The organism is Marivita sp. (assembly GCF_017643905.1).
Lineage (GTDB): Bacteria > Pseudomonadota > Alphaproteobacteria > Rhodobacterales > Rhodobacteraceae > Marivita.
The window spans coordinates 1-56,320 of the sequence record NZ_JAEPMO010000004.1; the positions used below are offsets into that span (position 1 = coordinate 1).

55 protein-coding genes and 1 pseudogene (1 of these 56 cut by a window edge) are annotated in these 56,320 nt (G+C 60.9%); 26 read left to right on the plus strand and 30 right to left on the minus strand.

The window, feature by feature from the left end; translation table 11 throughout:
• Positions 1-237: 237 nt before the first annotated feature.
• The 4 genes from JJ869_RS01020 to JJ869_RS01035 form a co-directional block, all read right to left on the minus strand.
• Positions 238-1,050, minus strand: a complete 813-nt coding sequence (locus JJ869_RS01020; protein ID WP_292264112.1) for an arginyltransferase — start codon at positions 1,048-1,050, stop codon at positions 238-240.
• Between the two features lie 74 nt (positions 1,051-1,124).
• Entirely contained in the window at positions 1,125-1,706 is a 582-nt protein-coding gene (locus JJ869_RS01025; protein WP_292264113.1) for a TIGR02281 family clan AA aspartic protease, read from the minus strand.
• 66 nt (positions 1,707-1,772) lie between these two features.
• Positions 1,773-2,396 (minus strand): MarC family protein, encoded by a 624-nt coding sequence (locus JJ869_RS01030; RefSeq protein WP_292264114.1) that lies wholly within the window; start codon positions 2,394-2,396, stop codon positions 1,773-1,775.
• A 55-nt stretch (positions 2,397-2,451) separates the two neighbouring features.
• Positions 2,452-4,305 carry an ABC-F family ATP-binding cassette domain-containing protein gene (locus JJ869_RS01035; protein WP_292264115.1) on the minus strand — a complete coding sequence of 618 codons (1,854 nt, stop codon included), beginning with the start codon at positions 4,303-4,305 and terminating at the stop codon, positions 2,452-2,454.
• 175 nt (positions 4,306-4,480) lie between these two features.
• On the opposite strand from JJ869_RS01035, the gene ndk reads away from it, so the two are divergent.
• On the plus strand, positions 4,481-4,903 hold the full coding sequence (ndk, locus tag JJ869_RS01040; protein WP_292264116.1) for a nucleoside-diphosphate kinase: 423 nt from the start codon (positions 4,481-4,483) through the stop codon (positions 4,901-4,903).
• A 47-nt stretch (positions 4,904-4,950) separates the two neighbouring features.
• On the opposite strand, the gene JJ869_RS01045 is transcribed toward ndk, so the two are convergent.
• Positions 4,951-5,289 (minus strand): TfoX/Sxy family DNA transformation protein, encoded by a 339-nt coding sequence (locus JJ869_RS01045; RefSeq protein ID WP_292264117.1) that lies wholly within the window; start codon positions 5,287-5,289, stop codon positions 4,951-4,953.
• Positions 5,289-6,470 (minus strand): pyridoxal phosphate-dependent aminotransferase, encoded by a 1,182-nt coding sequence (locus JJ869_RS01050; RefSeq protein ID WP_292264118.1) that lies wholly within the window; start codon positions 6,468-6,470, stop codon positions 5,289-5,291. The genes JJ869_RS01045 and JJ869_RS01050 overlap by 1 nt, the downstream gene beginning before the upstream one ends.
• Before the next feature lie 310 nt (positions 6,471-6,780).
• On the opposite strand from JJ869_RS01050, the gene cysS reads away from it, so the two are divergent.
• From cysS to JJ869_RS01065, 3 genes are all read left to right on the plus strand, one after another.
• Positions 6,781-8,163, plus strand: a complete 1,383-nt coding sequence (gene cysS / locus JJ869_RS01055; protein WP_292264119.1) for a cysteine--tRNA ligase — start codon at positions 6,781-6,783, stop codon at positions 8,161-8,163.
• 198 nt (positions 8,164-8,361) lie between these two features.
• Positions 8,362-9,981 (plus strand): citramalate synthase, encoded by a 1,620-nt coding sequence (gene cimA / locus JJ869_RS01060; RefSeq protein ID WP_292264120.1) that lies wholly within the window; start codon positions 8,362-8,364, stop codon positions 9,979-9,981.
• Entirely contained in the window at positions 9,978-10,754 is a 777-nt protein-coding gene (locus tag JJ869_RS01065; protein ID WP_292264121.1) for a squalene/phytoene synthase family protein, read from the plus strand. The genes cimA and JJ869_RS01065 overlap by 4 nt, the downstream gene beginning before the upstream one ends.
• A 1-nt stretch (position 10,755) precedes the next feature.
• Here the strand turns inward: JJ869_RS01065 and JJ869_RS01070 are convergent, their stop codons facing one another.
• Together JJ869_RS01070 and JJ869_RS01075 are read right to left on the minus strand one after the other, a co-directional pair.
• Positions 10,756-10,998 (minus strand): hypothetical protein, encoded by a 243-nt coding sequence (locus JJ869_RS01070; protein WP_292264122.1) that lies wholly within the window; start codon positions 10,996-10,998, stop codon positions 10,756-10,758.
• A 78-nt stretch (positions 10,999-11,076) separates the two neighbouring features.
• Positions 11,077-12,315 carry an MFS transporter gene (locus tag JJ869_RS01075; RefSeq protein WP_292264123.1) on the minus strand — a complete coding sequence of 413 codons (1,239 nt, stop codon included), beginning with the start codon at positions 12,313-12,315 and terminating at the stop codon, positions 11,077-11,079.
• An 89-nt stretch (positions 12,316-12,404) separates the two neighbouring features.
• On the opposite strand from JJ869_RS01075, the gene JJ869_RS01080 reads away from it, so the two are divergent.
• Genes JJ869_RS01080 through JJ869_RS01090 form a run of 3 tightly spaced genes read left to right on the plus strand, consistent with a single transcriptional unit; the run spans position 12,405 to position 14,421 of the window.
• Positions 12,405-13,145, plus strand: coding sequence for a precorrin-6A/cobalt-precorrin-6A reductase (locus JJ869_RS01080; protein ID WP_292264124.1), 741 nt, complete (start codon positions 12,405-12,407; stop codon positions 13,143-13,145).
• On the plus strand, positions 13,130-13,759 hold the full coding sequence (locus JJ869_RS01085) for a DNA-3-methyladenine glycosylase 2 family protein (RefSeq protein WP_292264125.1): 630 nt from the start codon (positions 13,130-13,132) through the stop codon (positions 13,757-13,759). The genes JJ869_RS01080 and JJ869_RS01085 overlap by 16 nt, the downstream gene beginning before the upstream one ends.
• The gene (locus JJ869_RS01090) at positions 13,756-14,421 is read left to right on the plus strand and encodes an alpha/beta fold hydrolase (protein WP_292264126.1); all 666 of its coding nucleotides are present in this window, start codon (positions 13,756-13,758) and stop codon (positions 14,419-14,421) included. The genes JJ869_RS01085 and JJ869_RS01090 overlap by 4 nt, the downstream gene beginning before the upstream one ends.
• 6 nt (positions 14,422-14,427) lie before the next feature.
• Here the strand turns inward: JJ869_RS01090 and JJ869_RS01095 are convergent, their stop codons facing one another.
• A complete protein-coding gene (locus JJ869_RS01095) occupies positions 14,428-16,227 on the minus strand; it encodes a glycosyltransferase (protein WP_292264127.1) in 1,800 nt (599 codons plus the stop codon).
• A gap of 204 nt (positions 16,228-16,431) precedes the next feature.
• Between JJ869_RS01095 and JJ869_RS01100 the strand changes: the two genes are divergently transcribed.
• A complete protein-coding gene (locus JJ869_RS01100; protein ID WP_292264128.1) occupies positions 16,432-16,971 on the plus strand; it encodes a hypothetical protein in 540 nt (179 codons plus the stop codon).
• A 12-nt stretch (positions 16,972-16,983) separates the two neighbouring features.
• Here the strand turns inward: JJ869_RS01100 and mnmA are convergent, their stop codons facing one another.
• On the minus strand, positions 16,984-18,123 hold the full coding sequence (gene mnmA / locus JJ869_RS01105) for a tRNA 2-thiouridine(34) synthase MnmA (protein ID WP_292264129.1): 1,140 nt from the start codon (positions 18,121-18,123) through the stop codon (positions 16,984-16,986).
• Between the two features lie 146 nt (positions 18,124-18,269).
• On the opposite strand from mnmA, the gene JJ869_RS01110 reads away from it, so the two are divergent.
• The 5 genes from JJ869_RS01110 (at position 18,270) to JJ869_RS01130 (ending at position 23,959) form a co-directional block, all read left to right on the plus strand.
• Positions 18,270-18,542, plus strand: a complete 273-nt coding sequence (locus JJ869_RS01110; RefSeq protein ID WP_292264130.1) for a DUF1153 domain-containing protein — start codon at positions 18,270-18,272, stop codon at positions 18,540-18,542.
• 116 nt (positions 18,543-18,658) lie between these two features.
• Positions 18,659-19,369 carry a response regulator transcription factor CtrA gene (ctrA, locus tag JJ869_RS01115; protein ID WP_292264131.1) on the plus strand — a complete coding sequence of 237 codons (711 nt, stop codon included), beginning with the start codon at positions 18,659-18,661 and terminating at the stop codon, positions 19,367-19,369.
• Positions 19,370-19,527: 158 nt separating this feature from the next.
• Positions 19,528-21,651: an NAD-dependent DNA ligase LigA gene (gene ligA / locus JJ869_RS01120; RefSeq protein WP_292264132.1), complete on the plus strand. Its 2,124-nt coding sequence runs from the start codon at positions 19,528-19,530 to the stop codon at positions 21,649-21,651.
• Positions 21,648-23,738: an ATP-dependent DNA helicase RecG gene (gene recG, locus JJ869_RS01125; protein WP_292264133.1), complete on the plus strand. Its 2,091-nt coding sequence runs from the start codon at positions 21,648-21,650 to the stop codon at positions 23,736-23,738. Before ligA ends, recG begins: the two co-directional genes overlap by 4 nt.
• 86 nt (positions 23,739-23,824) lie before the next feature.
• Positions 23,825-23,959 carry a hypothetical protein gene (locus tag JJ869_RS01130; protein ID WP_292264134.1) on the plus strand — a complete coding sequence of 45 codons (135 nt, stop codon included), beginning with the start codon at positions 23,825-23,827 and terminating at the stop codon, positions 23,957-23,959.
• Between the two features lie 184 nt (positions 23,960-24,143).
• Here JJ869_RS01130 and JJ869_RS01135 read toward each other — a convergent pair whose 3' ends face one another.
• Complete coding sequence (locus JJ869_RS01135; RefSeq protein ID WP_292264135.1) at positions 24,144-24,596, minus strand: iron-sulfur cluster assembly scaffold protein; 453 nt, start codon at positions 24,594-24,596, stop codon at positions 24,144-24,146.
• 68 nt (positions 24,597-24,664) lie between these two features.
• Between JJ869_RS01135 and hisI the strand changes: the two genes are divergently transcribed.
• Positions 24,665-25,027, plus strand: coding sequence for a phosphoribosyl-AMP cyclohydrolase (gene hisI / locus JJ869_RS01140; RefSeq protein ID WP_292264136.1), 363 nt, complete (start codon positions 24,665-24,667; stop codon positions 25,025-25,027).
• 51 nt (positions 25,028-25,078) lie between these two features.
• Here hisI and gluQRS read toward each other — a convergent pair whose 3' ends face one another.
• The 11 genes from gluQRS to guaA all read right to left on the minus strand — a co-directional run bounded on the left by gluQRS (position 25,079) and on the right by guaA (position 36,329).
• Positions 25,079-25,933, minus strand: a complete 855-nt coding sequence (gene gluQRS, locus JJ869_RS01145) for a tRNA glutamyl-Q(34) synthetase GluQRS (protein ID WP_292264137.1) — start codon at positions 25,931-25,933, stop codon at positions 25,079-25,081.
• Entirely contained in the window at positions 25,933-27,294 is a 1,362-nt protein-coding gene (trmFO, locus tag JJ869_RS01150; RefSeq protein ID WP_292264138.1) for a methylenetetrahydrofolate--tRNA-(uracil(54)-C(5))-methyltransferase (FADH(2)-oxidizing) TrmFO, read from the minus strand. Before trmFO ends, gluQRS begins: the two co-directional genes overlap by 1 nt.
• A gap of 36 nt (positions 27,295-27,330) precedes the next feature.
• The gene (locus tag JJ869_RS01155; protein ID WP_292264139.1) at positions 27,331-27,948 is read right to left on the minus strand and encodes a TetR/AcrR family transcriptional regulator; all 618 of its coding nucleotides are present in this window, start codon (positions 27,946-27,948) and stop codon (positions 27,331-27,333) included.
• The gene (gene ppk2 / locus JJ869_RS01160; RefSeq protein WP_292264140.1) at positions 27,941-28,810 is read right to left on the minus strand and encodes a polyphosphate kinase 2; all 870 of its coding nucleotides are present in this window, start codon (positions 28,808-28,810) and stop codon (positions 27,941-27,943) included. The genes JJ869_RS01155 and ppk2 overlap by 8 nt, the downstream gene beginning before the upstream one ends.
• A 52-nt stretch (positions 28,811-28,862) precedes the next feature.
• Entirely contained in the window at positions 28,863-29,816 is a 954-nt protein-coding gene (locus tag JJ869_RS01165) for an alpha/beta hydrolase (RefSeq protein ID WP_292264141.1), read from the minus strand.
• A gap of 9 nt (positions 29,817-29,825) precedes the next feature.
• On the minus strand, positions 29,826-30,770 hold the full coding sequence (gene metA / locus JJ869_RS01170; RefSeq protein ID WP_292264142.1) for a homoserine O-succinyltransferase: 945 nt from the start codon (positions 30,768-30,770) through the stop codon (positions 29,826-29,828).
• A 3-nt stretch (positions 30,771-30,773) separates the two neighbouring features.
• The gene (locus tag JJ869_RS01175) at positions 30,774-31,640 is read right to left on the minus strand and encodes an ATPase (RefSeq protein WP_292264143.1); all 867 of its coding nucleotides are present in this window, start codon (positions 31,638-31,640) and stop codon (positions 30,774-30,776) included.
• Between the two features lie 156 nt (positions 31,641-31,796).
• On the minus strand, positions 31,797-33,110 hold the full coding sequence (locus JJ869_RS01180) for an outer membrane protein transport protein (RefSeq protein ID WP_292264144.1): 1,314 nt from the start codon (positions 33,108-33,110) through the stop codon (positions 31,797-31,799).
• A gap of 131 nt (positions 33,111-33,241) precedes the next feature.
• Positions 33,242-34,099 (minus strand): DMT family transporter, encoded by an 858-nt coding sequence (locus JJ869_RS01185; protein WP_292264164.1) that lies wholly within the window; start codon positions 34,097-34,099, stop codon positions 33,242-33,244.
• A gap of 44 nt (positions 34,100-34,143) precedes the next feature.
• Positions 34,144-34,767 (minus strand): SH3 domain-containing protein, encoded by a 624-nt coding sequence (locus tag JJ869_RS01190; RefSeq protein ID WP_292264145.1) that lies wholly within the window; start codon positions 34,765-34,767, stop codon positions 34,144-34,146.
• Positions 34,758-36,329, minus strand: coding sequence for a glutamine-hydrolyzing GMP synthase (gene guaA, locus JJ869_RS01195; protein WP_292264146.1), 1,572 nt, complete (start codon positions 36,327-36,329; stop codon positions 34,758-34,760). Before guaA ends, JJ869_RS01190 begins: the two co-directional genes overlap by 10 nt.
• A 202-nt stretch (positions 36,330-36,531) precedes the next feature.
• Here guaA and JJ869_RS01200 point away from each other — a divergent pair, with 202 nt between their 5' ends.
• The gene (locus tag JJ869_RS01200) at positions 36,532-38,076 is read left to right on the plus strand and encodes a trimethylamine methyltransferase family protein (protein ID WP_292264147.1); all 1,545 of its coding nucleotides are present in this window, start codon (positions 36,532-36,534) and stop codon (positions 38,074-38,076) included.
• Here the strand turns inward: JJ869_RS01200 and JJ869_RS01205 are convergent.
• Positions 38,069-38,380 (minus strand): DUF6477 family protein, encoded by a 312-nt coding sequence (locus JJ869_RS01205; protein WP_292264148.1) that lies wholly within the window; start codon positions 38,378-38,380, stop codon positions 38,069-38,071. The genes JJ869_RS01200 and JJ869_RS01205 overlap by 8 nt on opposite strands.
• A 242-nt stretch (positions 38,381-38,622) precedes the next feature.
• On the opposite strand from JJ869_RS01205, the gene JJ869_RS01210 reads away from it, so the two are divergent.
• Positions 38,623-39,663, plus strand: coding sequence for a DUF6456 domain-containing protein (locus tag JJ869_RS01210; protein WP_292264149.1), 1,041 nt, complete (start codon positions 38,623-38,625; stop codon positions 39,661-39,663).
• Between the two features lie 190 nt (positions 39,664-39,853).
• A complete protein-coding gene (lipA, locus tag JJ869_RS01215) occupies positions 39,854-40,804 on the plus strand; it encodes a lipoyl synthase (RefSeq protein WP_292264150.1) in 951 nt (316 codons plus the stop codon).
• A 23-nt stretch (positions 40,805-40,827) separates the two neighbouring features.
• Here lipA and JJ869_RS01220 read toward each other — a convergent pair whose 3' ends face one another.
• Both JJ869_RS01220 and JJ869_RS01225 read right to left on the minus strand, forming a co-directional pair.
• Entirely contained in the window at positions 40,828-41,709 is an 882-nt protein-coding gene (locus JJ869_RS01220; RefSeq protein ID WP_292264151.1) for a cytochrome c, read from the minus strand.
• Positions 41,710-41,718: 9 nt separating this feature from the next.
• On the minus strand, positions 41,719-42,183 hold the full coding sequence (locus tag JJ869_RS01225) for a cytochrome c (protein ID WP_292264152.1): 465 nt from the start codon (positions 42,181-42,183) through the stop codon (positions 41,719-41,721).
• A gap of 97 nt (positions 42,184-42,280) precedes the next feature.
• Between JJ869_RS01225 and JJ869_RS01230 the strand changes: the two genes are divergently transcribed.
• Positions 42,281-43,177, plus strand: a complete 897-nt coding sequence (locus JJ869_RS01230; protein WP_292264153.1) for a LysR family transcriptional regulator — start codon at positions 42,281-42,283, stop codon at positions 43,175-43,177.
• Between the two features lie 179 nt (positions 43,178-43,356).
• Here the strand turns inward: JJ869_RS01230 and hpt are convergent, their stop codons facing one another.
• On the minus strand, positions 43,357-43,899 hold the full coding sequence (gene hpt / locus JJ869_RS01240; RefSeq protein ID WP_292264154.1) for a hypoxanthine phosphoribosyltransferase: 543 nt from the start codon (positions 43,897-43,899) through the stop codon (positions 43,357-43,359).
• Positions 43,900-43,971: 72 nt separating this feature from the next.
• Here hpt and JJ869_RS01245 point away from each other — a divergent pair, with 72 nt between their 5' ends.
• Entirely contained in the window at positions 43,972-44,415 is a 444-nt protein-coding gene (locus JJ869_RS01245) for a type II toxin-antitoxin system RatA family toxin (RefSeq protein WP_292264155.1), read from the plus strand.
• A gap of 54 nt (positions 44,416-44,469) precedes the next feature.
• Here JJ869_RS01245 and JJ869_RS01250 read toward each other — a convergent pair whose 3' ends face one another.
• The 4 genes and pseudogenes from JJ869_RS01250 to ispF all read right to left on the minus strand — a co-directional run.
• A complete protein-coding gene (locus tag JJ869_RS01250; protein WP_292264156.1) occupies positions 44,470-45,648 on the minus strand; it encodes an ammonium transporter in 1,179 nt (392 codons plus the stop codon).
• A 157-nt stretch (positions 45,649-45,805) separates the two neighbouring features.
• Entirely contained in the window at positions 45,806-46,279 is a 474-nt protein-coding gene (locus JJ869_RS01255) for a nicotinamide-nucleotide amidohydrolase family protein (protein ID WP_292264165.1), read from the minus strand.
• A 2-nt stretch (positions 46,280-46,281) separates the two neighbouring features.
• The gene (locus JJ869_RS01260; RefSeq protein WP_292264157.1) at positions 46,282-46,770 is read right to left on the minus strand and encodes a phosphatidylglycerophosphatase A; all 489 of its coding nucleotides are present in this window, start codon (positions 46,768-46,770) and stop codon (positions 46,282-46,284) included.
• Positions 46,767-47,240, minus strand: a pseudogene (gene ispF, locus JJ869_RS01265) (2-C-methyl-D-erythritol 2,4-cyclodiphosphate synthase); the annotation flags it as partial. The pseudogene ispF and the gene JJ869_RS01260, both read right to left, overlap by 4 nt.
• 228 nt (positions 47,241-47,468) lie before the next feature.
• Here ispF and dusB point away from each other — a divergent pair.
• The 7 genes from dusB to JJ869_RS01300 form a co-directional block, all read left to right on the plus strand.
• Complete coding sequence (dusB, locus tag JJ869_RS01270) at positions 47,469-48,410, plus strand: tRNA dihydrouridine synthase DusB (protein ID WP_292264166.1); 942 nt, start codon at positions 47,469-47,471, stop codon at positions 48,408-48,410.
• Positions 48,407-49,516 (plus strand): ATP-binding protein, encoded by a 1,110-nt coding sequence (locus JJ869_RS01275; protein ID WP_292264159.1) that lies wholly within the window; start codon positions 48,407-48,409, stop codon positions 49,514-49,516. Before dusB ends, JJ869_RS01275 begins: the two co-directional genes overlap by 4 nt.
• On the plus strand, positions 49,516-50,886 hold the full coding sequence (locus tag JJ869_RS01280; protein WP_292264160.1) for a response regulator: 1,371 nt from the start codon (positions 49,516-49,518) through the stop codon (positions 50,884-50,886). Before JJ869_RS01275 ends, JJ869_RS01280 begins: the two co-directional genes overlap by 1 nt.
• Before the next feature lie 144 nt (positions 50,887-51,030).
• Entirely contained in the window at positions 51,031-53,280 is a 2,250-nt protein-coding gene (locus tag JJ869_RS01285) for a PAS domain-containing sensor histidine kinase (protein ID WP_292264167.1), read from the plus strand.
• Between the two features lie 25 nt (positions 53,281-53,305).
• Positions 53,306-54,721: a sigma-54 dependent transcriptional regulator gene (locus tag JJ869_RS01290; protein ID WP_292264161.1), complete on the plus strand. Its 1,416-nt coding sequence runs from the start codon at positions 53,306-53,308 to the stop codon at positions 54,719-54,721.
• A gap of 42 nt (positions 54,722-54,763) precedes the next feature.
• Positions 54,764-55,870, plus strand: a complete 1,107-nt coding sequence (locus JJ869_RS01295) for an SUMF1/EgtB/PvdO family nonheme iron enzyme (RefSeq protein WP_292264162.1) — start codon at positions 54,764-54,766, stop codon at positions 55,868-55,870.
• A 206-nt stretch (positions 55,871-56,076) separates the two neighbouring features.
• Positions 56,077-56,320 carry the start of a patatin-like phospholipase family protein gene (locus JJ869_RS01300; RefSeq protein WP_292264163.1) on the plus strand. It continues 1,214 nt past the right edge of the window, so only the first 244 of its 1,458 coding nucleotides appear in the window; it begins with the start codon at positions 56,077-56,079; the stop codon falls past the right edge of the window.

Genomic DNA, 56,320 nt, shown 5'->3' on the forward strand with positions numbered 1-56,320 from the left:
CGTCGTGGGTTTCGCCCCCGATTTCGCCGCCTTCGGGAATGGCCATCAGCACCAGATGCGAGTTGTCGCCGGTCCAGACCACCTCGCGGAACTTGTCATTGCTGCGGGCCATCTTGGCGATGGGCATTACGAGTGTGTCTTTTTCAGCCATATCGGGTCGCTCATTTGTCGTTACCACAAGGGAACGTGCCGGGGCGTGAACTGTTCCACAGCTTCGCAGTATCTTTTGTCAGGCGGTTAGCTGCGCAAATCGGGAAGCGAGATATGGGCGACCTGTTCGGCAATCGGATCGGTCGACATCGGATGAGTGTCTGCCGAATAGCTGTCGGGTTTGCAGAACGGCTCCCACCCGCCGTGACGATACAGCTCCAGCCCCGAGAATGCCGATTTGTACCCCATCTTTGCGCTGCCGGGCACCCAGTAGCCGAGATAGACATAGGGCAACCCGGCCTCTCGGGCGATCTCGACATGGTCGAGGATCATGTAGGTGCCAAGGCTCTGCGCCGGAACGTCGGGCGAATAGAACGAATAGACCATGCTCAACCCGTCATCGAGCACGTCGGTCAGGCACACGGCCTGCAATTTGCGGGTGGCCTCGTCGGAATATTCGATCACACGCGACCGGATCGGCGTTTCTTCGACCATCGCGGCAAAATCGAACACGTCCATATCTGCCATCCCGCCATCGGCGTGCCGCGCATCCAGATAGATGCGGAACAGCTCGTACTGGTCCTCGGTGGCCCAGGCGCTGGTGGCGTGACGGCGCAGATGCGCGTTGCGCTTGATCGTACGCTTCTGGCTGCGCGAGGGGCGGAATGCCTCGACCGAGATTCGCGCCGACAGGCAGGCCGAACAATCCGAACAAGACGGGCGATACAGCACGTTTTGCGACCGGCGGAATCCTTGCTTGGACAAGCTGTTGTTCAGCTTGTCTGCGGCTTTGCCCTGCAAAGCCGTGAACAGTTTGCGCTCCATGCGACCGGGGAGATACGGGCACGGTTGAGGCGCAGTGACATAAAACTGCGGCGCAAGTGGCAGCGAGTGACGCATCGTGGACTCTTACTTCGGTATGACCGAACCGTATCCGAAGGTTTGTTGCCAGCCAACCCCCCAGAATCGGGGAATCAGCGTTCCAGGATCAGCCGACCATTGTTGATCTCGAGCCGGGCAAACCGGTTGAGATACTCCATGCCAAGAAGGGATTTGGTCATTTCGCCCTCGTTCACAAAGGCGCGTACGTTCTGGTCGTGAAATGGCCCCAACGCCACATCGGCCAGCCGAACGGGGGCGGTGCGCACCAGACCATTCGCGGTCATGGCTTCGGAATAGAAGATCACGTCTTCCTCCTTCAACCCAACCCGCGCCGCATCCTCCTGCGTCAGCACCATGCTGGTCGCGCCGGTATCGACGACAAACCGCACCGGTTCGTTGTTGATGTCGAGCGTCAGGTAGTAATGCCCATCCGGTCCGCGCGGCACTTCGATGCGTCCGGCTTCGGACATGACAAGCTGTTGCGGCTGAACCGTCTGGCGGATGTCGCCCCAAAGCCCGACAGCCGCGATCACACCAAGAAAGATCAGCCCCCAGACCGCGCCCTGCTGCAGGGTCTTGTTCAGGCTCTGGCGGTTCTGGACAAAGAACCAGAACACGATGACGGCGCCAAGCAGCACCAGATAGGCCAGATTGCCGTATTCCATCGCGGACATGCCTGCTCCTCACGTAACTCCAACAAACATGTAGGTCCGCGCAACCGGCTTGTGTAGGGTCGGCGATCAGCCGCCCAAGGCAAGCCCAAAACCCCGAATGCCGTCCAGCACAAACTGAACCGACAGTGCGGCCAGCAGCATGCCAAGCAACCGCGTCACCACAACGATACCCGTCTTGCCCAAAGCGCGTTCGATGAACGGTGCGCTCAGGAAAAGCAGGAAGACAATGATCAGCACCGCCACCATGACCCCAAGGACCGACGCCATGCCGACAGGGCCCTCTGCCTGACCGGCCAACAGGATGATCGACGCGATGGCCCCCGGCCCGGCAATCAGGGGAATTGCTATCGGGAACACCGACGGGTCGGGCACATCCTCCACATCAGCCTGGTCCTCGCGGCGTTTCGTGCGCCGTTCGAACAGCATGTCGAGCGCGGTCAGAAACAGCAGGATACCCCCGGCGATGCGAAACGCCGGCATGGAGATGCCGATGAACCCCAACACCTGCTCGCCCAGAAAGGCGAACAGGAACAACAGGCCAGCGGCAATCACGGTGGCGCGAATGGCAATGGCCCGACGCTGCTGCGCCGTAAGGCCCGGTGTGAGGGCAATGAAAACCGGAGTCAGGCCAATCGGGTCAATGACCACAAATAGCGTGACGAAAGCGGAGATAAGAAAAGCGGTGTCCATGCCGGACCGCTACAGCGCTCGCTTTCGTGTGGCAACCCGTTTGCGTTGGAAAGGCTCAGGCGTTTTCGGCGGCGTCCAGCTTTTCGAGCGCGGCTTCCCAAAGCGCCTCGGCGCGGCGCAGCCCGTCCATGACCTCGGCATATTTCTTGTTCCAGGTCGCCAGCTCACCTTTGCGGTTTGGCTCGTACAGCGCCGGATCGGCGAGTTTCTTCGCCAGCGTTTCGCGCATTTCCTCGATCTTCTCGACCCGCGCCTCGCATTTGCGGACCTCGGCCTTCAAAGCCAGCATCGTGTCGCGGTCCGGCCGGGCAGGGCGCGCGGGTTTCGGCTTTTCCGCCTTCACGGGTTTGTCCGAGGCCAGCAGCATGGCGCGGTAATCGTCGAGATCGTCCTCGTAAGGTGTGACATTGCCGTCTTTGACCAGCCAGAGCCGATCCGCCACCATCGACAGCAGGTGCATGTCGTGGCTGACCAGAATGACCGCGCCTGAATAGGCGGTCAACGCTTCCACGAGCGCCTCGCGGCTTTCGATATCAAGGTGGTTGGTCGGCTCGTCGAGGATCAACAGATGCGGCGCATCGATTGTGGCCAGCAGCAGCGACAATCGCGCTTTCTGACCGCCAGACAGCTTGCCCACTACCGTATCTGCCTGCGCGGCCATCAACCCAAAGCCCGCCAGTCGCGCCCGGTGACGCGTTGGCATCTCGGCAGGTCGCACCCGCCGCAGGTGGTCGAGCGGCGTCTCGTCCACATGCAACTCGTCCACCTGGTGCTGGGCAAAGAACCCGATGCGCAGCTTTGATGACCGCGTGATCCGACCGGCCATCAGTGGCAGCCGGTCGGACAACAGCTTCGCAAGTGTCGACTTGCCCTGACCGTTCTTGCCCAAAAGCGCGATCCGGTCGTCCTGGTCGATCCGCAGGTCGAGCTTTCGCAGCACTTCGGTCTCGCCATAGCCGGTGACACCGTTTTCGACCCTAATGATCGGCGGCGACAGCTCGTCCGGCTGCGGGAAGGTGAACACCCGCTTGGCAATCTCTTCCGGAGCGGCGACCATATCCATCCGCTCGATCATCTTGAGCCGCGATTGCGCCTGCTTGGCCTTGCTCGCCTTGGCGCGGAACCGGTCGACAAAGCTCTGCAAATGCGCGACCCGCGCCTGCTGCTTTTTCGCCACCGCCGCTGCCTGCGCCCGCCGTTCGGCGCGCTGCCGCGCGAACTGGTCATAGGGGCCTTGGTAAAACGTCAGCCGCCTCTCTTCGAGATGCAGGATTGCCCCAACCGCGCGGTTCAACAAACCCCGGTCGTGGCTGATCACGATCACGGTATAGGGGTACTTTGCCAGATAGCTTTCCAGCCACAACGCCCCTTCAAGATCGAGATAGTTGGTCGGTTCATCAAGCAGCAGCAGATCAGGCTGGGCAAAAAGCACGCCTGCCAAAGCCACACGCATCCGCCAGCCGCCCGAAAAGGCAGAGCACGGCATGCGCTGTTCGTCGTCGTCAAAGCCCAATCCCTTGAGAATCGCCGCCGCCCGCGCCTCGGCAGACCACGCGTCGATATCGGCAAGCCGCGTCTGCACCTCGGCAATCCGCGCACCATCGGTCGCCGTTTCGGCCTCGGCCATCAGCGCGGCGCGCTCAGTATCGGCGGCCAGAACCGTGTCAATCAACGACACTGAAGACCCGGGCACTTCCTGGCTCACCCCGCCGACCCGCGCCCCGCGCGGTACGGAAATGGTCCCGCCCTCGAGCGCCAACTCGCCCCGGATCAACCGGAACAGCGTGGTCTTGCCAGCGCCATTGGGGCCGACGAGGCCCACCTTGTGGCCATCGGGAATGACGGCGCTGGCCCCTTCGAACAAGGGGCGCCCGTCAACTGCGTAGGTGATATCTTCAATCTTCAACATGGCACGCCTTTATCAACGCCCAGTCGGACAGGCCAGCGCCCATATCTTCTCTGGTTCAAAATACTTCGGGGTTTGGGGCAGAGCCCCAAGCAAAGCCCGTCCAAGGGCTTTCCAACGCCAAACCCCCATGCTAACGGGCGCACCAATCGCAAACCAAAACCACGGAGTGACCAACATGGCCCTCGAACGCACCTTCTCGATCATCAAACCCGACGCAACCCGCCGCAACCTGACTGGCAAGATCAACGCCAAGTTCGAAGAAGCCGGCCTGCGCATCATCGCACAGAAGCGCATTCATTTGACCAAGGCACAGGCTGGCCAGTTCTATGCCGTACACGCCGCGCGCCCCTTCTATGACGAGCTGTGCGAATTCATGGCGTCGGCTCCGGTGGTCGTTCAGGTGCTCGAAGGCGAAGGCGCCATCGCCAAGAACCGCGAAGTCATGGGTGCGACCAACCCTGCCGACGCAGCGCCCGGCACCATCCGCGCCGAATTCGCCGAATCCGTTGGTGAAAACTCGGTCCACGGCTCCGACGCGCCGGAAACCGCAGCAGAAGAAATCGCCTTCTTCTTCTCGGGTCTCGAACTGGTCGGCTAAGCCACCGTTTCAGACGGACCTACAGGTACGCCGGGCTTTTGCCCGGCTTACTTTTTGGCAACGACGCCAATTTCGTCCAGAAACCGTTCTATCCCCGAAGGCACTGCATCCGCGCGTTCCGCGACCTCGGCCTTGATCGCATCGAACCTGACCCGCAGGGCTTTCTTTTCGTCCCCCTTGCAGTCATTCCACGGTCGACCCTGCAGCCCCATCACCAGCACGTAGTAGCCAATAAAGTGCGGCCGCATGCCCGACAGCAGCAACCGCCGGTAGCCCTCATCCGCCCCAATCTCCCGCAACTGTTCTGCCGATGTGATCCCTGCCTGCGCGCAAGCGGCATCCATCGCCGGGCCAAGGTTGCGGATCGACGAGACCGGCTCTGCCATCACGCAGCCTTCGCCAGACCAGCCGCAAACTCACAAAGAGTGCGTAGCGCCGCCTCGAACCGGCTGTCCTCGAGCGTCATCGCCACGCGGATATGACCCGCTGCCGATTGGCCAAAGCTTTCCCCAGGCATGACCGCGATGTGATGCGTCTCAAGCAGCGCAAAGGCGAACTCCTCGCCACTCATCCCCGTCGCGCGCACGTCCAGCATCACGTACATCGCGCCCTGCGCGGGGATCATGCGCACCGTCTGTTGCCCGGCCAGAACCCGCTCTGCAATGGCTCGCCGCCTGCGGAACGGCGCGGCAACCTGCGCTTCCAGCGACGCGCCCGCCCGCAAACCGAACAGCGCCGCGTCCTGAATGTAGCCGGGCACGCCATAGGTCGTGTTGGTCGCCAGATCGACCAGACAGGTGATCGCGTCTTCCGGCCCGACGATCCAGCCGATCCGGCTGCCCGTCATGGCGTGGCTCTTCGACATGGAGCCGATCACCAGCGTGCGCTCGTCCATGCCGGGCAGGGCGCGGGGGCTCAGATGCACACGGTCCCAGACCTGCGTGTCATAAACCTCGTCCGAGATCAGCCACATGTCCCGTTTGGTCACCACCTCGGCAATGCCCTCCAGCGTGTTGCGCGGATAGACCGCGCCGGTCGGGTTGTTCGGCGTGTTAATCAGCAGCGAAACAGCCCCTTCGCTTGCCGCCTCAAGCACATCGCGCTGCGGAAGGAACCCTTGCGAGGACCGCGTCGGCACGGTCCGTGGCACCGCCCCGACCGAGCGCAGCACGCCGGGATAGGTCGCGTAATAGGGATCGACGAACAACGCCACATCGCCCGGCATGCAGACCGCCATATGCGCCGCGAAGAGGCCCGCCTGTCCGCCGGGTGTGATCAGAACGTTTTCGCGTCGGGTCCGTACGCCGGACTGCGCTTGAACACGTGCAGCAACTTCATCTCGTAACGCACTGATTCCCGGAACAATTGCATAACCGGTGTGGCCGCCCACTGCGCTTTCATACATGGCCTTCAGAATCGATGGATCGGTGCGGATGTCATGCTCGCCGATGGTCAGTTCGGTCACCGGGATACCTTCGGCAATCATCGCCCGGGCGCGGTAGAACACGTCCCAGCCGTCTGATCCGTCGCCATTCAGGGTGGTGATACGGTGTGACAAAGGGGGCATGGTGGTCTCCGACTGATGCTCCCCAACTCCTGCCAGAGCCTAAGGCCCAAAGTCCAGATCGAAGCGCCAACATCCTTCGAAGGATGCTGGCCACGCGGTTTGAAAACCGCGTCACAAAGCCGTTTCGAAACGGCTTCCCCGCAAATCCCTTGACCGGACAGCCCGGACGGGTCTAACTGCGCGGCATGACCAATATCGCAACTCTCATTTGCTGCATTATCCGCTAATCCATCTGGCGGGCCGGTCTTCTATTCCCATATCGAAGTGAAGTTGCTACTCCCGCCGCGAACCCGGCCCGCGAGGAGCATCCATGACCATCTGGCTGACCAACACCGCCACCCGCAAGAAAGAGGAATTCACCCCTCTCGATCCGCAAAACGTGCGGATGTATGTCTGCGGGCCCACCGTTTATGACCGCGCGCATCTTGGCAACGCGCGCCCGGTGATCGTGTTCGACGTGCTCTACAGGCTGCTGCGCCATGTCTACGGCGCGGATCACGTGACCTATGTGCGGAATTTCACCGACGTGGATGACCGGATCAACGAAACGGCGCAGAAGCGCCGTGAGGCCGGGGCTGAAGGAACGCTAGAGGCGCTGATCCGTGAACGCTCGGACGAGACGATCAGTTGGTATCACGCCGACATGGACGCGCTTGGTGCCTTGCGCCCGGATCATGAACCCCGCGCGACGCAATATATCGACCAGATGATTGCATTCATCGAAGACCTGATCGCCAAGGGGCATGCCTATGCCGCCGAAGGTCATGCGCTCTTTGCGGTCGATAGCTGGCCCGAAGGCTATGGCAAACTGTCGGGCCGCTCTGTCGATGACATGATCGCCGGAGCACGGGTCGAAGTGGCGCCCTACAAGCGCAACCCGATGGATTTCGTGCTCTGGAAACCATCGACCGATGATCTGCCCGGATGGGACAGCCCATGGGGCCGGGGCCGCCCCGGCTGGCACATCGAATGCTCGGCCATGGCGAACGAGTTGCTGGGCGACACGTTCGACATCCACGGCGGCGGCAACGACCTGATGTTTCCTCACCACGAGAACGAGATCGCGCAGAGGAAATGCGCGGGCCACGGCTTTGCGCGCTACTGGCTGCACAACGAGATGTTGCAGGTTGAGGGCAAGAAGATGTCCAAGTCTCTGGGCAATTTCTTCACCGTGCGGGATTTGCTGGATCAGGGCGTACCGGGCGAGGTGATCCGGTTCGTCTTCCTCTCGACGCATTATCGCAAGCCGATGGATTGGACCGAGAAGAAGCGGGAAGAGGCAGAGGCAACGCTGCGCAAGTGGCGGGCGCTGACGGACGGCGTTGAACCGGCTGAGGTGCCTTTCGAGGTTGTTGAGGCACTGTCCGATGATCTCAACACGGCTGGTGTGATTTCGGTGTTGCACAAGCTTGCCGGGGAAGGCGATGCAGCCGGCCTGTTGGCAGGTGCGCAGATGGTCGGGCTTCTGACAGGTGACCTTGGCGGCTGGGACACTGTAAGTGTTGATCTGTCCACTTACGCGGATCGCCTTGCGTCTCTGCGAGAAACCGCGATGCAAACCAAAGACTTCTCCGCTGTTGATGCGATGAAAACCGCGCTGACCGAGGCCGGTGTCGAAGTGCGCATGTCCAAGGCTGGTGTCGAATTGGTCCCGGGAACGGGTTTCGACGCGGCAAAGCTGGAGCGCTTGTAATGTCCCTCCGCTCGACCCCCTGCGCCCAGCGGCACGCCGGGCAGCCCCCGACCGCCCCGTTTTGCCGAAGGCAAACCTGCGGTTTGACTGGCGGGGGCTTCTCCCCCGCCCGCGGCCGGGGGCTGCCCGTTGCGCTTAGTACCTCCGTAGGCCGGGCTTCAGCCCGGCATTCCCGCCGAAATTCCGCCGGATAATCCCATGACCAAAACCCGCCTGACCCTCTACGACACGACCCTCCGCGACGGCCAGCAGACGCAGGGTGTGCAGTTCTCGACCCCCGAGAAACACCGCATCGTCGAGGCGCTCGACGCGCTTGGCATCGACTATATCGAAGGCGGCTGGCCGGGGGCGAACCCCACGGATTCCGCGTTCTTCGAAGAGGTCGGCCACACGAAAGCCACCGTCACCGCTTTTGGGATGACCAAACGCGCGGGCCGCTCGGCCGAGAATGACGATGTTCTGGCGGCGGTCATGAACGCGGGTACCAAATCCGTCTGCCTTGTGGGTAAAACCCATGACTTCCACGTCACCGCAGCCCTTGGCATCACGCTTGAGGAAAACGTCGAAAACATCCGCGCCTCGGTTGCGCATATCGTGTCGCAGAAACGCGAGGCGCTGTTCGACGCAGAACATTTCTTCGACGGCTACAAGGCCAATCCCGATTACGCTCTGACCTGCCTGCACGCCGCATATGACGCGGGCGCGCGCTGGATCGTGCTCTGTGACACAAATGGCGGCGCGCTGCCCAGCGAAGTGGGCCGGATCACCGAAGCGGTCATCGCCTCCGGCATCCCCGGCTCTCATGTGGGCATCCACACCCACAACGACACAGAAATGGCCGTGGCCACAACGCTTGCCGCAGTAGACGCAGGTGCGCGGCAGATTCAGGGCACGCTGAACGGTCTTGGCGAACGCTGCGGCAATGCCAACCTCACGTCGCTGATCCCGACGCTGCTGCTCAAGGAACCCTACGCCAGCACCTTCCAGACAGGTGTTACGTTGGAGGCGCTCGAAGGCATGACGCGGATCAGCCGGATGCTGGACGAAATCCTCAACCGCGTGCCGCTCAAGCAATCCGCCTATGTCGGATCGTCCGCTTTTGCCCACAAGGCGGGGCTGCATGCCAGCGCGATCCTCAAGGACCCGACGACCTACGAACATATTGACCCAGGCTTGGTGGGCAATCGACGGGTGATCCCGATGTCCAATCAGGCGGGTCAGTCGAACCTGCGCCGCCGCCTCGCGGAAGCCGGGATCGAGGTGCCGGACAAGGACCCGGCCATGGCCCGCATCCTCGACCGGATCAAGATGCGCGAGGCGGAAGGCTACTCCTACGACACCGCACAGGCGAGTTTCGAGCTGCTCGCGCGGGATGAATTGGGCATGCTGCCCGAGTTCTTCGAGGTCAAACGCTACCGCGTGACTGTGGAGCGGCGGAAGAACAAGTACAACAAGATGATCTCGCATTCCGAAGCGGTGGTTGTCGTGAAAGTGGACGGCGAAAAGAAACTGTCGGTCAGCGAGTCGATGGACGAGCTGGGCAATGACCGTGGTCCGGTGAACGCGCTGTCCAAGGCGCTGGCCAAGGATCTGGGCCCGTATCAGGCGATGATCGACGATATGCGTCTGGTGGATTTCAAAGTGCGCATCACCCAAGGCGGGACCGAGGCCGTAACCCGCGTCATCATCGACAGCGAAGACGGGCAGGGGCGGCGCTGGTCCACCGTGGGCGTCAGCGCCAACATTATCGACGCGTCGTTCGAGGCGCTCTTGGATGCCGTGCGCTGGAAACTGGTGCGGGATGTGCGCCCGGCATGAGCTTTGACGCCGATCTGATCGCCTGCGCGCAACTGGTTGAAAAAGGCGATCCGGATCGGTTCGCCGCGACGATGGCTGCACCAGTTGCGGTCCGTAAGGTGTTGTTTCCTATATACGCTTTCAATGTCGAGGTGTCCCGCGCGCCTTGGGTGACGAAAGAGGCGATCATCGCCGAGATGCGCCTGCAATGGTGGACCGATGCGCTGGAAGAGATCGCCAGCGGCGGGCTGGTGCGGCGGCATGAGGTGGTGACTTCCCTTGCCCATGTTTTGGATGAACCTGCCTCGCGGGAATTACAGAAGGCGGTTCAGGCGCGGCTCTGGGACGTTTATCGCGATCCGTTTGAAGATGAGGCGGCATTTTCAAAATATATCGAAGACACCGCAGCCTCCCTCCTGCGCGCCGCGTCGCAAAGCCTGAGTGGCACCATGCCCGACATGCTGACCGACCTTGGCTATGCCAGCGGTCTTGCGCAATTCCTGCGCGCGGTGCCGGAACTGGAACGGCAGGGGCGCAGGCCCTTGGTGGATGGGCGACCGGAGGCGGTGCGCGACCTTGCCCAGCAAGGATTTGACCGTTTGGTAAAATCCCGGAAAGCCCGCGTTGGCATAAAAGCAGAGGCTCGGCCGATCACCTTGGCCGCATGGCAGGCAGGGCCACTCCTCAAACAAGCCAAATCCGATCCCCGCCGGGTGGCGAACGGTACGCTTGGCATGGCCGAAGCGTACAAGAAACTGCGCTTGGTGTGGTGCGCTGCAACCGGGCGCTGGTAGGTCAGAACGCCAAGGTCACGCTGCATCCCAGTCCGGTGGCCAGAATATCGGCAGGCTCCGCCACATCGTCGACCAGTTCCTTGAGAACGCCGATTCCGATTGCGGCCATGCAGCCTGCGGTCGGGTTTCCGGTTTCCTGTGTCACGATATGGGACACCGCCGCACCGGCGGCGAAATGCGCGGCTTTGTCGTAGTGCTGACAGGCAGCGAGTAGCGGCAGGGCGAGGATCAAAGATCGAAGCATGGCAGGCACCGTTCTGGTGGAAGGTGCCGGGCATTCTGACCCTAAATTCTGAAGAACATCTTAAGCCCGACGGGATGCTTAGACCGTCCGCTCTTTGGATTGGAACATCAGCCAGATCAGCGACCCACCCGCGAGCATCAGGAACGGCGCCATCGCCATGTTCACGGCGCTCCAACCTTCGACCGGGGTGCCTCCCGAACAGTTCAGCAATCCGCCCGACGCGAGCGAGGCCATGGTCACACCGCCGAAGACCAGAACGTCGTTCATACCCTGCACACGACCGCGCTCATGCGGCGCGTGGGCCGCGGTCAGCATCGCGGTCGCGCCGATGAAGCCGAAGTTCCAGCCAAAGCCCAACAGGATCAATGCGATGTAGAAATTCTCGATTTCGACGCCGTGCAGCGCGACTGCCCCCGCAGCAGCCAGGATGACCAGCCCCGTGGCGACGATCTTTTCCACGCCGAAGCGCACGATCAGGTGTCCGGTGAAAAACGACGGTATGAACATCGCCAGAACGTGCGCCGATACGATGTCAGCGGCATTGTTTGCGGTGTAGCCGCACCCGACCACGGCCAGAGGGGTCGAGGTCATGACAAGGTTCATCAGCGCATATGTGACCATCGCGCAGATGATGGCGACGGCGATGCGCGGGGTCTTGAGCAGCTCAAGCCGTGTGCGCCCCTTGGGATCGTCGGCATGGGGGGCTTTCGGCTTGGGAATGTCTAGGAACAGGAACAGGGTCGACCCGATCACGTTCAGCACGATCACCGCGAAATATGTGCCGAGGAAAGGCACGACGTACCAATCCGCTGTCGCCTTGACCAATTGTGGCCCAATAATCGCTGCGGCCAAACCACCGGCCATCACGTATGAAATCGCCTTGGGGCGGAACTCATCGGTGGCGGTGTCGGCAGCAGCAAAGCGATAGAACCCCTGCGCGGACATATAAATACCGGTCAGGAAACTGCCCAAGAGGAACACCGGGAAAGACGCGATATAAAGCCCGTATGCCCCGATGGCACCGCCCAAGGCACCGCCCAGCGCGCCCACGGCAAACCCGGCGCGGCGGCCATATTTCTGCATGAAAGCGGAAATCGGCGTGGCAGTCGTCATCGAGCCCAGAACGATGAGCGAAATCGGCAAAGTGGCGAAACAGATGTTCGACGCCAGAGATTGCCCCGCGAGACCGCCCACAGTGAACAGAATAGGCATCTGCGCGCCGAGTATGGCTTGCGCCAGGACCAGAACAAACACGTTGCGCTTCGCGCGGCGGTTTTCTGTGGTGGTGTCGGGGGAGGCGTGGTCAACTGTGCTCATGACAGCAGCCGTAGGTCCAAATTCAATTTCCTGCAAGTGTGTGCGTGCAACCGTGGCGCTTTGCCCAGCGGTTTTGTAATCGTTGGCGGATGAGGGAATTTGACGGCTCCAATTCCGCCCGTCACGGGCAGGTGGTGATCCTTGGCGGATCGGCCGAAGCGCGCGATCTAGCGATGCGCGTGGGCGAAAGGGCGCGCTTGTGGCTGCCTGCGCGGGATCGTGTGACCGGGCAGGGTGCGTCGGATCATGCGCTGCTGACAGAATTTTCCCGAACAGCCGATGCCTTGGTTCTTGCCCCGCATCCTTGCGACGTTGCGTCTTTGAAACTTGGCGCACGGGTTGCGGCACAGACAGGTGTGCATAGCCTGACATTGGCCCGGCCCGAATGGCGACCGACATCGCGCGACCAGTGGATCATTCTGAGGTCGGCACGCGACGCCGCAAGTCGTATTCCAGCGGGATCGCGGGTTCTTGTGACCCTTGGCCGACAAGCGCTGCCTGACCTGCGCGCGCTACGTCATGCGTACCTCTATGTCCGCCAATTGACCGATCACGACGACGCGTTTCCCTTGCCTTATGGCCGCTACCTGCACGGAACCGCGCCGTTTACAGTGGCTCAGGAAATAGCGCTGATGCGCAGGTTTCGGATCGACGCCGTGCTGACCCGCAATGCAGGAGGGCCGGGGGGCTGGCCCAAGATCGCGGCGGCGCGGGCACTTGGTGTGCCGGTCTACATGGTGGGGCGGCCTCGGGGGGCTGCGGGGCCGGTGGTTCAGTCGGTCGCTGAGGCCATGGACTGGTTGGAGACACGGCTGTGTTTGGACGCCTGATCGAAACGGAGGCCTGCGTGGCAGAAGGTGCAGACTGGCTGGCCAAGGCTGAGCCGCGCTTTGCGGCTGCGCTGGAGTTGACTGGGCCGTTGCCCCTGCGCCGCAGGCCGGACGGGTTTGGCCAACTCCTGAGCGCCATTGTCAGCCAACAGGTCAGCGTCGCGTCTGCCCGAGCGATATGGGCCAAGCTGGAGGAGGCGGGGGCGGTCACGCCCGAGGCGGTGTTGCAGTATGATCAGGACGGTTTGCGTGAGCTGGGCCTGAGCCGACAGAAGGCGCGCTATGCCTGTGCGCTGGCCGAAGCGGGGATCGACTATGACGCCTTGCGACAGGCCCGGAATGACGAGGTCATCAAGGCATTGACCGCCGTCACCGGGATCGGTGTCTGGACGGCTGAGATCTATGCGATGTTCTCACTCGGACGGGCTGACGTGTTTGCGCCAGGTGACCTCGCGCTGCAGGAAAGTGCCCGCGTTTTGTTCGATCTGCCCGAGCGACCCAAGGAAAAACCGCTGCGCCAGATGGCCGAGGCGTGGAGCCAATGGAGATCGGTTGCGGCGCGGGCGCTCTGGGCCTACTACCATGTGGCAAAAGACCGAGAGGGGATCGCATGACACGGGTGTTGAACGCCGAACGCAAGGAACCGCTATCCGGTGAAACCCGCTCTGCGGTGGTGTTTCTGCATGGTTACGGGGCCAATGGGGCCGATCTGTTGGGGCTGGCCGATCCGTTGGGCGAACACCTGCCGGACACGCTGTTTGTGGCGCCCGACGCGCCCGAAGCCTGCGCCGGGGCACCGTTCGGATTTCAGTGGTTCCCGATCCCCTGGATCGATGGCTCTTCTGAGGAAGAATCGATGGCGGGCATGGCGCGCGCGGTCGATGACCTGAACGCGTTTCTCGATGCGCTGATGGTGGACGAGGATCTGATGCCGGAACAGGTGGTGCTGTTCGGCTTCAGCCAGGGCACCATGATGTCCCTGCATGTCGCGCCCCGCCGCGAAGACGCGGTGGCAGGTGTGGTCGCGTTTTCGGGACGGTTGCTGGCGCCCGATCTCTTGGCCGACGAGGTGATCAGCCGCCCGCCGGTGTTGCTGATCCATGGCGATCAGGACGACGTGGTGCCGCCGCAATCCTTGCCGGAAGCGGCCGAAGCCTTGCAGAACGCCGGTTGGGAAGAGGTCTATGCCCATATCATGAAGGGCACCGCCCATGGCATCGCGCCCGATGGGCTGTCGGTCGCGCTCGCCTTCATGCGGGACAAGTGCAACCTCTGAGGCCGCTCAGGCCAGACCGTCCACCGCATCCGCCAGTTCCAGGAAATCGGGGTAGCGCGCCACGAAATCCGCGTGCGAGCCGGGAAAGCGCTGTGCAAACAGCGCCAGATGAGCGCGGCATTCCGTCAAACGGCCCAGCCGGCGGCTGAGCCAGATGCAGCGCACAATGGGGCGTTGGTCCTTGGGATGAAGGGCGATCTTTTGCTGGAATCCGTCATACATACCACCCAGATCCCGGCTCAGATGGCATTGGTTGATGTAGAGGTCCAGCAACCTGTCGCGATGTTGCGCGGGCGCTTTTTCAAGCGCGCGCAGCGCCTCTGCCTTGAGATCGCGTGCGGACAGGTCGAAATAGAACCGGTTCGCCACGAGGTCGTCGATCAGCCGGTGGTAGCGATCCTTGTAGCGGTCAAAGGAATATTGCTCGACCGAGGCGGCGCAGCCTGCTGCGTAGCGCTCGCGGTCGCCGTGGACCTTCAGAATGGCCGCTGCGATGGCGTCGATGTCTCCCGGTTGCAGCAGTTCGCCGTTTTCACCCGGATTGATCAACTCCCGTGGCCCGTAATCCACGTCGTAAGTGATGACGGGACAGTTGCAGGTGAGGGCTTCAAGCAGCGCGAGTCCGAAACCTTCGGTTATTGTCGGTGCAAGGGAAAAGAGGCTTCGGCTGAACACGTCGGCGGCATTGGCCGTGTGTCCCATCAGGATCACCCGGTCGCCGCACTCGTGGTGATCGATCAACTGCTGCAGCCGCGCCGCGCCCTGACCTGAACCATAAATCAGATAATTTGTGCCGGGGATCAGGTGCATCACCCGCACAAAGGCCTCGATACACTGATGGATCGGTTTGCCGGTCAGTTCGAGGCGCGAGACGGTGCAGATGTCCTTGCGTGTCGTGTTCGGTATTTCGACAACATCCGTGTAGTGCGGGATCACGCGAATGGGCGCTTTGTGGGCAACCTCGGCCTCCAGCCGTTCCTTGTGTACCCGTGTCGCCGTGATGATCGCATCGCCGTCGAACGCCTCGATCAGCCCGCGTGACCGGGGCACCACCTTGCCCGAACTGCTGCGGTGGTCGGCGTGAAGGAACAGTACCTTGCGGGCCGGGATCGGGCGCGACAGGTAGGCCGAGGTGATGCCGTCGATAAACACGATGGCGTCTTCCGGGAAATGCCGCAACGCAAGCATCCGCTGGTGCGCGACATCATCCTTGAAAACCCGTCCCAACGCATAATCCTCGATCTCGACCAAGGCCCCGCTCTCGCGCCGGGTGCGGCACCGTGGATGCCCATCGACAAAAACCACCTTGTCGACCAACCCGTCGCCAAACGCTTCACGGCTTTCGATCAAGCGGTTATCAATGTATTTCAGGCGCAGGTTGCGACCGGGAGTGTCCAGTAGATGCCGGGTGATCATCACTCCGGCAGGTGTGTGCTCTACGCTGTCCCGCATGACAGGGACTCCATCGCGCAGATAGACGGTGCGGTCTTTCGTTCCGTTCGATGTCTTGGCATCGTCCCAGTTGGGAAGGGTCGGGCGTGCTGGTGGTTCGACACCTTTCGGCGCGCAGAGTTCGTAGATCGACCGGTGTGCGATCCTTGCGTCCACGATCCCTGCGCGGACCAGCTCGGCGAACGCGATGGCCTGATTGCACCCATGTTGCAGGTTCAAGAGCGTGACCTGCGTCGCTTCCCGATCCGCAAGCAGATTCATTCGCGTGAAAACGGCGTTGATCTTTCCACCGCCCACGCTGGCTCCGAGCTTGGGCAGGATACAGATGATATGTGTGTCGCCAGAGGTGTTCACATTTGGTCGCCAGACATCTTACGTGCAGCAACTGTTGTTCAATCAACCAAAAGAGGCAACGCCTGCGTTCGACTTTTCGGACTCGACCGGCAGTTATTGGATGGTTAACGTAAGGTAAACTTCAACTTGCCAAGACGTTGCCGAATGCTTCTTTTCTTACTGCTTTGGCAAGTCATCACCGGCTCTATGTATCGGAGGTCATTTATGCCCAGCACGCTTGCCACATCGACACAATACAAGGTGTGGCGTGGTTTTCAGCCGGCCGTCGCGCGTCCGCCCGCTGTCCCATCAACCAAAATCACGGATCAGGTCGGTCTTGGTCTGGTGCGTTGCGCAAAAAGCCGATTAGATCAGGCTTTGGGCCGAGGACAGGGCAGTGATTACGCACGGATGAATTTCGACAATTCCGACCTGCGTGGCCTTTGCTTCGTAGCAGCCGACGAGGTCACGCAGTACCTCGCGGCTCAAGGAGAAAACGCGAAGACGATAATGGTCAAACCGGCCGGAGGCAGTGACCACTATTTCACGATTGTGAACAACGGCAACAGTGGCAATTCGGCCATCGTGGACGCCACCTGGAAACAGTTTATGGAAGGCGCGGCAGATAAGCCGTTTTGCCTCGCAGGCACGCTTGGCGCTATTCGCTTTGTCTTCGGCCAAAACTCCGAGATCGTGGACATCTATACCGCTGGCATGACCGCGCTCGGGCAGTGGGGCAGCTACAAGTGCTTCATGGATGACTAGGAAAGGCGCCGCTTAGCCGCGCCAGATCCAGCCACCGCCTAGGATGCGGCTGCCTTCGGTTTGGTAGAACACGCAGGCCTGACCCGGAGACACGCCTTCTTCCGGGGTGATCAATTCGACCTCGGCGGTGGTGTCCGACAACGGGCGGATGATCGCCTCACGCGGGGGGCGGGTGGAGCGGACCTTGACCGAGACATGCCATTCGGTCTGGCTGGTGAGCGGCGCATCGCCCAGCCAGTTGATCTCGCGCACCGGAATGGTGCGAGTGGACAGCAGTTCTTTTGGGCCGACGATCACCTGCTTGGTGTCCACGTCCAGCTTGACCACATAAAGCGGCTCTTCCAGCCCCCCGATGCCGAGACCCCGTCGCTGCCCGATCGTGTAATGGATCACGCCGTTATGCGTGCCCAGAACCCGGCCATCCGCATGCACGATCTCACCCGGCTCCGCAGCTCCCGGACGCAGTTTTTCGATCACGCTCGCGTAGTTGCCGTTCGGCACGAAGCAGATGTCCTGGCTGTCGGGCTTGTCCGCCACCTGCAAGCCGTACCGCGCCGCCAGTTCACGGGTCGCGTCCTTGGAGGGCAGGTGGCCCAAAGGAAAGCGCAGGTAATCCAGCTGTTCGGTCGTGGTCGAGAACAGGAAATAGCTCTGATCCCGGTTCGCATCCGTCGCGCGATGGAGTTCCGGGCCATGCGCGCCGGTCTTGCGTTGGATGTAATGGCCGGTCGCCATGCAATCCGCGTCAAGGTCCTTGGCGGTTTCAAGCAGGTCCTTGAACTTCACCCGTTCGTTGCAGCGGATGCAGGGCACGGGTGTGGCGCCCGCCAGGTAGCTGTCGGCGAATTCGTCGATCACCGCATCCTTGAAGATGTTTTCATAGTCCAACACGTAATGTGGAAAGCCCATATCTTCGGCCACGCGACGGGCATCATGAATATCGAGCCCGGCACAGCACGCGCCCTTCTTGGCCAAAGCCGCGCCGTGATCATAAAGTTGCAGGGTGACGCCAATGACGTCGTAACCTTCCTCGGCCAGCTGGGCTGCGACGACTGAACTGTCGACACCGCCCGACATCGCGACGACGACACGCGTTTCCGATGGTGGCTTGGCGAATCCAAGCGAATTGAGCTTTGGCGCATCAAGGGCCATTGGAAGGTCTCCAGTACGGTCAGGCTGATCCGGCGAAATATAGGTAAATCCAAGATACTCTCAACCCATGGCTTCACGTCACATTAAGGCTGCGCGGGCAAAAGTGCCGCCAAAGCAGGAAGAATTGGCTTGGAAAGGGCCGGAACATGTATCTTAGAAAAGCGAATGGTCCGCGTACCGTAACGCGCGCCGACGGCACCATTCTGTCGCGTGCCGATCTGCCACCGCCGAATACTTACCGTTGGGTGGCGTCGCGAAAGGCGATTGTCGTCGATGCGGTGGTACATCAGCTGATCTCGCGCAACGAATCGCTGTCGCGGTACGACCTCAGCGAAGAAGAACTGGATGCATGGATTGCGGCCGCCCTTCTGCATGGCCGCGATGCGCTCAAGGCAACGGCCGTTCAACGTTTCAGGTGAGTGCGCGAGGTTAATTCAATCTTAAGTTGTTTTGAATCATGTCTTCATGCTAACCTAAGGTTAACTTTTTCCGGTCAGAGTATGCGTGCCGGACGCTGACATTGCGGAGAAACTCGATGCGCGTACTCTTGGTCGAAGACGACCCAACAACGTCGAAGAGCATTGAATTGATGCTGGGCAACGCCAATCTGAACGTCTATTCCACCGATCTCGGGGAAGAAGGCATCGATCTGGCCAAGCTCTATGACTATGACTTGATCCTGCTCGACCTGAACCTGCCGGACATGAATGGCTTTGATGTGCTGCGCCAGTTGCGGCTCGCGCGGATCGAAACGCCGATCCTGATCCTGTCGGGCAACGATGCCGGCGAAGACAAGATCAAGGGTTTTGGCTTTGGCGCCGATGATTACCTGACCAAACCCTTCCACCGCGAGGAACTGGTGGCACGGATTCACGCGATCATCCGGCGTTCCAAGGGCCATTCCCAGTCCGTCATCCGCACCGGCAAGGTCGAGGTCAATCTCGACGCAAAAACCGTACAGGTTGAGGGAAATACCGTGCATCTGACGGGCAAGGAGTATCAGATGCTCGAACTGCTCAGCCTGCGCAAGGGGACGACGCTGACCAAGGAAATGTTCCTGAACCATCTCTATGGCGGCATGGACGAACCGGAACTCAAGATCATTGATGTGTTCATCTGCAAGCTGCGCAAGAAACTGTCCGAGGCGACGGGCGATGGCAGCCACATCGAAACCGTCTGGGGCAGGGGCTATGTGCTTCGCGATCCCGAGGTTGAAGCGGATGGGCGTATCGCGATCGGTGCCTGATGCACATGTGACCGGAAAGGCTGATGTTTTGCGCAGCGACTTTCCGGCAAGTCATAGCGTTTAGGCGATACCCGCGCCGATCAATCGTCGTTTCAAATCTGGACGCTGTGCACCCCCGGGCCTATCACTCTGTTCAAGATCAGGGCCGAGGGGGGCATATGGCAGAGCAGGACATCGCGGTCAAAGACCTGACAGAGTTGGACGCGAAAGCCGAGCTTGAGCGTTTGGCGACCCTTCTTGCCGAGGCGAACACCGCCTATCACACCGACGACGCGCCCGAGATGTCGGACGCAGACTACGACCGCCTGAAGCGCCGCAATGCCGAGATCGAAGCGCGCTTTCCGGCCCTGAAACGCGCCGACAGCCCCAGCGAACAGGTGGGGGCACCGGTGGCAGACGGCTTTGCCAAAGTCCGCCACGAAGTGCGGATGATGTCGCTTTCCAACGCGTTCGAGGACGCGGACATCGTGAGCTTTGATCAAAGCATCCGGCGCTATCTGGGGCTCTCGGACACGGATCCGCTGACCTACACCGCGGAACCCAAGATCGATGGGCTTTCGCTGTCGATAAGATACGAAAACGGTAAGCTGGTGCAGGCGGCCACGCGGGGCGACGGTGCCACGGGCGAAAACGTCACCGCCAATGCCCGTACCATCGACGACATTCCCGAAACGCTGATCGGCGCGCCGGAGGTGCTCGAAGTGCGTGGCGAGGTTTATATGAGCCACGCCGATTTCGCGGACCTGAATGAACGGCAGACCGCGAAAGGCGCCAAGACCTTTGCCAACCCGCGCAACGCCGCCGCCGGATCGCTGCGGCAACTGGACGCCAGCATCACCAAGGATCGCCCGCTGCGGTTCTTCGCCTATTCCTGGGGTGCTCTGAGCGCACCCTTGGCCGATACGCAGACCAGCGCGATCCGACGCTTGCAAGAGTTGGGCTTCCAGACCAACCCGCTGACCCGACGGTGTGACGGCCCGGAGGACATGATCGCCCATTACAAAAGCATTGAGGAACAGCGCGCCACTCTGGGCTATGACATCGATGGCGTGGTCTACAAGGTGGATGACCTCGGTTACCAGTCTCGCCTCGGTTTCCGCTCCACCACGCCCCGCTGGGCGATTGCGCATAAATTCCCCGCAGAACTCGCCTGGACCCGGTTGGAGGCCATCGACATACAGGTCGGTCGCACCGGTGCGCTGAGCCCGGTGGCGCGGTTGACGCCCGTCACAGTGGGCGGGGTCGTGGTGTCGAACGCCACCCTACACAACGAAGATTACATCGCGGGCCGCGACGCCAACGGCGCGCCGATCCGCGGCGGCAAGGACATCCGCGTTGGCGACTGGGTTCAGGTCTACCGCGCCGGTGACGTGATCCCGAAAGTGGCGGATGTGGACCTTGAAAAACGGCCAGAGGGAGCGCAACCCTATGAATTTCCGAAACTTTGCCCCGAATGCGGATCCGAGGCGATCCGCGAAGAAGGCGATGCGGTCAGACGGTGCAGCGGTGGTCTGATCTGCCCCGCGCAGGCGGTGGAAAAGCTCAAGCATTTCGTGTCACGCGCGGCCTTTGACATCGAAGGTCTCGGCGCGAAACAGGTAGAACAGTTCTATGGCGACGGTTGGATCAAGGAACCCGCCGACATTTTCACCCTGAAAGACCGCTACGGCAGTGGGCTGCAACAGCTCAAGAACCGCGAGGGCTGGGGCGAGAAATCGGCGCAAAACCTCTTTGATGCCATTGACGAAAAGCGCAGCATTCCCTTGGGACGGCTCATCTTTTCCCTCGGCATCCGGCATGTGGGCGAAGTGGTCGCGAACCTGCTTGCCCGCTCCTATGGCACCTGGGATGCATTCCAGTCAGCCATCGACGCCGCGCACGACCCGGAGGGTGAGGCTTGGGCCGGGCTGATCGGCATCGACGGCATTGGCACGGTCGTCGCCAACTCATTGGTCAACAGCTTTGCACAAGAGGCTGAACGCGCGTCCATCGACCGGCTGGTGGCGCACCTGACCGTGCAAGAGGCGGAACGCCCCCGCACCGAAGGCAGCCCTGTTGCAGGCAAAACCGTCGTCTTCACCGGCACGCTGGAACGCATGACCCGGGCCGAGGCCAAGGCGCGGGCGGAATCGCTGGGGGCCAAGGTGTCTGGGTCGGTGTCAGCCAAGACCGACCTGCTGGTCGCAGGGCCGGGGGCCGGATCAAAAGAGACCAAGGCGCGGGAGTTGGGTGTCGAGATCATCGACGAAGACGGCTGGTTCGGCCTGATCGAGCGCGCATGAGTGGCCGGCCGGAAATCCTGTTTCCGCTGTTCGGCGATCTGAGCGGGCTCAAGGGCGTTGGCCCGAAGACCGCTGATACGTTGGGCCATATCGGCATCGAGGTGCCGCGCGACCTTCTTTACTCACTGCCGCATTCGGTGGTGGATCGGCGACTGCGGGATACGGTGCAGGGTGCTGACCTGCCCGCCACTCTGACCGTCGAGGTGCAGATCGGTGCGCACCGCCCCCCGCGCAACAAGGGCGGGGCCTATCGCGTGACGGTCGAGGATTCGCAGATCGCCTTTCAGATCGTGTTCTTCCACGCGCGCGGTGATTACGTAGCGAAGATCCTGCCCTTTGGCGCGCGGCGGATCGTGTCGGGCAAGGTCGAGTTCTTCGATGGCATGGCGCAGATGGTGCATCCCGATCACGTGCTGCTGCCGGATGAGGCCGACAGCCTACTGCCGTTTGAACCGGTCTATCCGCTGACCGCCGGTCTGACACAAAAGACGATGGTCAAAGCGGCAACCGACGCGCTGTCGCGTGCGCCCGACCTTGCCGAATGGATCGATCCACGCCTGATGGAGCGTGAGGACTGGCCAAGCTGGCGTGCGGCGATGGAGATGGCGCATGCGCCTCAGGGCATGGGGGCGCTTTCGCTCGACAGCCCGGCGCGGCGGCGACTGGCCTATGACGAGCTGATGGCGCACCAATTGACGCTGGCCTTGGCGCGGGCAAACCGGCGGGTAAAACCCGGGATCGAGTCCGCAGGCAATGGCAAATTGCGCCACAAGGTGCTGACCGCGCTGCCGTATCGGCCCACGGGCGCCCAGATGCGCGCGATTGACGAAATCACCGACGACATGGCCAGTCCACACCGGATGAACCGGCTGCTGCAGGGCGATGTGGGGTCTGGCAAGACGCTTGTCGCGTTCATGGCGCTGCTCACGGCGGTCGAGGCGGGCGGGCAGGGCGTGATGATGGCGCCCACGGAAATCCTTGCGCGGCAACACCTTGAGGGGTTGCAACCGCTGGCCGAGGATGCGGGCGTGGTGCTCGAACTGCTCACGGGGCGCGACAAGGGATCGGAGCGCAAGGCAAAGCTGGCGGCGCTGGCGCGGGGCGACATCCAAATCCTCGTGGGCACCCATGCGGTGTTTCAGAAGGATGTGGAATTTGCCGATCTCCGGTTGGCCATCATCGACGAACAGCATCGCTTTGGTGTGCGGCAACGGCTGGAGCTGGGGCGCAAGGGCATGGCGGTGGATGTGCTGGTGATGACGGCCACGCCGATTCCGCGGTCACTGGCGCTGGCGCAATATGGCGATATGGATGTGTCGATCCTTGATGAAAAGCCGCCTGGTCGCACGCCGGTCAAAACCGCGCTTTTGTCCAATGAACAGATGGACGGCGTGGTCGAGCGGTTGCGGCAGGCGGTGGCCGAAGGACGGCAGGCCTATTGGGTCTGCCCTCTGGTGGATGAAAGCGAAGTGTCTGACCTCACGGCCGCCGAGGAACGGTTCAAGCGCCTGCGTGCCGCTTTGGGCGAAGGTGTGGTCGGGTTGGTGCACGGCCAGATGCCGCCTGCTGAGAAAGACGCAGCGATGGCGCGGTTCGTGTCAGGGCAGACAGGTGTTCTGGTCGCGACCACGGTGATCGAAGTGGGGGTGAACGTGCCAAACGCGTCGATCATGGTGATTGAGCGGGCCGAAACCTTTGGATTGGCACAGTTGCATCAGTTGCGCGGTAGGGTCGGGCGTGGGGCGGCGGCCTCGACCTGTCTGCTGCTCTATCAGCCGCCGCTGTCCGAGACCGGTCTGAAACGACTGACCACTCTGCGCGAAACCGAAGATGGGTTTCGCATTTCCGAAGTTGATCTTGAGATGCGCGGGGCAGGCGACGTTCTGGGCACGGCGCAATCAGGATTGCCCCGGTTTCAGATTGCCGATCTTGAACGGCAGGCGAGCCTCATGGCGATGGCACAGGATGATGCGCGCAAGCTGCTGCTGGATGATCCGGGGCTCGCATCAGAGCGGGGAAAAGCGGCGCGGGCGCTGCTTTACCTGATGAAGCAGGATCAGGCGATTCAGCTGATTTCGGTGGGTTAACCACTTTTGTTCTCAAATGTTCTCATAAAGTTCTTTACATGTCGTGAAAGATATGAGAACAAAGAGGCAACAAGGAGGACTTAACCATGATGCACCGGATCAAAACCTCGCTTCACGTTGTCAAAGGCCACAGCACTGCACCGCTTCTTCAGGATGCGCTTGGGGCGATGTCTTTGGTTGTGATGCTGGTTGCGGCGTTGCATCTGCCGGTTCTTGTCTGACCTGTTACCTTTTTCTGCCTGCGTGTTTTGCCTGATCGCTCATCCGCATCCTGTCCCAAAAGATGCACCTGTCCCAGAAGGTTGCCTGCCTTCAGAGCGATGATGGCCCCCAACGAACACGTCACTGACCGCCGCCTTCTTTTGAAGTGCGGCGGTTTTTTTATCGGTTGGTAAAATTATGGGTTCAGGCGGACTGGGTTTCCGCCAGCTGCGTCACCGCATCGGCGGCGGCTTCCAGCGTCAGAAGGATCGACGCGTGACGGTTCTTGAACGCCACCGCCGGGCGCAGCACCTCGAGCCCGTCGAAAGGGGCAGAGGGCGTGGGGCCATCTTCCTTGAGCATGACGCGCAACTCGTCGCGGGCGCGGGTGATCTGCTCGGGCGTTGTGCCGATGATCGCAGCACCCACGACCGAAGCGGCCGCTTGCCCCAGGGCACAGGCCTTGACGTCTTGACCGTAGGCCGCGACCTTGCCGTTTTCCAGCGTCACGTCCACGGTCACCGTCGACCCGCAAAGCGGGGAGCGCTTCTTGACCGATGCATCTGGCCCGTCGAGCCGGGCGTGATGCGGAATATCCGCCGCCAGTTCGAGGATTTTGCCAGAATAAAGCTTGATCAGATCCGTATCGCCGGACATGGCTTTCCCTTTCGCCGTTCCCTCCATAAATAGGGGACCATGCGGCGGATGCAAAAAGGTTTTTACCGATGCGCTTTGATCCTGCGACTTTGGTCTATAACGATGCGGGCCTGATCCCGGCGATTGCACAGGATGCGGCGTCGGGCGAGGTGCTGATGATGGCGTGGATGAATGCCGATGCGGTGGCCAAGACGCTGGCAACCGGGCGCGTCACCTATTGGTCGCGCTCGCGGCAGGCGTTCTGGGTCAAGGGCGAAAGCTCGGGCCATCTGCAGGAGCTGGTGGCGCTGCGCGTGGATTGCGACCGGGATTGCCTGTTGGTGACGGTGAACCAGACCGGGCCCGCCTGTCACACCAACCGGCGGTCGTGTTTCTACACCGAAGTCCAGGATGGTGCGGAAGCGGAGATCATGGCGCCGATCGAGGCGTAGGAGCGGGGGCGCTGCCCCCACACCCCCGAAGTTTATCTGGTAAGATGAAGATCAGGCCGGGGGAAGGCCCACCATCTCGCGGATGTCATCCGGCGTTGCCCCTTCAGAGCGGTAGAGCGCGATGGCGCGGGCGTCGTCGCGTTTGGCGAGGCGTTTGCCATGCTCATCTCGGATCAGGCGGTGGTGATGGTAGATCGGCGTCGGCAGGCCAAGCAGCGCTTGCAGCAGCACGTGGATCGGTGTGGCGGTTGCGAGGTCTTCGCCGCGGATCACGTGGGTGATGCCTTGGGCCGCGTCATCGACCACGACACTCAGGTGATAGGCAGCGGTTTTGGTGTCGCGGCGGGCGAGGACGATGTCGCCGACGACGTCGGTCAGGTGCGCGCGCGTTAACCGTAGTGCGGGGTGAGTGCCGGTTTCGGAGTATTGGGGTAAGTCGGACAGGCGGTCCGTTGCGCGCGCCATGTTCAGGCGCATCGCGTCGGTGTCGGTGCGGTCTTCCCATCGACGGTTGCGGCAGGTGCCAGGATAGATCACCCCGCCCGGCCCGTGCATCGGTGCGCCTTCTTGTGGCGCAGAGGCAGCGCGACGGATGTCAGCCCGTGTACAGCGACAGGGATAGAGCAGGCCCATCTCGTCCAACCTGTCCAGCGCTGCGTCATAAGCGGCCGTGTTTTCGGATTGGCGCAGGACCGGTGTTTCCCATGTCAGGCCAAGCCAAGCCAGATCATCATAGATTTGCGCCTCGAACGCGGGGGTACACCGCGCAGTATCGGTGTCTTCGATCCGCAGCAGGAACCGGCCCTGCGCCGCCCGTGCCATGTCATGGGCCAACAGCGCCGAATAGGCGTGGCCCAGATGGAGCTGGCCTGTTGGACTTGGGGCGAAGCGCGTCGTGAAGGCCACTATTCTGCTGCTTTGGCAGGGTCCTGTGCCGCGAGCCAGTCGCTCCAAGCGGCCTTTGCGCGGTCGGTATAGGCCTTGTACCGGTCAGAGCGTCCGCGCCGCCCACCTTTGAGGCCTTCGACCGGCCGGAAGAGACCAAAATTGACGTTCATCGGTTGGAACGTCTTGGCCTCGGCCCCGCCGGTGATGTGGTGGATCAGGGCGCCATGGGCGCTGTCCTGTGGGACGGTCGGCATCGATTGCCCAGTGATTTCGGCGGCGGCCATGCGCCCGGCCAGAAGCCCCATTGCAGCGGATTCGACGTAGCCTTCCACGCCGGTGACCTGACCCGCGAAGCGGATGTTGGGTTTTGACCGCAGACGCATCTGGTCGTCAAGCAACGTCGGAGAGTTGAGGAAAGTGTTTCGGTGGATGCCGCCCAGACGTGCGAAGCTTGCATTCTCAAGTCCGGGAATCATCCTGAAAACATCAGTTTGCGCGCCATACTTCATCTTGGTCTGGAAGCCGACGATGTTGTAGAGTGTGCCCAGAGCGTTGTCCCGGCGCAGCTGGACCACAGCCCAGGGTTTAATATTGGGCTGGTGCGGATTGGTCAGGCCCACTGGCTTCATTGGCCCATGGCGCAGGGTTTCGCGACCGCGTTCGGCCATCACTTCGATGGGCAGGCAGCCGTCGAAATACCCTGCTGTTTCGCCCTCGTGGAATTCGGTCTTGTCGGCGGCCAACAGCGCGTCGATGAAGGCTTCGTACCGGGCCTTGTCCATCGGGCAGTTGATATAGGCGCGCTGTTCTTCCTCGGTCTCGCCCTTGTCGTAGCGCGACTGGAGCCACGCTTTGCTCATATCGATGCTGTCGAAATAGACGATGGGCGCGATGGCGTCGAAAAAGGCCAGTCGGTCGGTGCCTGTCTCGGTCTGAATGGCCTGACCTAGCGTGGCACTGGTGAGCGGGCCGGTGGCGAAAATCCAATGCCCCTCGCCGGGAAGTTCCGTGATTTCCTCGTGGCTCACGCGCACATTTGGATGGGCCTGCAGGCGGCGGGTAATGGCGGCGCTGAAGGCGTCCCGGTCAACCGCCAGCGCCCCGCCCGCAGGCAGACGGTGCTCATGCGCGGTGCTGATGATCAGGCCACCCGCTTCGCGCATTTCCCAATGCAGAAGACCCACGGCGTTCTGTTCATGATCGTCCGAGCGGAAGGAGTTGGAGCACACCATCTCACCAAGATCGCCGGTCTTGTGGGCGAAGGTTTCGACCTTGGGGCGCATTTCGTGGATCACGATGGGCACGCCACGATTTGCGGCCTGCCATGCGGCCTCGGACCCGGCCATGCCGCCGCCGACGATGTGAAGTTCTTGTGTCATGGGGCGGATGTAGTCTGTCAGCGCGGGTTTGTCACGTCACTGATCGGGCGCGATAAGGCCCAATCCGCGCAGATAGACGCCGATCCCGGTTTCAAGCAATTCTTCGGGTGGGAAAGGTGACTTTGTCCCGGGTGAGTTGCGGGCAAAGAGTTCGACAACGCCATGGCTGAGCGCCCAGATATGGGCCGAGAACATCGTGGCGGGGGGGCGTTTCTCGGGCGGAATGTGTTGCGACAGGTCTTCCGCTGCGCGTTCCAGCACAGCCCGCGCGCGGCCCGAGGCTGCGGCAAGGTCGGGTGTGCGGTTGACCGAGATGCCGCTTTCGAACATCGCAATATAGTGGCCGGGATATTTGCGCGCAAAGGCGAGATAGGCGCGGCCCGTCGCCTCGAACGCGGCAAGCGCCGAGGGCTGGCCGTTGTCATAGGCATATTGCATCACGTCCGAGAAGATCTCGTATCCCTGAAGCGCTGCCTCCGCGATCAGATCGTCGCGTCCTTCAAAATGGCGGTACACGGCAGCCGGGGTCACCCCCGCCTGTTTTGCGGCTTCCGACAGGGTAAACCCGGTCGGACCCTTTTCGGTGATCAGCTCGAGCGCTGTATCAACGAGGGCTTGCCGCAAATTGCCGTGATGGTAGCCGCGTTTAGCCATCCCAGATGTCCGGTCCGCCGCAGACTTTCGGATCGACCTGACCCAACGCTTTGATGTCCTTGCGGGAATAATCAAGCTGCGTCAGGACGTTGCGGATGGCTTCGAGCCGGGCGCGACGTTTGTCATCGGACCGAACAACGGTCCAAGGCGCGTGATCGGTATGAGTCTTGGTCAGGGTTTCCTTGATGGCGTCGCTGTAGGCCTCCCATTTCTTGAGACCTTCGACGTCAATCCAGCTCAGTTTCCATTGCTTGAGCGGGTCGCTTTCCCGTTCGAGAAAGCGGCGCAGTTGCTCGGCTCGTCCGACATTCAGCCAGATCTTGAAAAGCTTGATGCCATCATCGACCAACATCTTTTCGAAATCAGGCACTTGCCGGAAGAAATGCATCCGTTGTTCGGGCGAGCAAAAGCCAAAGACATGTTCGACCACGGCCCGGTTGTACCAGCTACGGTCAAAGAACGAGACCTCGCCTGCGGCGGGAAGATGATCGACATAGCGCTGGAAGTACCATTGAGTCGCTTCGGTCTCGGAGGGTTTCGACAGCGCGACGACGTGCGCGCCGCGAGGATTAAGATTTTCGCGGAAGCGTTTGATTGTGCCTCCTTTTCCTGCCGCGTCCCGTCCTTCGAACACGATGGCGATTCGGGTGCCGGATTCCTTGGCCCAAGTCGTCATCTTCACGAGTTCGATCTGCAGCGCGGCCAGATCCTTTTCGTAGGCCTTGCCCGGCATGCGTTCGGAATAGGGGTAATCCGGATTGATGATGTCATCCTTGTCAGCCCGTTTGATGGCATTGCGGATGTCGTCCGGCGCGGTTTCGTTGAAAAAGGTGCTGATCGCACCATCAAAGGGAAGGTCCATGCGGGCCCCTTTCTATCGTCTGCTCTTCTTTGAATATGGGATGTCAATGCGATTAACGCAAACCCGCACGTTGCGCTGCACGATCAATCGCGTCGATGACCTCTGGTTCGGCGGCATGGTGCGGCATGTGACCGATGCCCTCCAGCACAGTCAGCGTCGCGCCTTTGATTTGCTGCGACAGAGGGATCGAGTGGATCGACAGGCCAACTGTGGTGTCTGCATCCCCATGCAGAATCTCGGTCGGAACAGTGATCGTGCCGTAACGGGTGTGCAGGGCGGTGATCTCGTCCAGCAGGTTGGCGCGTTGCATGGCGTTGGCGCGCATGGTGTCGCGGCGTAGGGTCAGCGGCGCGCCGATATAGTCTGCGTATCCTTCGGGCTCTTTCTGCGGCGCGAAGACGGATTCGATGGCGCTGTCCACGAGCGCGTTGGGCACAAAGGCCGTCAGGGCCGGCACCACCGTTACGCTGCCAAGATCGCTGGAGGTGACCTTATAGAAAAGGCTCAGATCGCTGGTCCACGGGTTGGACGCGGCAGCGAGCAGGATCAAGGCAGACAGGCTGTCCGGCCGCTCCACCGCCCAGGCCAGGGCCACGGCACCACCATAGCTTTGGCCCAGAACCATCGGTTTTTGCAGACCAAGTTGATCCGACGCGTCGGCTAGAAGGGTCGCTTGTTCGATAAGCGTTGTGCCCTCGGGATTGACCCGTTCGGTATAGCCCAGTCCCGGTCTGTCAAACGCGGTTACGCGGTAGCGGTCGGCCAGCTTGTCCACCAGCGAAAAGGTGAAATCGCGCAGGTTGCCGCTGGCACCGTGGATCAGCACGATATCGGGGCCGCTGCCCTTGGTCACGTAATGCACCTGCGTGCCATTGACGTCGAGGAACCGGCCGAGCGGAGGAAATTGCTCTTCTGCCTTGGTTTCGCGATAGGTGGCCGTGCAGGCCGTCGTCAGCACCAAAGCGGCGGCACATCCAAGCAGCACGCCCATTCCTTTTAACGCCAAACCGGCCTCCTACCTGTTGCGCAGATCCGTGCTGGATGCGCCGATCTGCTCGATGTCGAACGGAGTCGTCAGGTAGATCTCCGACACCCAATTGCCATAGAGAAGATGCGCATGGCTGCGCCAACGGTTCTGCGGCGGTTTGGCAGGGTCGTTGTCGGGGTAGTAATTGGCAGGCACATTGATCGGAGTGCCAGCGGCCACATCGCGGTCGTATTCATCCTTGAGCGTGTTGCTGTCATACTCGAAATGATTGAACACATAGAGCGCCCGGTGCGACGGGTCCTCGACAAGGCAGGGACCGGTCTCCATGCTGTCGATCAGGATCGGCAGACCCGCGTCGATTACATCGTCGCGCAGAATCTCGGTCCAGCGGCTGACGGGGATCACCATGTCATCCGAAAATCCCCGCAGATAGGGCGATGCCGGGACGAGGTTGCGGTGCCGGATGCAGCCGAATGCTTTTTGTGGCAGGTCGATCTTTGGCACGCCATGGAAGTGATTGATCATCGCCATGCCACCCCAGCAGACGCCGAACGTGGAATGCACATTGGTCTGGGTCCAGTCCATTACCTGGATCAACTCATCCCAGTAAGTCACTTCTTCAAAGGGCAAATGTTCAATCGGTGCGCCGGTGATGATCAACCCGTCGAACTTTTCGCCGCTGTCCGCCACCTCGGCAAAGGGGCGGTAGAAACTTTCCATATGCTCGGCGGCTGTGTTCTTTGTCTGATGTTCGGCCCTGCGGATCAGGTTGAATTCGATCTGCAAAGGCGTGGCACCAATCAGACGTGCAAACTGGTTTTCCGTTTGAATTTTCTTCGGCATCAGGTTCAAGAGTGCGATCCGCAGCGGGCGGATGTCCTGTTGGCTGGCCAGTTCGTCGGGAATCACCATCACGCCTTCGCGCTTGAGCACGTCGTAGGCGGGCAGGTTGTTGGGCAGTTTTATCGGCATGTCTTACGGTCTTTTCTGGTCAAGTGCGCGGGCGATCAACGCGTCGAAATTCGCGGGCGATGCGTCGGCCATCAGGTCATGGGCATCAATCGTGAGCCCCCAGCGGTCTGCCATCATCTGGTAGCGCGGTTGCCTGTGTGCAAGAGCCTGGGCATAGGTCCAGCGGATGAATGCATTCGGATCAACATCGTCTGGTTCAATTTTGTTTTCATTCAGATATTGATCCCAAACGCGGCTCAGAAATTCGGGCTGATAGGCCATCGGCTTTGGCGCCTTGTCGAAGCGGCGGATCAATTCCTGAGTATGCGCCGCGTCGCCCTTGATCCAGACAAGAAGCGCGTGTTTGGACAGCTCGGCCATGATCGGATCATTGGGGTCCTCGGGATCGACCCATTCACAGATCGAGCCGCCGGTGTCGCAGACGAAATGCGGGTAGCCATAAAGGTCGATGGCGCGGTCGATGAAATAACCAGTGTCCAGAAGCGCTGCCATCTCGGCGCGGCGGAACTGATCCTGCCGTTTGCGGTATTCGTCGATGGGCATCCCGCCGCGCGCCGGATCGCCGGGCTTTCCCAGGTAGGCGGACACAGGAGCTAGGTTATGAAAGCTGATATTCGATCCGATATAGATCGAGTCCGACATCAGCAGATCGCGGAGAAACGGCACTTTCATCGCCTCGCGCTTGGCGTTGTCGGCGATGTATTCGCCCATGTACCGGGTGCCGATGCGGTAATCGATCGAGTAATGGAACCAGTCGCCACCATCGCGCAGCAGGTTCGAGATGTGGGTCTTGCCCAAGCCGGACATGGCAAACAGCACGACGCGCTTGTTCGGCGCGTTCAGCCAATCCTGTGCGGAGGTATAAATCATCTGCGCTCGTCCATGTCACACATCCCGTCGCTTGGGATTAACGGTGCGACGGGAGGGCGTCAAACGGTTGTGGGTCGGGACAAGAAAAACCCCGCCGGACGCCGGTCCGGCAGGGCTACTGTTTACGGCGTTACCGTTTAAATCCGGTGCTGCTCTTTAGAAGTCGACTGTCAGAGACAGACCAACACCCAAGGCGGTGTTGTCTTCGAATTTGACGCCCGACGCATCTTCCGCGTCGCCGAGCCACACGTATTCGATTCCTCCGCGCAGGGTCATGTTGTCCATCTTGTATTGACCGCCGACACCAAAGCTCGTGAATCCGTCGCGCGGGGACAGGCGGGACGCGGTGTCGCCATTCTGTGCTTCATAGGTGACCTGTACAAAGCCAGACAGGTCTTCGGTGAAGGCGCGCCCGACGCCGAGTTTCCATGTGACACTGTCACTTTCAAAGCCGGTTACGTTGCCGCCGGTCACGTTTTCGTATTCCGGCGTGCGGACTTCCCATTTCGACCATTCGACCCATTTGACCTGACCGAACAGCAGGGTGCCAGGCGCGATACCGGACTGAAAGTCCAGCGCAACGGACTGCGGCATTGTCACCTTGGTTTCACCACTTGTCGTATTGATGCCAAGACCATCAATGGTTTCCGACGTGCGGAAATTGTGAGTGATCTCGCTCTGCCATGACAGGGCGACTCGCAGCGCGATATCCGGGATTTCATAGGCCACACCAAGGATCGCGCCCCAGTCACCGACGCGGCTGCCGGAGGCATTGTATTCCATCGACGTGCCGAAGTCCTGCGCGGCAGCGCCCAGACCCTGAGCCTGTGCGCCCAATGCCTGAGCCTGTGCACCCAAGGACTGCGCCTGTGCGCCGAGTGCCTGAGCGGTTGCCAGATCACCAGCAGCGCCTGCGGCTTGAGCCTGCGCACCAAGCGCCTGTGCCTCTGCACCTAGGGCCTGCGCCTGTGCGCCGAGGCCTTGAGCATTTCTTCCAACTGCGCTGCGGACAAGCAGGTCAGGAATGGTGATCTCGGCATTGCTGTCGACGTAGCGCGCACCGGCAAAGACCGACACGCGATCAGTGACACGGTATTTCCCCACCAGTGCGACCTGGTCGCTGTCCCAATCCGCGGTCAGACCGGCATAGACACCCTGAGTGTACTCAGACCCGGCGCCGTAAGGATTGTTGACATACATGCCCAAGGTGAACTTCTCGTTCAGGTCGTTCTTATAGGCAAAGCTGTAGTTGCTGTAGTCGTTCTGCATGTTGCCGGTGCTGCTTTCACCACCGCCAAGCGCGGTCAGATCAGCAGTGTACGTACCGGAAAGTTCCGGCATCACATGCGAAAAGCTCAACTGAACCTGATCGTTGCGTGTGAACAGAAACCCGTAATCGTTGTTTGAGCGCTCGATGCCGCCTGCGTGTGCCGCACCGGCGGCTACGGCAAGAGCGATGACACTTGTCATGACTGTTTTCATTGGACCCTCATCCCTTGAGAATTTTTTCTCCTCTGCAAATTCCGTACCCATTCGCTGAAAGTTTGGTCAATTTTGACCATACGTCAGCGAATGGGTTGTGCCGCAGCGTCACATTCCAGTTACGCGCGGGTTGAGGACCAGATGTTGTAGTAGTTCGCACCGAAAATGAGCATGGCTCCGATCAGGACAAATGGGTCTAGAGGTTCGGCATAAAGCAGCACTCCGACCACGGCGATCACGGGCAGGCGGGTGAAGTCAATGGGCATCACGATGGTGGCCGGGGCCAGCGACAGCGCCGTGGTCAGACAGAAATGCGCGACCAGTCCAGCCAAAGCGATCACAACAACCCAAGGCAGGTTGGCGGCGGTCGGCAGGGCGATGTCGCCGTCGAACCCGGCAAAGCCGAGGCCAAGCACCGCCTGCATCATGGTCAGGTAGAACAGAATGCAGGTTATGGTCTCGGTCCGGGTCAGTTTGCGGGTGAACACCGCTGATCCCGCAAAGCCGATGGCCGCCAGTGCAGCGGTCACCAGACCGATGTGGAACGTGTCAGGGCTGGGACGTGTGACAACCAGGATGCCGATGAACCCGATCACGGCCGCGATGGCCTGCGATTTTGTGAGGCGTTCACCCAAGACAAATGGGGCCAGCAGCATCACCCAGAGTGGCGAGGTGAATTCCAGTGCAAAGACCTGCGCCAGAGGAATCACGGTGATTGAATAGAACCACAGGTTCTGACCGGCGAAGTGGCTGACATTGCGGATGAAATGCAGGCCCAGCTTTTGTGCGCGCACCTCGCGAAGGGTGCCTGCGGCGCTGGCGATCGCGATGACGATCACCATGCCGATCAGGCTTCGGTACATCATGATCTCGAACGTATCGAGATCGAGACTGACCGCCCGACCCGCAACGGCCATGGATGTAAACGACACAATAGCGCCGATCATCCAGAGACAGGCGCGGATGGTGGGAGACAGCGTCATTCTTGCCGCTCTGTTGCGATAGGTGCCGATAAGATCATCTAGTCACGCGGCAGGTGGCAGCAGCCCGACAGAAAGCGCCGTTTTCCCGGTGCGATCAGCTGCATGGTGATGGTCCACCCGTAAGAGCGGTCGCTCATCCCGTCAAAACAGGTTCCGCCCGAGATCGTGGCTTCGATCACTTGGCTGTCCTCCGTGGCCAGCGTCACAAGCGCCGGGCTGCCAAGGCGGCCTTCGGCGGTGACGATGTTATCAAACGCGAAATCGGTGTCGCCGTCCACCGGGTGGGAATACCGCGAGTCCGTGCCGTAAAGACCAAGCGCCCAGAAGGGTTCGGTGCCACCACAGATCAAACCTTGGGGCAGGGTTGTTTCGCCCAAAGTAGGAAACTCGTCGCGGGTCAGGAACCGGGTAGAGACCCAGCCGTCGCGTTCATTGAGCGCGATGCGGGCCCAATTGCCGGTCGGGTCGAATTCAAACGCTTCGATGCGGCGCGCATTATAGGCCAGATCGCCGATATCCGCGCTACTGGCAGACGGCTCAGACCGTACGTTGAGCACATCATCAATCGCAACGCCGATCACGCGGTGATAGGATGGCTCTGCCATCCCCATCGCAGGCAGACACAGCGCCAGAGCGATCAGACTGGCGCGGATCACTCCCACTCGATTGTTCCCGGTGGTTTCGAGGTGATGTCATAGGTCACGCGATTGATGCCCTTGACCTCGTTGATGATCCGCGTGGCGGTCTCGCCAAGGAAATCGTGGCTGAACGGATAGTAATCCGCCGTCATGCCATCGACCGAGGTCACGGCGCGCAGGGCGCAGGCGTAATCATAGGTCCGCCCGTCACCCATCACACCTACGGTGCGCACAGGCAGAATGGCGACGAAGGCCTGCCAGATCTCGTCATACAGGCCATGCTTGCGAATCTGGTCGATATAGACCGCATCTGCTTTACGCAGGATCTCCAGCTTTTCGCGGGTGATCTCGCCGGGGCAGCGGATAGCGAGGCCGGGGCCGGGGAAGGGATGACGACCGATAAAGCTGTCGGGCAGGCCCAGTTCACGGCCCAATTCGCGCACCTCGTCCTTGAACAGCTCGCGAAGCGGCTCAACCAGCTTGAGTCCCATCTTTTCCGGCAGGCCACCCACATTGTGGTGGCTCTTGATCGTCACGGAAGGGCCGCCGCTGAAGGACACGGATTCGATCACGTCCGGGTAGAGCGTCCCTTGGGCGAGGAATTCTGCGCCTTCGATCTCGTTCGCATATTTCTGGAACACGTCGATAAAGAGGCGGCCAATGATCTTTCTCTTGGTTTCCGGGTCACTTACGCCATCAAGCTCACCCAAAAACAGCTCCTGTTCCTGTGCGTGGATCACTTGCAGGTTCATGTGATCGCGGAACATCGCAACAACCTCTTCGCCCTCGTTCAGACGCAACAGGCCGTGGTCGACGAACACACAAGTGAGCTGGTCGCCAATCGCGTCATGCAGCAGCGCCGCCGCGACTGAACTGTCGACGCCGCCGGACAGGCCGCAGATCACGCGTTTGTCGCCCACCTGTTCCTTGATTTTGCGGATCGCCTCTTCGCGGTAGGCTCCCATCGTCCAGTCGCCGGTAAAGCCCGCCATTTGCACGAAATTCTGATAGAGCGTCTTGCCGTTCGGAGTGTGATGCACCTCGGGATGGAACTGCACCGCGTAGAACCGGCGCTCGGTGTCGGCGGTGATCGCAAACGGTGCGCCGGGCGAGGTGCCCAGAACGTCGAAACCCGGAGCGATTTCAGACACATGGTCGCCGTGGCTCATCCATACCTGTTCCCGGCCCGTGCCATCCATGAACCATCCACTCAGCAGGTCGCTGCGGGTCTCGGACGGAGTGACATAGGCGCGGCCAAACTCTGCGGTCGCGTGTTCGCCCGCTTCGACCTTGCCGCCCAGATCCTGCATCATCACCTGCTGACCATAACAGATGCCAAGGATCGGCACGCCCATCTCGTAGGCTTTGCGGGGTGGACGGGGCGAGCCTTCGCGCATCACACTGTCCGGACCACCGGAAAAGATGATCGCTTTTGGGGCAAATTCAGTCAGGAAATCATCCGTCACGTTCTGGTACGGATGAATTTCGCAATAGACATTCAGCTCGCGCAGGCGACGCGCAATCAGCTGCGTGACCTGGCTGCCGAAGTCGATGATGAGAAGGCGGTCGTGTTCTGGTGTGTTCATGGCTCCTGATAGGCAGACCCATGGAAAATGGCAATATTGCCGATGCACGGCTTTGCGCATGGCTTTGCCCCGGCGGCACCCCTGCGAATGTCGCTTTCGCAACGGACAGGACGTAATCGGTCCCTGACGCCATTCGGTCTCATATTATGGAGTGTCCACCGGCGGAATGCCGGACCCAACGGAACCCGCACGGAGTTGAATCATGGCAGAGGCAGAAACACGCAGACGGTCACGCGGTGGCGGCGGTGCGGCACGGCGCGCCGAGCGCACGGCGGTTTCTGTCGAAACGGCCAAGTACATCCAGCGCAACATCCCGAATTTCGAGATCCTGACAGAAGAAGCGCTTGAGATCATCGAAACCAACGCGGAAACCGTGCTGGCCGAGATCGGTGTGAACTTCGTCAATAACCCCGGTGCTCTGGAGTTGTGGCGCAACGCGGGTGCGGAAATCACCGGTGAACGTGTGCGCATCCCGCGTGGCCTTGCGCGCAAGCTGTGCAGCACAGCGCCCTCGACCATCACGCAACATGCGCGCAATCCGAACCGCAACGTCGAAATCGGCGGGCGTAATCTGGTTCTGGCCCCGGTCTATGGGCCACCCTTCGTGCATGACGCCCAAGGCGGCCGCCGCTATGCGACGATGGCCGATTTCGAGAAATTCGTGAAGCTGGGCTACATGTCCAAATGGCTGCACCATTCGGGCGGCACGGTCTGCGAGCCTACAGACATTCCGGTGAACAAGCGTCACCTCGATATGCTGTTGGCACATATGACCCTATCGGACAAACCGTTCATGGGGTCGGTAACCGAACCCAGCCGCGCACAGGACAGCGTCGAAATGTGCGAGATTTTGTTCGGTAAGGACTTCGTGCAGGAAAATACGGTGATGACCTCGCTCATCAACATCAACTCACCGATGACCTTCGACGACGTGATGATGGGCGCGCTTGAGGTTTACGCCAAGAACAATCAGGCCTGTATCATCAGCCCCTTCATCGTCGGCGGTGCCATGGCACCGGTGTCGGTGATGGGAACACTGACGCAGGTTCTGGCCGAAGTTCTCGCGGGTATCGCCTACAGTCAGCTCGTGCGCCCCGGTGCGCCGGTGATCTTCGGCGCGTTTGTAACCTCGATCGACATGAACTCGGGCGCGCCGACCTTCGGCACACCGGAGGCCAGCCAGATCACCTATGGCGCCGGGCAATTGGCCCGCCGTCTGGGTCTGCCGTACCGCTCGGCTGGCAGCTTTACCGGGTCGAAACTGCCCGACGCGCAGGCCGCATACGAGACCGCGAACAGCCTCAACATGGGCCTGCTGTCAGGCGTCAACTTCATGCTGCACGCCTGCGGATGGCTGGAAGGCGGGCTGGTGTCGTCCTTCGAGAAATTCGTGATGGATGCCGACCAGCTTGGTGCTCTGCACAAGATGGCGCAGGGTGTCGCCATCGACGAAGACTCGCAGGCCATGGGTGCGATTGCCGAAGTGGGGCCGGGCGGGCACTATCTGGGCTGCGCCCACACGCAGGCAAATTTCAAGTCCGCGTTCTGGCGGTCCGAGATTTTCGACTTCAAACCCTATGAGACATGGTCCGAGGAAGGCGCGCGCGACACGATGGCCTTGGCCACCGAACGGGTGAAGCGTCAACTCGACACCTATCAGCAGCCGCCGCTTGATGCGGGCATCCACGACGCGCTGGTTGAATACGTGGCCAAGAAGAAAGCGTCGATGCCGGACGCCTTTATGTGATCTGCATGGGATCGGCAGTCTGCGTCTGAGCACGCAGAAGCTGGGATTCCCCCATGATCGCGGTCAGGAGATCGACATGAGTGGCGATGCTGTACCCGGCATCGCCGCTTTCGCGTTTCTCGTTCATTTCGGCTTCCAACGCCATCAGCTTAAGAAGCGTCGGACCTAGGCGCATCGTCACCCCATATCCCAATAGCCGGGGCAGCCGCGCGTCACGGCGGTAGGTCTGTGCACCGATCCGCGCGGCGCGGATCAACAAGCGAGGGCGGCGTAGCGCCGAAATTTGGGACAACAGGTCTAGCATGGTCGGTTCCTTTAACTGGCAGTTAGAGAGCGGTTTCGCTGGAACCATTTCACAACTTTAGGATGTGTTGCGCGATCAAAAGAACGGCGTACGCCACTCCTTCGATTTGTTTACCATTTGGAAACAAAAGCTTTAGCAGGCGCAAAAGTTAACAAATCAAAAACAAATGCACGCTTAGATTGATTTTGTTTGTGGATAAATCTGTGGATTATTCCAAACGCATGTCTGAATGGGGGAATTCGATGACTGACTTGCAAACCGTCAAACAAGCAATGGGGCTCACCGCACTGTTTCCCGAGGAAGCGCGCCGTTATCTGGCGCATACCGTCGATGGGCGGCCTCTGCGAGACATCGCCCGCGAAGCAGGGTGCCACCCGTCCACCATCCTGAGGCAGGTGCGAAAACTCGAATTGCTGCGGGACGATCCCTTGGTCGACCGTGCGCTGGCTCGGGAAGGGGCGGAGACCCTTGCGGGCCAGACGACGCCTGCGGGATTGGATGCTGTTACCGAGGCGATGCGCCTTCTGTGCCATGCCCGTGCGATGATGCTCTACCGCCACGGCGTCCAGCACGCCGCTATCGTGAAGACCGTGGGCGAAGGCGATACGGTCGTTCTTGGGACCGTCGATCTGGATGTGGCGGCCGCACTTGTGCTGCGCAGTTGGGTCGCGCAGGACGGGGGATCGGCGCTCAAGCGATACCGGATCACGGATGAGGGGCGCAGTTATCTGCCACGTCTTGTTGCAGCCCGCGATGCCCGTGCCGCGCGGGCAACAGGCGACCAAGTGGACTTGCTGCCGGTTGCCGAACCGGACCGCCGGTCTCGGGATCGGTCCCAACCCGGCGGCCCCGGGTCTGAAAGCCCTCTCTCCGTGCTTGCCCGGCGCAGGGGGGCAGACGGAAAACCGTTTCTCACCTCGGAATTCGTTGCGGCTGGTGACCAACTGCATGAGGACTTTGCCATCGCGGGCTTTGCGAAATCAGACCTGCTGGGATGGGATCGGCCAGAAGCGCTGCAACCGCTATACGACAAGGCGCACCAGATGACAGACCGGCGTCGTTCGGAAGCGGTTTGCCGCACGCTCGATGCTGTCAAGGATCTGGGCCCTGGATTAAGCGAGGTGGTCCTGCGCTGTTGCTGTCTGCGCGAGGGGCTGGAAGCCACGGAAAAACGGCTGGGATGGTCAGCCCGATCTGGCAAAGTGGTGCTGCGCATCGCGTTGCAACGATTGAGCCTGTTCTATTCCGGCACCCGTGCCAGTCAGCGGATCCTGATTGGCTAAGCCTTGTCTGCATCCCGAAAGCGACATGGAAGGCTAAAAGCAGCTTCGGGTTGGGCCGTAGTAAAAGGTGCAGGAGGTACTCGTTACTTTTGGGAATTTGAAGCTGCAACGCAGCTATGCAACACTGGTACTACCTCCTGCTTCTTTTTATGTTAGAGGATGCGAAACCTGATTTAGCGGGGAAAAACCGTTGCGCGACCTCAAGATACCAGAACAGCGCCACCCGGAAAAAGCCCATCGTCCGGACAATGCGCAGCCAAAGAAACCCAGCTGGATTCGTGTAAAAGCGCCCGGTGGCGAAGGGTATAACGAAACCCGTCGCATCATGCGCGAGCACAAACTGGTCACGGTCTGCGAAGAGGCGGGCTGTCCCAATGCGGGCGAATGCTGGTCGCAGGGGCACGCCACCATGATGATCATGGGCGAGATTTGCACCCGCGGCTGCACATTCTGCAACATCGCAACAGGGCGCCCCGATACGCTGGATGCGTTCGAGCCGGGCCGTGTGGCGGATGCGGTGCAAAAGCTCGGCCTGAACCACGTCGTCATCACCTCGGTGGATCGCGACGATCTTGACGATGGCGGGGCCGAGCATTTTGCCCAGACCATCCGCGCCATCCGTCACCGGTCGCCCAATACGACGATTGAGATTCTGACGCCGGATTTCCTGAAATGTGGACCTGAGGCGCTGGAAACCGTCGTGGCGGCGCGTCCTGACGTGTTCAACCACAACCTTGAAACCGTGCCGGGCCTTTATCCCGAAGTGCGCCCCGGTGCGCGGTACTTCCACAGCCTGCGTCTCTTGCAGCGGGTGAAAGAGATCGACCCGTCGATCTTTACCAAGTCGGGCATCATGGTGGGTCTTGGCGAAAACCGTCAGTCCGTGATGCAGGTGATGGATGACATGCGCGCGGCGGACATCGATTTCCTGACCATTGGCCAATACCTGCAACCGACACCGAAGCACCATGCGGTAGACCGGTTTGTCACCCCTGAGGAATTCGCAGGCTATGAAAAAGCCGCTTACGGCAAAGGCTTCTTGATGGTGTCGGCAACCCCGCTCACAAGGTCGTCGTATCACGCCGGGGATGATTTCGCGCGCCTGCGCGCCAATCGCGAAGCAAAGCTGGCCAAGGTCTGATCGATCTTGGTCGCTGACTTAGGTCAGGGCAGGGCTTTCAGATAAGCCGCAACTGCCTGGCGGTCGCTGGCGGGCAGTTTGGCGAAATTCTCGATCACCGCCACCATGTGACCACCTGCGCTGTCGAAATCGGGCGTAAACCCGGTTTCCAGATAATAGGCGATTTCGGTCGGCTCCCACGTCAGATCAGCGGGCCGCAGCGATGGGATCGTCCCACGCCCGGTCGGGTTCGGCGCACCACCCAGCCAATTTGCCCGGTTCATGCCGCCCAGAGCATCGCGCGGGGTGTGGCATTCGCCGCAATGGGCCAACGCCTCGACCAGGTAGCGCCCACGCTCCAGTTCCGGCGTGTCCGCTGTCTGCACCACCCACGTGTCATCCAGATAAAGCAGTTTCCACACGCCAACCGACCGGCGGATGTTGAACGGAAAGCCCACTTCATGCGGTTGGCTTGGCGTTGCATCAGCCGGAAGCGTTTGCCAATAGGCCCAAAGATCGACCACATCCTGATCGTCCATGTGCAGATACGATCCGTACGGGAAAGCCGGGTAATAATGCTGCCCCTCGGGTGAAACGCCCTTTTTCACGGCACTGGCAAATTCACCCAGCGTCCAGCTTCCGATCCCGGCGTCTGGATGGGGTGAAATGTTGGGTGCGATGAACGTGCCGAAATCGGACTCGAATCTCTGTCCGCCAGCTAGGATCAGCTTGGCGTCGTCTTTCGCATCGGGCGCCGCGTGGCAGGACGCGCAGCCGGAGGCGATGAAAATGGTTTCACCTTTGGCCGGATCGCTGGCGCGTCCGGCCAAAGGGCTGTCGTCGATGGGCGTGGCACCCGTTACAAAAAACGCTGCTGCCGCAAGGGCAGCGAGCCCCAAAGCTCCTAGACCCAAACCACGCCGCATCGCCACAGATCAGTTCGCCGGAGCGCGGTACGTGTCGTGACAGGCTTTGCAAGCGCCCCCGACTTGCCCCATCACAGGACCAAGCCCTTCAACACCACCCGCTGCGGCGGCCTGAATGGCTTTCGCGGCGGTTCCGAAATCGCCCCATTTGGCGAGGAAGTCATCGTTCTGCTCCCAGATGTTCGGCTGCGCGCGGGTGCCTTCGATGGCCATGTTGTCCGACCCGGCCGGCCACATTGGCGCTTGCTGGATCATCGACACGGCGACAAGCGTGTCGGCAGCGGCCTGTGCGGCTTCTGCGTTGTACTCGCTCTTGCCCTGCGCCATGTCGCCAATGATGCCAAGGTTGATCGCCATGATCCGGAACTGTCCTTGGCGTGCTTTCAGCTGAGCTGAAAAGTCGCTTTGTGCATAAGCGGCGGTTCCGCATGCCAATGCAGCGAATGCAACAGCAAAAGTGAGGTGTTTCTTCATCAATTCATACTCCCTGAAATTTGAATGATCTTAGACGTAGTATGCCTCGCCCAAGTCACAAATTAATTGTTAGAAATTGCAAAAGGGGTCGGCATACATGCACAAGCTGAACTGGGATGATCTGAGGTACGTTCTGGCTGTCGCTGACACAGGGTCAGTGAACGCAGCGGCCAAAGTCCTTGGCGTAAATCACGCCACCGTTCTGCGCCGCATCGCTTCTTTCGAAGAGACCTGTGGAGGGCCGGTGTTCGAACGGGACCGCAGTGGTTATCGGTTGCGCCCGAACCGCGCCCCGGTGATCGAGGCGGCGCGTCTTGCGGCCCAGCATGTCAGCAAGGCCGAAGCCCTGATGCACGGCAATACCAGTCAGGTCGGCAAGATGCTGCGCATCACCTCGACGGACACGTTCTGTCAGACCGTACTGGCGTGGATCTATCCGGCGCTGGCCCGCCGGATGCTGCCGGATCGCCTTGGCTACCTGTGCTCGAATGCGCATCTCGACATGGCGCGGCTGCATGCGGATGTAGCCTTGCGGCCGGCGATGGTGTTGCCTGACGATCTGATCGGCCGCAAACTGACCGAGATGCGCTTCAGCGTCTATGCCAAGGCCAACCGGCGCGAGGCGCAGGGATGGCTGGGCATGTCCGGAGCCTTGGAGCGATCCGGCCCGGCGCAATGGCTGACCCGCGAAATAAATCCGTCCGAGATTGTCGGAAATGCCGACAGTTTTTGCCTGCTGGCGCAGATGACCGCTAAAAGCAATGCGCAGACAATCCTGCCTTGTCTGCTTGGTGACGCCGCGCCTGACCTTGTCCGTGTAGAGAACGTGGCTCCGGATTTCCATGTTCCGGTCTGGGTCGCATGCCACCGCGATCTGGCGGGCAGCGAACGCCTTCAAAGGTTGATGGACGCGATGGAGAAACTGCTCCAGCCTCACATCCCGGCGATTGCGGGCGAAGCTCTCTGTGTCCCAAAGGCCTCGGGTGGGCGCTAGCGCAGAACCCGGTTCGGCACGCGTTCGGCCTCTAGCGACATCCAGTCTGGCCAGCCGACCCATGTTTTTTATGGCAAACAGCACAAGACAAACGGCAATCACCGCGCACACAAGCTTCACGCGCGCCGGGTTGGGCGGGTTGCGCGCCCAGTGTGCCATCCGCAAAAGATGTTGCCAGTTCACGCCTCGGGAAACCGAACCTTCCCGATATATGGCAGGTTACGATTGCGCTGTGCGTAATCGATGCCATAGCCGACCACGAATTCATCCGGGATCGAAAACCCGATCCAATCGGCCGCCACATCAGCTTCGCGTCGAGACGGCTTGTCGAGCAGAGCAATCGTCCGCAACCGCCCCGGATTGCGCGATTCGAGCAGCCCCACCACGTGTTTTAGCGTATGTCCGGTGTCGACGATGTCTTCGACCACCAGCACATCCCGCCCTTCGATCTGGCCGCGCAGGTCTTTGAGAATCCGCACCTCGCGGCTTGATTCCATCGCATCGCCATACGACGACGCCTCAAGAAAATCGACCTCGACCGGCAGGTCCAGTTCGCGCACCAGATCAGCGATGAACACGAAGCTGCCGCGCAGCAGACCGACGACCACCAGCTTGTTGGTGTCGCGGAATTCTTCCTTGATGGCGTGTGACAATTCCTCGATCCGGGCGGCAATGGCCTTGGCCGAGATCATTTCGTCGATGACATATGGACGCTTTGACATAGGTTTCCCTTGATTTTTCGCGCGCACAATACGACATCCCCCGCCACTGTCACGGTCAAAACAAAAAAGCAGATGCCCACACATTCCGAAACCCGCACCCTGCCGTACACGGCGCAACAGATGTACGATCTGGTCGCGGACGTGGCGAATTACCCGAGGTTTCTGCCTTGGACCGCCGCCGCGCGAATCCGCTCGCGCGAGGATCGGGGCGATCACGAGGAAATGCTGGCGGATCTGGTGATCAGCTTCAAAGTGTTCCGCGAACGGTTCGGCAGCCGGGTGGTGCTGTGGCCGGAGCAACAGAAGATCGACACCGAATATCTGGATGGCCCGTTCCGTCACATGCATTCGAACTGGGCGTTCAAGGATGTGGATGGGGGTGTCGAGGTGACGTTCTTCGTCGATTTCGAATTCAAGAACCGCATCCTGCAGGGCGCGGCAGGCATGTTCTTTTACGAAGCCATGCAACGCATCGTCCGTGCTTTTGAGCGTCGCGCAGCAGAGCTTTACAGCTGAAACGCAAAAAGCGGGCTGTGACGCCCGCTTTCCGTTTTGATGTTCATGCTGAAATCAGGAGGCGTGGTCGTAGGCCCGTTCGCCGTGCACCATGATGTCGAGCCCCGAATTCTCGGTCTCCGCATCGACCCGCAGCGGCGTGATGGCTTTGACCACCAGCACGAGAACCACCGTCACCACCACGGAGAACACCCCGACAATCGCCAATGATCCCAACTGCGCGGCAAAGCTGCCTGCTCCGAAGGCGGCGATCATGATCGTGCCGAAGATGCCGCCCACGCCGTGGACTGCGAACACGTCCAGCGTGTCGTCGATCTTGAGCATGTTGCGGATCAGGTTCACGGCTTCCTGACACAGCACACCCGCGATGGCCCCGATGATCAGCGCCTCAATCGGGCCGACAAAGCCCGAAGCCGGGGTGATCGACGCCAGACCCGCAATCGTACCGGTGACCATGCCCACAAGCGACGCCTTGCCGAACTTCACCTTTTCCCAAAGCGCCCATGTCAGCGACGCAGTCGCGGCCGAGATATGCGTGACCGTCAGCGCCATCGCGGCACCGCCATCTGCAGCCAATTGCGACCCGCCATTGAAGCCAAACCAGCCAACCCAGAGCATTGCTGCACCCAGCATCACATAGCCGGGATTGTGGGGCGGGGTGACGCGATTCTTGCGCGGCCCAAGGAACACCGCGATGATCAGCGCGGCGATGCCCGCAGTTTCGTGAACCACGATGCCGCCCGCAAAGTCGCGCACACCGGTTTCGCCGAAGCTTCCGCCGTCAGCAAGAAACCCGCCGCCCCAGACCCAATGCACCACCGGCGCGTAGCACAGCAGCATCCACAGCGCCGAGAAAAGCAGGACAAAGCCAAAACCCACCCGTTCGACATAGGCACCAACGATCAGCGCCGGGGTGATGATGGCGAAGGTCATCTGGAAGGCGAAGAACAGAACCTCGGGCAACGTGCCTGACAGATCGTCAGTTCCGACGCCCATCAGGAACATCTTGCCCAAGCCGCCCCAGTAGGCGTTGCCATCACCAAACGCGATGGAATAGCCGAGGCCGAGCCACAGAACGCTCATCAAACAGGCAATTGCATAACAGTGCATGAACACGCTCAGCACATTTCGTGCCCGCACCAGTCCCCCGTAAAACAGGGCAAGCCCCGGTAGCGTCATGAAGAGAACAAGCGCTGTTGCCACGATTATCCAGGCCGTATCGGCTCCGTTCATCTGTCCCATCCTTTGATTTGGCGTTGTTGCGCGAGGTCAAAGCGGATCAGGTTCGCGGAAAAAAGAGGCAAAACTGCAAACAGACTGCCCGAAATTCATGCAGACATGATTTTGTTTAAATATTGTGCAAAAAGCAGCGCGTTTGCGCAATAAAGCGTCACAACTTGCGCAGCGCTGCGGCCAACAAAGACAGTGCCTCGTCCCTTGCAGCCGCCCGGACATTGGCCCGGCCAAGCGCGCCGAAGTCGATGGTTTTCGTCTGGACGCCCTGCGTCGTCGCCAGCCCGAAACAGACGCGCCCCTCGGGTTTGAACTCCGACCCGCCGGGTCCTGCGATTCCGCTGATCGACACCGCCACATCGGCCTGCGCCGCAGCCAACGCCCCCAGCGCCATTTCCCGGGCAACCTCTTCCGACACCGCGCCATGGGCCTCCAGCGTGGCAGTCGACACGCCCAGTATCTCGACTTTCGCTTGGTTCGAGTAGGTCACGAATCCCCGCTCGAACACCGCCGACGATCCGGCCACATCGGTGATCGCGGCTGCGACCATGCCGCCTGTGCAGCTTTCGGCGGTCGTCACCGTCGCGCCCGCCGCATCGGCCAGCTGCAACAGCTCTTCCGCCAAAGCCAAGGTCACATCAGCACCAGATGGAACAGCGCCGCCAAGGCCGCCACACCGATGGCTGCGAACACACCCGCGATCACGTCGTCCAGCATCACACCCAACGCGTCGCCGCGGGCATCGGCCCGTCCCACCAGCCAAGGCTTCCAGATGTCGAACAGCCGGAACAGCACAAAGGCCGCGATCCAGCCGGGATACAGCGCGAGCAGGTCCGCCGACATGCGCGACGCCCCGTAAGCCACTGGAAACAGAGCGATCCACTGGCCCACCACTTCGTCCACGACGATGTAGGACGGGTCGTGATCCTCTTGCTCTTTGGTGATCTCGCGCGTCGCGATCCAGCCGGACATGAAGACAAAGAAGGTCAGGTTCACCAAAAGCCAGAACCCGCCGATCGACAGAACCGCGTAAGCGACGGGCAGGGCCGCCAAGGACCCCCACGTGCCGGGGGCGGGCTTGAGATACCCAACACCAAAAAAGGTTGCGATCAGCTTGTTCATGCCGACACCAGTGCGGCCGTTGCCAGCGCCGCGATCCCTTCGCCGCGCCCGGTGAAGCCCAGTTTCTCGGATGTGGTCGCCTTGACCGAAATATCCGCGACCGGCAGATCCATGATGTCGGCCAACGCCGCTCGCATCGCGTCGGCATGGGGGCCGATCTTGGGGAATTCGCAGACCAGCGTGCAATCCACGTTGCTGATCACGAATCCTGCATCCCGCGCCATTTGAACCGCGTGTCTGAGGAAAATCTCGCTCGCGGCCCCCTTCCACTGCGGGTCCGAGGGCGGGAAGTGGCGGCCAATATCGCCCGCCGCCAGCGCGCCATAGATCGCATCGGTGATCGCGTGCATCCCGACATCGGCATCGGAATGCCCGACAAGCCCTTGATCATGGGGAACTTTTGCACCGCACAGAACGACATGATCGCCCGGCCCGAACTTGTGAACATCATAGCCATTGCCAAGCCGAACTTTCATCTGCACATCCCTTGAAATCGTAGCGCCTGTCTAAGGTCTGTCCGGTGGCTGTGCAATCTCCCCCGGCTGCTTGCCTAATAATTAGGCATGTGCGTTTTGTTGGTCTGTTTTTCAGGCTATTATCATTGAATGGCATGCGACCACAGCGTAGCTCAAATTCATCAATCAAGGATTGCAGCGGTGACACCGTCGGTTCCACTAAACCTGATTTCGCCTCCCGTGATGCTGGCACCGCTTGCCGGCATCACCGATCTGCCGTTCCGCACGCTGGTGTCGGGCTTCGGGGCTGGCCGCGTCGTGTCCGAAATGATCGCGAGCGGGGAATTCCTGACCGCGCGCCCGGGTACACGCGAAAAGGCGGAATTGGGGGCAGGGATCGCCAACACCTCTGTTCAACTGGCAGGCCGCACCCCCGAGGCGATGGCCGAAGCGGCGCGGATGGTCGAGGGCATGGGCGCGCAGGTGATCGACATCAACATGGGCTGCCCCGCAAAAAAGGTCGTGGGTGGCTATTCCGGCTCGGCGCTCCTGCGCGATCTCGACCACGCCTGTCGACTGATCGAGGCAGTGGTGGGCGCTGTGAATGTTCCTGTCACTCTCAAAACGCGGCTGGGATGGGACGACGCAACGCACAACGCCGCCGAACTGGCGCAGCGCGCCGAAGCGCTGGGAATCGCGATGATCGTCATTCACGGCCGCACCCGTTGTCAGTTCTACAAGGGTCACGCAGACTGGGCCGCCATTCTGCAGATCAAGGACGCGGTGTCGATCCCGGTCATCGCCAATGGCGATATCGTGGACACCGCCACGGCGCGCAAAGCGCTTGCGCAAAGCGGTGCGGACGGCGTGATGGTGGGTCGCGGGTCGCAGGGCAAACCTTGGGTTTTGGCGCAGATCGCGGCGGACATCTTTGGCACGCCCAAGCCGGACATCCCCAAAGGCCGCGCGCTCGTGGACATGGTGGCCGGTCACTACGAAGCGATGCTTGATTTCTACGGCGCTGATCTTGGCAACCGCGTCGCGCGCAAACATCTGGGCTGGTACATGGACGACGCGGGAACCGCGCCGACCCTGCGCAAGTCGATCCTGACCGCCGAAGCCGCGAAAGACGTCCTCTCTGCCTTGCCGGACGCGCTTTTGACAGATGTGAGGCAAGCTGCATGAGCGAGCACGGGTCCGATGAAGTTGAAATGGTGGATGAACGGCTGATCTGGTCGTCTCTGCCTGTTCCCGCGATCATCATCGACAGCGATGAAAACATCTTTGACATGAACCCCGCGGCTGAAGGGTTCATGAACAACTCGGCCAAATGGTTGAAGGGCCAGCCCATCTGGGACCGCCTGACCGTCGATGCGCCGATGGAAAACAGTCTGGTCCGTGCCCGCGCCAACGGAACGCCGCTGTTCGTCAATGACGTGGATGTTGGCACGGGCAACCGTCCGCCATTGGTCTGCAATCTGCAATTCGCGCCGGTGCAAGGCATGGAAGGCTGCATGATCCTGCTCATCAGCCCGCGCGAATTGGCGGGTCGCGTGAACCAGAGCCAGTCCGTCAAATCCGCTGCCAAATCCGCCATCGGCATGGCCGAGATGCTGGCACATGAAATCAAGAACCCGCTGGCTGGCATCACCGGGGCGGCGCAGCTTCTGAGCATGAACCTCAGTAATGGGGATTTGGAGCTGACCGATCTCATCGTGGCCGAAACCCGCCGGATCGTGAAGCTGCTGGAACAGGTCGAGCAATTCGGCAACCTGTCGGCACCCGAAAGTAAGCCGGTGAACCTGCACGATGTTTTGGACCGCGCCCGTCGCTCTGCTTTGCTGGGCTTTGGCGCTCATATGAAGATCATAGAGGATTACGACCCCTCGCTGCCGCTGGCCTTGGGGGATGCGGACCAATTGCTTCAGGTGGTCCTGAACCTCATCAAGAACGCGTCCGAGGCAGCAGACCCAAAAACAGGCGGCACCATTCGCCTGCACACCTATTACGAACACAGCTACAGCCTGCGTCGTGCCGATGGCACCGGCCAGTCCCTGCCGCTTCAGGTCGAGGTGATCGACGATGGCCCCGGCCTGCCGCCTGATATCAGGGGTGACGTGTTCGATCCCTTCGTCTCGGGGCGTGAGAACGGCACCGGCCTTGGCCTCGCTCTGGTGAGCAAGATCATCTCGGATCACGACGGATGGGTCGCTGTTGACAGCGTTCCCGGAAAAACCCGCTTTCGCATTTCGCTGCCGCAGGCACCGCGAAAACAAAAGGAGTCTAACTGATGGATGGTACGGTACTTGTCGCGGATGATGATCGCACGATCCGCACGGTTCTGACACAGGCCCTGACGCGGGCCGGGTGCAAGGTGCATGCGACCTCGTCGCTGACCACGCTGATGCGCTGGGTGGCCGAAGGCAAAGGCGATGTGGTGATTTCGGACGTGATCATGCCCGACGGCAATGGGCTCGAGATGCTGCCCAAGATCAGCCAGGACCGCCCCGATCTGCCGGTCATCGTGATTTCGGCGCAGAACACGATCATGACCGCTATTCAGGCCGCCGAGGCCGAGGCCTATGACTATCTTCCCAAACCGTTCGACCTGCCGGATCTGATGAAGCGCACGGCCAAGGCGCTCGATTCCCGCAGTCGCGTATCGCGCCCGTCGCCCGACCGGGTGATCGACGACGCGCCCGACGATCTGCCACTGATCGGCAAGACACCCGCGATGCAGGCGCTCTACCGTCTGGTCGCCAAGGTGATGAACACCGATCTGCCTGTGCTGATCTGCGGCGAATCCGGCACCGGCAAATCGCTGATCGCCCGTGCGCTGCACGACTTTTCCGACCGCCGATCCTTGCCGTTCATCACGGTCACGGCCAGTGACCTTTCCGATATCGAAGGCCCGGCGCGCATCCTTGCCCGGGTGCGCGGCGGTACGCTTCTGATCGACGAACTGGCCGATGTCCCGGACGAGGTGCAGGCCCGCATCGTACGCATGATGGACGGACCCGGCGAACATGTGCCCCGCTTCATCGCCACCAGCCAGTCCGATCCGGGACAGGGCATCGCGGACAGCGGTGTGCGCGAAGACCTGTATTACCGCATCAGCGGGGCCACAATCTCGGTGCCGTCCTTGCGCGAACGGGTCGATGACATCGCGCTTTTGTGCGAACATTTCCTTGCTCGTGCCGAACGCGATGGCGGAGCCAAGCGGTTTCTGTCCGAAGACGCCGCCGACCTGTTCCGCGCCTACAGTTGGCCCGGTAACGTGCGACAGTTGGAAAACGTGGTCCGCCGCCTGAGCCTGACCTCGCGCGCTGACGAAATCACGCGCGCAGAAGTCGAGAACGTTCTGGGCAACCAGCCGGAAACCGGCCCCGTCCTGCGCGGTGGCGACAGCGAAAAACTCAGCACGTCGGTCGCCCGACACCTGCGCCGGTATTTCGATTTGCACGGCACGATGCTGCCGCCACCGGGCCTCTATCCGCGAATCTTGCGCGAGATCGAGGCTCCGATGATCGAAATCGCGTTGGAAGCGACCGGTGGAAATCAGGCCAAGTGCGCGGATTTGCTGGGCATTAACCGAAATACGCTCAGAAAGAAGATCACCGACCTCGATATTCAGGTGACACGCCGCCGCAAGTTGATGTAAAACTGCCACATAATAGTGTTCTGGCGGTGACGCAGTAGGCCTGAAACACAACATATGGCGGTAGCCGGGCTGCGCGGCACATCTAGGCGGGGGTTGGCTGTGGCCACCTGGGCGCGCTCGTGGAATTGGACCCGGTTGAACCGGATGCGTCGGCAACGGCGCTATCAGAACGCCATGACCCTTGGTCTGGTGCTTCTGGGACCTGTTCTTGCCATTGCGACGATTCTCGTTCTTGGGCCGCTCGACACCAGGACCGGGGCGCAATTCAACCTGCGTTTGGTGCTTCTGGCCGACCTCATCTACGTGCTGTTGCTGGCCGCTCTGGTCCTCAGTCGTGTGGTCAACCTAATCGCCGCCCGGCGCGCCAAATCCGCCGGGTCACGGCTGCATCTTCGGCTGACGGGGGCCTTTGCGCTGATGGCGCTGTTGCCAACGATCACCGTCGCCGTCTTTGCCGTTCTTACCATCAATATCGGTCTTGAGACATGGTTTTCCGAGCGAGTGCGCAACGTTGTCGGTGCCTCGCTGTCTGCTGCCGAAGCCTATGAGCAGGAACATCGCGATGGCCTGACACAGGATGCGCAGGCTTTGGCCGCATTCCTCGATGCCAACCGCCGCGCCACCTTCATCATGGATGACGGCGAATTGCGCCAGGCGCTCAGCCAGGGTCAGGCGCAGATCCAGCGCGGGTTGCGCGAGGCTTATGTCATCGACGGTGCGGGCGAAATCCGAGCGCGGGGCGAAGGATCCTATCTCTTCGACTTTGAACGCCCGTCTGCAGATGTTTTTGCCGAAGCAATGGCAATCGGGTTTGCTCTTGTTCAGGATTGGGACAACAACGAGTTGCGTGCGCTGATCCCGTTGCGGGCTTTTACCGACCGGTATCTTTACATCACGCGCGAAGTGGATGGCCAAATCCTCAATCTGCTCGACGACACGCAGGAAACGGCCCGCTTCTACCAGCAGCAGGAAAACGACCGCGGCCGCGTTCTGTTTGATTTTGCGCTGCTCTACCTTGGCTTTGCCTTCCTGTTGATCCTCGCCGCCGTCTGGCTGGGCCTGTGGTTTGCAGAGCGTCTCAGCCGCCCTGTGGGCCGGTTGACTGGGGCGGCGCAGCGGGTCGGGGCGGGTGATCTGGATGTGAAGGTGCAGGAAGAGGACGGCGACGATGAAATCGCCATGCTGGGCCGCTACTTCAACCAGATGACACGCCAGCTCAAAGGGCAGCGTGAGACGTTGCTCGACAACACGCGCCAGATCGAACGACGGCAGCGCCTGTTCGATTCCGTTCTGACCTCTGTGACCTCGGGCGTTGTCGGGCTTGACGCGGGTGGTCGCGTGACCTTCGTCAACCGCTCTGCCGAGCGGCTGCTGGCGTGGCAGGAAAACCAGCGCAGCGTTGAAATCACCGTCGCCGTCCCCGAGTTCGGACCTTTGTTCGAACGGCTGCGGGAACAGGGCATCGAAACCGCGCAGGAGGAAATCAAGGTCAGCCGGGCGGGTCGGCTGGAAAATCTGCTGGTGCGGCTGTCTACGCGGCGGCGCGAGGATGGTGGGCTTGAAGGCTACGTGATCGCCTTTGATGATGTGACCGATCTGGTCAGCGCGCAGCGGATGGCCGCATGGGGCGATGTGGCCCGGCGCATCGCGCATGAAATCAAGAACCCACTGACGCCCATCCAGCTTTCCGCCGAACGCATCCGCCGCAAGTTTCGCCGTGTGCTTGGGACCGAGGATGCCGAAAGTCTCGAGCAGCTGACAGAAGTTATTGTTCGCCAAACCAATGACTTGCGGCGCATCGTTGATGAGTTCTCCAAGTTCGCGCGCATGCCGGAACCGGAACGCAAACCCGAAGACATCGTTGATATCCTGCGCAGCGTTGTTCTTTTGCAGGAAGCCGGGCAGCCCAGTGTGTCTTTCGTGACAGACATGCCGGAAGACGGTATCCCGGCCGAAATCGACGCGACGATGATCGGTCAGGCCTTTACGAATCTTATCAAGAACGCAGGGGAAGCGATTGAAAGTTATATCGAAACAGGTCCCGAGGGAGCGGTGTCCCCACAGATCCGCGTGTCCTGTGTGACGATGGAAGACGCGGCCGAGATCCGCATTTCCGACAACGGCATTGGTCTGCCCGAAGATCCGTCACGGCTGTTCGAGCCTTATGTGACCACACGTGAAAAAGGCACGGGTTTGGGTTTGCCGATCGTCAAGAAGATTATCGAAGAACACGGCGGGACACTCACGCTCGAACCGGCAGAGCCATTTGACGACAGCGGCCGACGTGGGGCGATGGCAGTGATCCGCCTGCCTATTCTGGTGTCTCCAAAAATAGAGAACGAAATCAACGTTCTGGAACTGGATGCGGGCTCCGAAGACGCCCGCAAGACGTGATGTAGAGAAAAACAAGGGTGAGGTTATGAGCGATATACTGATTGTAGACGACGAACGCGACATCCGCGAACTGATCGGTGACATCCTTGAAGACGAAGGATACACAACCCGGCTTGCCGGAAACTCGTCCGAGGCCATGGCCGAGATCAATGCAGAGGAACCTTCTCTGCTGATCCTCGATATCTGGCTCAAAGACAGCAAGATGGACGGGATCGACATCCTCAAGACCGTCAAACGTGATAACCCGGATGTGCCGGTGGTGATCATTTCGGGTCACGGCAACATTGAAATCGCGGTCGCCGCGATCAAGCAGGGCGCGTATGATTTCATCGAAAAACCGTTCAATATCGACCAGCTGCTGGTGGTCATTCGCCGCGCGATGGAAACCAGCCGCTTGCGCCGCGAAAACCACAAGCTCAAGCGCCGCGAAACCGATGTGGCGCAGATGGTCGGTGAATGTGCAGCCTATCGTGGGCTGTTGTCCAACCTCGACAAGGTGACGAAATCCAACGGGCGCGTCTTGCTGTCGGGTCCTGCAGGCAGCGGCAAGGAAGTCGCGGCGCGCTACATCCACGCGCATTCGAACCGGGCGAGCGCGCCGTTCATTACGGTAAACTGCGCCGGCGTGGCGCCCGAGACCATGGAAGCGGTGCTCTTTGGCCGCGAAACCCCCGAACGTGGGGTCGAGCCGGGGTTGCTGGAACAGGCGCATGGCGGGGTGATCTATTTCGATGAAGTGGCCGACATGCCCATTGGCACACAGTCCAAGATTCTGCGCGTGCTGGTGGATCAGCAATTCCAGCGCGTCGGCGGGGCGGACAAGGTGCGGGTGGATCTGCGGGTGATCTCGTCCACCAACCGCGATCTGCAGGCGGAAATCGCGGCGGGCACGTTCCGTGAGGAACTGTATCACCGTCTGAACGTCGTGCCGATCTCCGTGCCCAGCCTTGAGGACCGGCGCGAGGACATTCCGATGCTCGCGGCGCATTTCATCGACCTGTTCAACCAAACGCAGGGCCTTCCGAAGCGCGGCCTCAGCCCGGATGCGGTGGCGCTGTTGCAGACGATGGTCTGGCCCGGCAACGTGCGGCAGCTCAAGAACCTGATCGAGCGGGTCCTTATCCTTGGTGACGGCACCGGCGACATCGCGGCGCGGGAATTGCCGCAGGACACGGCCACGGCCGACGACGAAGAGGGGCGCGTGGTCCTGTCGGGCACGCTCGCCACGATGCCGCTGCGCGAGGCGCGCGAGGCGTTCGAGCGGGAATACCTGCTCACCCAGATCAACCGGTTTGGGGGCAATATCAGCCGCACCGCGAGCTTTGTCGGGATGGAGCGCAGCGCGCTGCATCGGAAGCTGAAGTCTCTTGGCGTGGTCACTGGCTCCAAATCCGGCGGGCGCGTGGCCTATCTCGAGGATGAGGTGGAAGAGGCGTCGTAAGGGATTATCTGTCCGGATGTCGAAACGAACCGGGTTTTCACCATGCGACATCTGATTTTGGCCTCTGCCTTGGCCCTGATGACGACCGCCGGGATGGCGGGGGCGCAGGGCACGCGGCAGATCGACCGCTCGGGCGTGGACCGGGCGGCGTGGGCGTTTGCGCAGGAGCTGAACACCGCCGATGCGTTTCAGGCCTATCTGGAGGCGTTTCCGGAAGGCCTGTTTCGCAGCGAGGCAGAGGCGCAGCTCTTTGCGCTCCGTCCTGACTTGGCGCCGCAGCCGGAGCCAGAGCCGCAACCCGAACCGCCGCGCACATCGTTGGTGCTGGTGAACCCGCCGCAGGAGACCTGTACGGTCTGTCCGCGCGTGGTGCGGGTGCCCGGGGGCGACACGGTGATGGGGTCAGAGCAGGGCGGGGCCGAGGGGCCGAGGATCAGCCAGACCATCGCGGCGTTCGAGATTGCGGCGACCGAGATCACCGTGGGCGACATGCGCGCCTTCGAGGCGGCGACGGGGACGCGGACGGGGCGGTCCTGTTTTGTCTGGACGCCCGAGGGGCGGATGCGGTCGCGGGACGGGGCCTATTGGGGCGCGCCGGGGTTTGATGTGACCGATGATCATCCGGCGGCCTGCCTCAACTGGGACGACGCGATGGCCTATGTGGACTGGCTCAACGACGAGGACCCGCGCGGCGGGTGGCGGCTGCCATCTGAGGCGGAGTTCGAATACGCGGCCCGTGGCACGCTGGATCAGCAGTACCCGTGGCCCGGCGGGCTGTCGGCGATCTGTCAGCGGGTGAACGGGGCGGGGGCGGAGAGCCGGTTCCGGCACCGCAACACCGCCTGCAACGACGGGACCGAGGCACCGGTGCCGGCCGGGGTGTTCCCGGTCAACCCGTTCGGGCTGTCGCACATGATCGGGAACCTGTGGGAATGGACGGCGGATTGCTGGAACGGATCGCATCGCGGCGCGCCTTCGGACGGGGCGGCGCGGACGGGAGGGACGTGCAGCAGCCGGGTGCTGCGGGGCGGGTCCTGGGACGATCCGCCGGAGAACCTTAGGGTGAGCTACCGGGTGGGCATCCCCAAGACCCGCCGCCAGGCCAATGTCGGCTTCCGCGTGGCGCGGGACCTCGCTCCGGGCGGATAGGTCCGTTCTGGCCCTATTGTTTCGCGCGCGAAACATTGGGTCCGATCTGGACCTATTAAGGGTTTGGTAAGGTTGGGGGCCGATAATACCATGCAGAAAAAGTATCAGGTTACCACATCGGCGGCACGGTCAACAGATTTCATGTTGACGACAAGTTTTTTTAACGACTAGCTTCCAACGATGCAATCCGAATTTGAGAGTTTGTTTTGACTGTCGATGTACAGATAGCGTTTCAAGGTGGCGGTGCGCGGTTGGCCTTGTTTTTTGGTGTCATCAAAGCGCTACAAAAGCTTGAGCGTGATAAAATAATTCGAGTGACCCGTGTGTCTGGAGCCTCGGCAGGAGCTATCGCTGCTGCTCTGTTTGCGGGAAGAGCAAATATTGATGCTTTGGTTCAGTACCATTGCCGCTTGAAAGGTGGTGAGGATATATTGCAAGATTTTCCAGATA

What these genes read in the sequence shown, in the direction of transcription:
- ligA (WP_292264132.1), top strand. Translation starts at nt 19,528, where the DNA reads ATGGCAGAGCAGGACATCGCGGTCAAAGACCTGACAGAGTTGGACGCG.
- JJ869_RS01050 (WP_292264118.1), bottom strand. Translation starts at nt 6,470, where the DNA reads ATGCCCCCTTTGTCACACCGTATCACCACCCTGAATGGCGACGGATCA.
- JJ869_RS01155 (WP_292264139.1), bottom strand. Translation starts at nt 27,948, where the DNA reads ATGGCTAAACGCGGCTACCATCACGGCAATTTGCGGCAAGCCCTCGTT.
- JJ869_RS01070 (WP_292264122.1), bottom strand. Translation starts at nt 10,998, where the DNA reads ATGCTTCGATCTTTGATCCTCGCCCTGCCGCTACTCGCTGCCTGTCAG.
- JJ869_RS01045 (WP_292264117.1), bottom strand. Translation starts at nt 5,289, where the DNA reads ATGGCAGAGCCGGTCTCGTCGATCCGCAACCTTGGCCCGGCGATGGAT.
- JJ869_RS01130 (WP_292264134.1), top strand. Translation starts at nt 23,825, where the DNA reads ATGATGCACCGGATCAAAACCTCGCTTCACGTTGTCAAAGGCCACAGC.
- ctrA (WP_292264131.1), top strand. Translation starts at nt 18,659, where the DNA reads ATGCGCGTACTCTTGGTCGAAGACGACCCAACAACGTCGAAGAGCATT.
- JJ869_RS01295 (WP_292264162.1), top strand. Translation starts at nt 54,764, where the DNA reads ATGCGACATCTGATTTTGGCCTCTGCCTTGGCCCTGATGACGACCGCC.
- hisI (WP_292264136.1), top strand. Translation starts at nt 24,665, where the DNA reads ATGCGCTTTGATCCTGCGACTTTGGTCTATAACGATGCGGGCCTGATC.
- cysS (WP_292264119.1), top strand. Translation starts at nt 6,781, where the DNA reads ATGACCATCTGGCTGACCAACACCGCCACCCGCAAGAAAGAGGAATTC.
- ndk (WP_292264116.1), top strand. Translation starts at nt 4,481, where the DNA reads ATGGCCCTCGAACGCACCTTCTCGATCATCAAACCCGACGCAACCCGC.
- JJ869_RS01200 (WP_292264147.1), top strand. Translation starts at nt 36,532, where the DNA reads ATGGCAGAGGCAGAAACACGCAGACGGTCACGCGGTGGCGGCGGTGCG.
- JJ869_RS01110 (WP_292264130.1), top strand. Translation starts at nt 18,270, where the DNA reads ATGTATCTTAGAAAAGCGAATGGTCCGCGTACCGTAACGCGCGCCGAC.
- JJ869_RS01210 (WP_292264149.1), top strand. Translation starts at nt 38,623, where the DNA reads ATGACTGACTTGCAAACCGTCAAACAAGCAATGGGGCTCACCGCACTG.
- JJ869_RS01075 (WP_292264123.1), bottom strand. Translation starts at nt 12,315, where the DNA reads ATGAGCACAGTTGACCACGCCTCCCCCGACACCACCACAGAAAACCGC.
- trmFO (WP_292264138.1), bottom strand. Translation starts at nt 27,294, where the DNA reads ATGACACAAGAACTTCACATCGTCGGCGGCGGCATGGCCGGGTCCGAG.
- JJ869_RS01080 (WP_292264124.1), top strand. Translation starts at nt 12,405, where the DNA reads ATGAGGGAATTTGACGGCTCCAATTCCGCCCGTCACGGGCAGGTGGTG.
- cimA (WP_292264120.1), top strand. Translation starts at nt 8,362, where the DNA reads ATGACCAAAACCCGCCTGACCCTCTACGACACGACCCTCCGCGACGGC.
- JJ869_RS01290 (WP_292264161.1), top strand. Translation starts at nt 53,306, where the DNA reads ATGAGCGATATACTGATTGTAGACGACGAACGCGACATCCGCGAACTG.
- mnmA (WP_292264129.1), bottom strand. Translation starts at nt 18,123, where the DNA reads ATGGCCCTTGATGCGCCAAAGCTCAATTCGCTTGGATTCGCCAAGCCA.
- guaA (WP_292264146.1), bottom strand. Translation starts at nt 36,329, where the DNA reads ATGAACACACCAGAACACGACCGCCTTCTCATCATCGACTTCGGCAGC.
- JJ869_RS01180 (WP_292264144.1), bottom strand. Translation starts at nt 33,110, where the DNA reads ATGACAAGTGTCATCGCTCTTGCCGTAGCCGCCGGTGCGGCACACGCA.
- JJ869_RS01065 (WP_292264121.1), top strand. Translation starts at nt 9,978, where the DNA reads ATGAGCTTTGACGCCGATCTGATCGCCTGCGCGCAACTGGTTGAAAAA.
- JJ869_RS01275 (WP_292264159.1), top strand. Translation starts at nt 48,407, where the DNA reads ATGAGCGAGCACGGGTCCGATGAAGTTGAAATGGTGGATGAACGGCTG.
- JJ869_RS01090 (WP_292264126.1), top strand. Translation starts at nt 13,756, where the DNA reads ATGACACGGGTGTTGAACGCCGAACGCAAGGAACCGCTATCCGGTGAA.
- JJ869_RS01285 (WP_292264167.1), top strand. Translation starts at nt 51,031, where the DNA reads ATGCGTCGGCAACGGCGCTATCAGAACGCCATGACCCTTGGTCTGGTG.
- JJ869_RS01225 (WP_292264152.1), bottom strand. Translation starts at nt 42,183, where the DNA reads ATGAAGAAACACCTCACTTTTGCTGTTGCATTCGCTGCATTGGCATGC.
- JJ869_RS01205 (WP_292264148.1), bottom strand. Translation starts at nt 38,380, where the DNA reads ATGCTAGACCTGTTGTCCCAAATTTCGGCGCTACGCCGCCCTCGCTTG.
- JJ869_RS01100 (WP_292264128.1), top strand. Translation starts at nt 16,432, where the DNA reads ATGCCCAGCACGCTTGCCACATCGACACAATACAAGGTGTGGCGTGGT.
- JJ869_RS01135 (WP_292264135.1), bottom strand. Translation starts at nt 24,596, where the DNA reads ATGTCCGGCGATACGGATCTGATCAAGCTTTATTCTGGCAAAATCCTC.
- dusB (WP_292264166.1), top strand. Translation starts at nt 47,469, where the DNA reads ATGCTGGCACCGCTTGCCGGCATCACCGATCTGCCGTTCCGCACGCTG.
- metA (WP_292264142.1), bottom strand. Translation starts at nt 30,770, where the DNA reads ATGCCGATAAAACTGCCCAACAACCTGCCCGCCTACGACGTGCTCAAG.
- JJ869_RS01230 (WP_292264153.1), top strand. Translation starts at nt 42,281, where the DNA reads ATGCACAAGCTGAACTGGGATGATCTGAGGTACGTTCTGGCTGTCGCT.
- JJ869_RS01035 (WP_292264115.1), bottom strand. Translation starts at nt 4,305, where the DNA reads ATGTTGAAGATTGAAGATATCACCTACGCAGTTGACGGGCGCCCCTTG.
- JJ869_RS01245 (WP_292264155.1), top strand. Translation starts at nt 43,972, where the DNA reads ATGCCCACACATTCCGAAACCCGCACCCTGCCGTACACGGCGCAACAG.
- JJ869_RS01280 (WP_292264160.1), top strand. Translation starts at nt 49,516, where the DNA reads ATGGATGGTACGGTACTTGTCGCGGATGATGATCGCACGATCCGCACG.
- hpt (WP_292264154.1), bottom strand. Translation starts at nt 43,899, where the DNA reads ATGTCAAAGCGTCCATATGTCATCGACGAAATGATCTCGGCCAAGGCC.
- JJ869_RS01175 (WP_292264143.1), bottom strand. Translation starts at nt 31,640, where the DNA reads ATGATTTATACCTCCGCACAGGATTGGCTGAACGCGCCGAACAAGCGC.
- JJ869_RS01260 (WP_292264157.1), bottom strand. Translation starts at nt 46,770, where the DNA reads ATGAACAAGCTGATCGCAACCTTTTTTGGTGTTGGGTATCTCAAGCCC.
- ppk2 (WP_292264140.1), bottom strand. Translation starts at nt 28,810, where the DNA reads ATGGACCTTCCCTTTGATGGTGCGATCAGCACCTTTTTCAACGAAACC.
- JJ869_RS01220 (WP_292264151.1), bottom strand. Translation starts at nt 41,709, where the DNA reads ATGCGGCGTGGTTTGGGTCTAGGAGCTTTGGGGCTCGCTGCCCTTGCG.
- JJ869_RS01020 (WP_292264112.1), bottom strand. Translation starts at nt 1,050, where the DNA reads ATGCGTCACTCGCTGCCACTTGCGCCGCAGTTTTATGTCACTGCGCCT.
- JJ869_RS01250 (WP_292264156.1), bottom strand. Translation starts at nt 45,648, where the DNA reads ATGAACGGAGCCGATACGGCCTGGATAATCGTGGCAACAGCGCTTGTT.
- JJ869_RS01025 (WP_292264113.1), bottom strand. Translation starts at nt 1,706, where the DNA reads ATGTCCGCGATGGAATACGGCAATCTGGCCTATCTGGTGCTGCTTGGC.
- JJ869_RS01030 (WP_292264114.1), bottom strand. Translation starts at nt 2,396, where the DNA reads ATGGACACCGCTTTTCTTATCTCCGCTTTCGTCACGCTATTTGTGGTC.
- recG (WP_292264133.1), top strand. Translation starts at nt 21,648, where the DNA reads ATGAGTGGCCGGCCGGAAATCCTGTTTCCGCTGTTCGGCGATCTGAGC.